Genomic DNA, 57,671 nt, shown 5'->3' with positions numbered 1-57,671 from the left:
TGGTATATAATTTTAGGGAACATTTGTTTTGTCATAATTCTCGGTAAAGCAGCGTCGTATTGAAAAGCAAATGACAACACAAAATCTTACTTGAAAAGGAAGCCCAACATGGATTTTTTTTCTAACCCAAATATAACATTGATAGACAAATTAATTGTGTTTGCCTATCGAAATGAAGGTATGGAACCTGAAAAAGTGATTCGTTCTGTTGGCGCCGAAGATCATATCTACTACTACAATGGTTACTGGACACAATACGGCGAAGAGATCACTATCACTCGCGCAGCATACAAAAAAGTTCTCGCAAAATACAATGTCACATCAGAAAATGTTCGAGAAAACGCTCGTGTATTATCTGCGGTGGGGGACGTTTCTACTAAATTAACCGTTTTGGAGCAACAAGTGAAGGTATTACTTGCTTGTATCAAAAAAAATTTTTCTATGCAGTTGACATTTAACGAAAAAAGCGGTCGTGAGGTAGTGAGAATCAGTCGTAAAGGGAACAATACCTGGATTCATCTCAACGAAAAAGAAAATGATTGGTTAAATGGCGTCTGCCAATTACCTGGCTGGTGTAAAAACGGTACATACTGGACGAAAACAGTTCAAAATTGGGATTTGTGCGGTAGCGCGGTGTAAGTTTATACTGCGCTACCGCATGTTTTTTTTGCAAATGTTTATTGTGATTCAACAATGAATTTGAAAGAACGCTCTCCTTTGAATTTTACAATTGAACTTTAACGAAAAAAGTGGTCGCGAGGTTGTCAAAATTTGAGTGGATTTCTAATGGATGACCAGAGTTAGGATGTAAATTTTATGAAAAGTGAATTATCAGGGGCGTCACCTTCTCACTTAACAAATATTTGCGGCGATTGCGGATTTAATAAAATTTTACCTGAAGATGAAGAGTGCATGAGTTGCGGGGCGCCTATTTACAAACCAACTCAGCACAAAAAGCAAGTTTCTTTTGACACCGTACTTATTGAATTAGTTTCTGAACGAAAAACTTACAATATTGGAATTCCTCCCGAAAGACTTTTTGGTCCTTTTCGCCGTTATCCATTTTGGGGTTTTTTTGGAAAAGCTAAAATAGAAATTGTGGATGAAGGGATAGTTGTTATTGGAAAAAAAATGCGTGGTGGCTTTGTGTTTTTTTTTATCACAATGTTATTTATAGTCGCTATATTCTTGTTGCTATTGGTAAAGACTATGGGCATTTTTATCGTTTTCTTTCTAGCTTTATCTGGTATAAAAGGAATGGAAGAAATTCGAAAAGTTAATAGTGAAATTACCATTCCATTTACTTCTATCATCGCTGTTACAAGCCCAAATAAAAAAAGATATCTCGGTATTGCTGTATCAATTAAAGATAAAAGGGTAATACAAAAATTTACCTTTCAAACCATTTCTGATGCTCGAGACTTTTGTTCTACTCTGACAGAAAAAGCATCTCTTCACACCAATACAAAGGATTTTTATTTATCTACGGAACACAATCCGGCACGAGTAACTTATGGCGTTGTCGCTCTGTGTATTCTTAGTTTTCTTCCTTTTACTCTAGACTACTTTAGTATACTCCATAAACTTCCAGACTACTTTTGTATACCTCATGAATTTCTAACATGGCCCTACATGTTTTTCGGAGAAGAGCGTATAAGCAACTTTGCATTGTTGCTGTCAGGTAAAGTATGGATTCTTGTAACCACAATATTTGTACATCTTAACTGGATAAGTTTTTTATGCCACACGTCTATTTTTCTGGTGCTAGCTAAAAAAGTGGAACGACTACATGGTTCTTTGTATTTGATGAAGTTAATTTTGATTTTTGGACTTTCTGCAAATGTAGTACAGGTATTGTTTTTTGATAATAGTCCTAGGGAATTGGTGGCAATAAACTATGGTTTATTTGCTTATATATGGATGTACGGTAAGTATACCTTCCATCCAAGTTTTTGTATCAGTAAACCACTAATGATTTTTTTTATATTTTTCCTTTTTGCTAGTGAATTCATGGCAATTTTTTCTCTAGAAAATGGCATTCGTGAGTTTCCATGGGCCGTCCAGACTACATTTACTATTTATATGTTGATCGGTCTGTACTGGGGAATTTTTATTGGTTTTTTCCTTGGTATTTTGTACGTTTCTTGGGAACAAAGTCGTTACTACTTTAACAAAATCTTAATTATCGCTTTGCTATATACTTTTTTTACTGTAATAGCAATACAACTTAATTTAGAAGTTTTATGGTTGATAAACTATTTTGTGCAGATCGCATTCTTTATTCTTCTATACCGTTTTCAACCTTCCCTTTCTCATTTGAATCGAAATCTAGAGAATGCACCAAGATAGTTTTGTAATAAAAGCAAGAGTCGTAGCAAGAAGCTATGGCTCTTGCTACGAAATTCAATCAATTAACAACTCCATAAGCACATTCATTTCACGTTGGTAGTAATCATTGCCATTGCGTTCGTCAAAAGCGACCGCCAAGTCGCGTGTTTTCTTCATAAACCAGTACTTCAAATCCGAAACACCGTATATCTGCTCTGGGTTGTGGAGGATAAAGTTTTTCGGCATAGATACATTAATTCGATCTTTGTTAGTGTTGCTAAAAAAACAAGTGGCGGCAAGGTAAAACTGGAAGCAATAAAAGTCGTTGTGTATCCCAAAAGCAATAGGAATGTGTTTATCAAACAGCTTTCGGCATTCTGCGTCATCTTTTTGGTAAATTAGATACATAAAATGTTGTGCCAGTGTTTCGAAAAAGCGTCTGTTTCCGTAAACATTCTCATAACCCAATTGATGATATTTTTGCGCTTCTTTTATCTTGCCCAACTTCAACGCAGGTATAATGAGTTCTCCTGGTGTTAGTGCTGGTGCTTCCGAGCATCCCCACCACGAATGTTCTTGGTCTAGAATTTTTTTCGCTTCGGCAAATGCCTGGCCGTATTCTTCCATAAATACGCGATAACGCACGGAGTTGTAATGTTCACAGCTTGAGCAATCGCTATATTCGCCACGCGATGTTTGTTGGCATAGAGCATAGTATTTTTTCGCTGTTTCGCGATCAGCCATGGTCACGGCTACTATGTAGCGCATGTAGTGAATCGTGTGCATGCTGAGTTGATACTTTTGCCAGCGTTGTTCCATATCGTTGATGATCGAGTGTATTTGTTTTTTGTTGATGTAACTACATTCTGGTAGTGAATACACCAACCACTTAAAGGACCACAATAAATCACGATCGTTGTATATATCGGGTAGTTGATCGCACTGTGTGAGACACCATGCATAGGCGGCAAGCATTTTGTCGACATAAGCTGTGATTTCTGTTATGCTCAGCATGCGTCGGCGTGCACGAAATCCAAGATCAATATCGTTGTGGCTATCTGCAAGACGCGCAGCTTGTTCTAGTAAGAGAATTTCACTCTGGCTATCTACATAGAATGTTTGTGACATGAGATCTTCGTATTTGGCGATGTATGACATGATTTCTCCTTTGGCATGTAGATTGTCGTGGGTTTATTTTTCAATACGACGGTGACTTCGCATATAAAAAAATTTTGCCCAATGGTACGAGAGTTATGCCAAACAACGCAGAAAACATCGCCAAAAAAAACAGCCCTGCACATGCAGGGCTGACAAGATTTTTGATGAATGACAGTCTTCGTTACTTATGTTGCAAAAGTTTTTTAATTTGTAACATCTCTTGTTGCAGATGCTGGTTTTTCTGCTGCAAACTTTGGATCTGCTTGTTTTGCTGAATGGTATACAATGTCAATTCTTCAATTTTTTGCAACAGTTTTGCCTGCATTTCACCTAACTGAATTCCCTGTTCTTTTACTTCTTTTTCCGAAGGAATCCCAGGCAAGTGCTTGTTATTTTTGATAGACTTTTCGAGCTCTTGAATTGGCAACAACTCGTAGTTCTCGGCAAAAACAAAATCCGCCCAGTCTTCCATGTTAATCACGCGTATCTCTTCCGCTACGATTTTACCTTTAACAGCGAGTTTAGAACCTTGCGTATTTGTAACTCCGATTCCAACATTACCTTTTAGATAAACGTTACCGTTTTCTTGTATACTGGCGCCACTTCCCACATCTAACTTCTTATAAATTTGCACGCGATCTTTGTTCCAGTGTAAAGCTATTCTTTCTCCTTCTTGCTTAGTACCAAGTGCACCACCATTATATCCGTACACCACCGGGCCGTCTACGTTGGTTTTGGCAAATAGTTTTTCTTCATGATTACCATATTTACCATGGTACATCCCAATTCCGTGATTGGTATCTGTGTTATTTGCGCCCAGGTAGATGTCTTTTCCTTGAGTATGAATACCTTCTTTAACATGGAGCATATTCGTTATTGTTCCGCTTATGTGTATATTTGGAGTAGATAGATGCAGATAATTGCTTGCAATTTCTATATTTCCCTTTGCATTGTCTATTTTGAATTGTTGTACATTATCAAATGAGCGTGAAAAAATTGTTTCACCTATGATGACGCGATTGAACTTTGCTGCACCATTTACATGGAGTTTTTCAGCAGGATTTTTTATACCAATTCCTACCTTGGTATTGATATAGAGATCACGCGTTGCGTTTAGCTCGACATATTTTTCGCTGGCAGAACCGCCACCTAAAGTCATCACGATCTTTTCTTCTTTATCTTTCCAATATACTTTGGAAAGGGTATTGGTAAATTTTTCTGTATCAGGAGGAATAAGTTGAAAATCGGTACTGATTATTTTACCTACTTGCGAACGACCAATACTTTCATAGCCACCTACGCGCAGAAGAACAGTATTTACATCAGCAGATAACACATCGGCGAGAACAGTGTTTTGGTGAAAGAAACTGATTTTTCTTTTTTTCGAATCTATATCTATGCTTAAAGTACCGATCTCGTCGCTTTTTATTTGTGGAGTCACCAGATAGTTTTTAATGTATGCTCCGCCCTCCACATGAAGGCGTTGAGTTGGATTTTTTGTTCCTAATGCCAGTTTTTGAGAAAAAATGTGACCGTCTGCTTTTATTTCCATTGCTTCATGACCATTGTTTGTAACGCGAAAAAGACTTCGTTTTTTTACCTGGCCACCATTGGCGATACCAACAAATTGGAATATAGGGCTATTATCATTATCTTTTTGTACTTTTGCATGAATTACAAATTCGGAGTCGAAGGAAGTTTCGATGAACGGTTTTGTACCAATAAACCTTATCTTAAAAAAATTATCTGCATCTGTACCTTGAATGAGGAGTTTTTTTCCCACTAAGCCATCTTGAGAAAAAGCAATCGCGGGTAAAAAAAATATGACCAAGTAAAGCACTCTTTTCATTTTTTGCTCCTGTTTCTTTGAGTGTTTTTCTGATATGTAGATAACAAATTTATATTAATACTTGCTCTTATCCCATCCTATCCGCATCCCTCTCCCTTTTCATCGCAAAATCAATAGACATAGATAGGAGAAGGAAATGGATAGGGACGGTAAACGACGTCATTATTTTATTTGTTGCAATTGTATAAGTTTTTTTAGTTCTTGAATTTGCTTTTGTTGCGCCTGTAACCTCTTGTTTTGCTCAATTGTATACAGAGTAAGTTCTTCGATTTTTTGCAATAACTTTGCCTGCATTTCTCCCAGCTGAATTCCTTTTTCTTTTACTTCTTGTTGCGAAGGAATGCCCGGTAAATGCTTGTGCTTTTTAATCGATTGTTCTAGTTCGTCCATTGGTAAAAGTTCATAGTCATCGGCAAACACAAAGTCCGCCCAGTCTTTCATATTGATGATACGCACTTCCTGAGCAGTAATTTTACCTTTAACAGCGAGTTTAGAACCTTGGGTATTTATAACTCCGATTCCCACATTGCCGTTTTTGTCCCATCGAAGAGCAATTTTCTGTCCGCCTTCGGTACTACCAAGTGCACCTCCATAGTAGCCATAAACCACAGGTCCGTTCACATTTACATTGGCAAACTTTTTAGTGTCGTGGTACATACCTATACCATGAGCGAAGTCGGCACTGTTGCTATGGAAGTAGACATCGTGGCCCTGGGTATGAACATGGCCTCGAGTAACTACCTTGCCTCTGATTTGCGCACTACCATTGATGGATAACGTGTAGCCTTTTTCCGGAGTCATATTGAGTCCGACCCAACCTTCGTTGTCGATTTGCAACGTTTTCGCTTTTACCGTGCCAGAAACATCTAGATTTCCCATGATGTTGGCATTGCCTGCAACACTTAGATTTTTATTCATCGAAACATTCTGGTTTTGGTCCCAACGCAAGGCAATTTTCTTTCCGCCTTCGGTACTACCAAGTGCACCACCCCACCAACCATAAACCACAGGTCCGTTTACATTTATATTGGCGAATTTCTTAGTGTCATAATACATACCTATACCATGGTTCATATCAGTAATTTTGCTATGAAAATATACATCTTTGCCTTGTGTATGAACGTAGCCGCTAGTGATTATATTGCCATTCACGTCCAATGTAGCAGATGGATTTGTCGTACCAATACCAACACGTCCAGAAGACATATTCATAAAAAGAACATTGGCTTTGGCGTTGTTGCCGAAACTGCGAAATTGGATATTTCGTGGAGTTTTATTTTGTGTTCTTTGTGAAGTGCTCAAAACCAATTGATTCTTTGCGCTGTCATCACTCACCTGAAAAACATGTTCGTTATCACTACCTACACGCAAATTACCAACGATATCTAGGTGAGTTGTTGGTTTAGTTGTATGAATTCCAACATAACCACTTTTATTGATATTGAAACGATACTTAGCAACTTTGTCATCGTGGATAAAAAAACCAGTACTGTTGCTTCCCACCTGCCAGCTTTGGTTGTTTTTAGGATCGCGAAATTGGATATCGGTTTCCCCAGACAAACTTTCCATCTCCAATAGACCTGTAGAGCTTGCGCGTATAAATGTTTTTCCTTCTACATGCAAATTCACGGATGGATTATCTGTACCAATACCGACACGCCCAGAAGACATATTCATAAAAAGAACATTGGCTTTGGCGTTGTTGCCGAAACTGCGAAAGTGGATATTTCGTGGAGTTTTATTTTGTGTTCTTTGTGAAGTGCTGAGAAGCATTTGATTTTTGGCATCGTCATCTGTTACCTGAAAAACATGTTCACTGTTACTTCCCACACGGAAACTACCAACAACGTCTAGTTTGGCGGTAGGATTTTTGATGTTGACTCCGATATTACCGTTTCTGTTTATATTGAAACGGTACTTCGAAGCTTTGTCATCGTGAATAAAAAAACCAGTGCTGTTGCTTCCCACCTGCCAGCTTTGGTTGTTTTTGGGATCGCGGAATTGGATATCGGTTTCCCCAGACAAGCTTTCCATCTCCAATAGACCTGTAGAACTCGCACGTATAAACGTTTTTCCTTCCACATGTAAGTTTACTGACGGGGCATAGGTCCCAATTCCCACACGGCCTTTTACAAAAGTATCGCCGCCAACAACAACGTTCTTTGGATACAAGTTTCCTGCTTTGCCTACGTATGGGTCTACTTGTGTCTGTTTTTTAATGCTAAACGTTTTTGTGGATAGTGTCAGATTTCCTCCGGCAACTTCTCTGATCTGATTCCCTTTACTATCTTTGTATTCTTTGCTTGTATTCATAACTTTCGCTGAAGTATGATCATATTGCGTGTTGCCTCTTAACCACAGAACAATCCCATGATATTGAGATTTGTTAATATCTGCACTGTAGCCAGCGATGAATACCCCTATTTCTTGATGGATCCGCGCTTCTTCAAATTTTACCCAGCCATATCTATTTGCACGCCACTGGAATTTGGCGTCCAAAGACTCTACTTTTCCGCCACCAAAATTTTTGTAGCTTCCAAGACGTAGAGTGTTTGGTGCATCAGTGGATTCAAAATAAACAGGGTAGTAATTTGTGGACTCTCCACCTAGTTTAAGTACATCGGCAAATGCCAAACTCCCCATAAGTAGTAAAAGCAAGAGGCACTTATTCATAAAATTCCTTTCTGTTGTTTTATATAAATATGTAAAAAATTTTTATTTCTCGATATCTAAAAAACTATTCGTTACTATACAATTTTGCGGTAAAATCGCTTCCCGCCTTGGCAGTAAAACCCTCCTGAAGAAGTATCTCCTCGCCTGCACGAAACTCTACGGTTTCGTGGTTATCTACGTAAAAACTTCCTCCAGCGTGAACACTGTAAAGTCCAATAACTTCCAATTGCGCGACATTACCAAATTGTTCTCGCGAACGCAAGTTTACCTCTAGAGAAGCACTTGCTTCCAAGCTAGTAAAATCTTTCATGGCCAGTAATCTTTTGTCGCTGTTCATCTCTTCTTGACTTGGCTCGCGACCAGCAAGAGAAAAGTACAACTTCTTGATTTTTCCTTCGGCTAAATTCGCTACCTGATCGCGCAGTTTGAGCAAATTGTTTTTCTTCATGTAGTCGACATAGTGGGATCGTTCATCCGCTGTCGGTTGACGTAACAAGATTTCATCAAAAGCGCGATTCACCTCGCGCACAGCAAAATTATGTGTTTGCGATTTCGTTGGGAAGGGATAAAGTTTGTTGGAAAAATAACGGTCCATCACCGAAAGAGTACGCCCACCACCTATGGCGGGGTATATCTCCAAAACGCCATTGGCTTCCACAATGCGATACGCTTTTTTGGGTACTTTGGCCGAGGATTTTAGTTTACTATTTGTAGGAAGAGTCGTGTACAAGTGCCAAGGTCCATTGCGACCAGTAATTGTTGCTTTGGTATCTACGTCAATATTTTTTTGCTTTGACAGAACTTTGTGCAAACTTTTGTAATCTTTGGCCTTTAAATATTTTTTGTATTTGATATTTAAAGTTCCCAAGCGGAGTTCCTTACTCTCTTGTGCCAGTTCTAACATTAAGGGATAGCACATAATAGAATGTTGATCAAATTCGCTCGCGGTATATCGGGGAACAAAAATACTACGCATATCTATTTTTTTTGTTCTTCTTGGTATAAATCCAAAGATCCATTCTGTTTCATATGTGACCACTCTACGAGCTATGCGCGTATATTCTTGCTTGTTTAGTACATTACGATATACATAATCTCTCACTTCTTTATCGGTCCATTCTCGTGGCCCATTTTTTCTGTAATATGAAAAAACTTTGTCTTTGTCCCACTTTACGTCAAAATGTGGACTCATTTGCTCATGCATAAACCCCATGGCATGGCCAAATTCATGAAGAATGGTTCCATACTCATAACTTCCTTTGCGAATCTTTTTTTTACCATCAACGATCTCAAAGAAGTCTTTTGGTAAATACGCATTCCCGTCACTATCTAACTTATAAAAAGAAAGGTTCATGCTCGGAACTTTTTTTTTCGAATCGGTACCAACAAATGAATTGTTTTTGGTTCCGGCCATAATATTGACCGTTATTTGCGCCTTGGGATGATTGTCAAAACGAAAATCAATCCCACAACACTTTTCCCAATTGTCCTCAACAATTTCTTGGATTTGTTGTTTAATATTGTCGTCATCAATTCCCACAAAACGAACGTGTAATACGCGCTCTTTCGCCGGCCACAATAGTTTTTTTACACCTACCAGAGAAAGCCCTTCTTTTTCCTCAAAGGACTGCTCGGTAAACCCTTCTCCTGAATCGAGAGTCGTGCAAATATCCTGAGCATATGAAATACTCATCAAAAAAAGCAGGGCTATACATATTTTGAACATCGTTTTCCCTTTTTAATTGGATTGAATTCTTGTAGTAGATGGATTATTTTAACGACTTCGGTTGTCGTTATCGAATAAAAAAAATAATCCACTTGCCTCTCCCTTTTTGTTTCTCAAAAATGTGGTCAGATAGAGAGAAACAATTTATCATCCTGAGGGTTTCCCTTACTTTTTTGTGAATTACTGCGGTGAATCTTAGTTTTTTATTCTCTGATATCTGTTTTTTTACAATGAGTTTGTTTTGCCATTTTCCGAAATACCCTTTCCACAATTCCAGCAGGTATCAAATGTGTATTCGTGTTCCTCTCCGCATTTCCCACATTTCCAGATTTTTTGATTTGACAATTATAAACTCCTAATAATGAATCACGGGCTATTCTTTGCTATCGTCATACCGCTATTACTTTAACAACTCGCGTATTTTTTCAAATAAACAGAGAGCTTCTTCTTTTTCAAAAAACAAGGACTGCTTGACTTTCTTATTTCTGATTTGCACAGTAACTTTTAATTGCTTACCGTTTTTTAAATTCATGGCAATGATGGATGGATAAGGAGCTGTTATTTCACTTTGTGTTTTGCGCAAGAGTTCTATCATCTTAGAGATCAAAACTGCTATTATAAATATCCACAAATAACCGATTTTTGTTAGAGCAAGCAGGAGAAACATAGAAACGATGAAGGCGAAACTGAGAAGTGTGAGGATAAATCCACCACGTATTTTATTTCCTGCAATAACAATACCTTCATCCATAAGAGTGAACGTTGTTTTGCCAAAAAAACCCCAAAATGGATAGCGATTAACAGGTCCAAAGAGCCTTTTGGGAGGAATGAACACGCAAAAAATACTATAGTCATTTTGTAGTTTGGTGGGAGTAATCTCAGATGAATGTTTCACTGGATGTAGGTTGTGAACATGCCCTAGAGGTTTCATGGGTAATGCATTGTGCCGACTTGGTAGTCAAGTGTATAGTTCTTTGCTGTAGCATAAACATTGGCAATAATGACATATGTAAATTTTAAGCTCATTACAATGTTTATAATCACCCGACGACTAAGAATTATCCGCTCCCAACGCCTGCAGACGTGCCGGGGTAAAATCAAAGTGAAAAGGAACTTTATGCTGTTGCATAGTAGAATAAAACAGTAAAAAAAATAGTTGTGATTGCAAAATGAATTTGGGCATATTTTGTTGTTCTTCGCGCAACTCTAGCGTAATCAAATAGCGGTTTTCTACATCCTCTGTGATTTTTGCCAACATGATGTCGATAAACGGAATAACTCCTTGTTTTCCTTCGCAATCTACGAGAGAGATATGATCGTCAAAAAATAGGAGACCGTAGAGTTCTTTGTGCCAAATAGATCCGTTATCTACAGGCATTGGTTTAGCGGTATTGTCTATTTGTTGTAGCCACTTTACGCGCTTGCCGTTGATTTTTTCCATTTTAGCTTCCCACCTTTGTCCCACATTTCCCACAGAACTGAAATCCATCTGGTATTTCACTGCCGCAATTGCTACACGTCAACGCTAGTTTGCTACCGCATTTTCCGCAAAAAGCAAAACCAGACGGTACAAAAGCCTGACATTTCCCACAAATAGTTTCCTGTTGTTTTGGAGATGACATTTTTGTATCTTCTGTGGCCATGCTAGGGGTAGTTTCATTGCCAATACTTACATTAGAACGCGTTGCTACAATGTCTCCTACCTTGCTTCCCACTACATTGTCACCTGATACTTGCTGGCGCGATTGTACATTACCAACACCGGTATGGTTGATAATTTCCCCAATACTAATTACTGTTTTTGTTGCGTTGGAAATTGGTTGGTCCGCATAAGCCACTTCTAGTGAAGCCTCTTGTTTTACTAAAAAAGGAATGCCCGCTTCGTCTTGGTATTCCACCATAATTGATATCGGCACTGCATTGCCTGGGTTAACTGGACAAATCGAAAGAGGAATGATTTGCGAGCTTCCCGGATAGACAGCAGCAACTGCTCCCGTTTGCTTTTCTTTTGTTGCCCCACTAATAGTAACTTGAACTTGCAGGGCTGCTCCCTGCCCCTGATTTAAAAGGCGTATTTCCAGACGTCCCCACTCATTTGCGCGAAATCCGCCACACGAGTCTACGTTCATAGATATACTTGGTTCCTGGGCGTTTTCATCTGGAATGAGATGATATAAATCGTAAAAGCAACGATCTATTTCTTCGACATCGCTTTTTCTTAATGCTGCCTGAATTGCTTTTATAGCATTGTCTAGTTTTTCTAGATAGTCTGGGTGAACAACACTTGAAAGCATATTTTGAATTGCCTTGCTTTCCTGGATAAGTGATTCAGCTTTTTCGCGTAAGCGATTAACGCGCAAAGTCTCCACATTTTGCTGTTCCATTTGTGCCGCTTCTTGTTTCATACGTTCAACTTCTTGTTGTGGTATTGTCTGACTACCTTTTATGGTAATTTCCGCACGTCTCCCTGTTTCTTTATCGCGTGCTTCTACATGTAAGATATCATTTGCGTCTAGATCATATGTTAACAAAATAGGAACTTGCCCCGATGGTCGAGGTGGGACGCCATTTAAGCCAAATTCACCTAGTAATTTGTTCTGCTTTGCAATAGAGCTTTCCCCCTGGTATACCCCAACGTTGACCGATGTTTGATTATCATGTACGGTATAATAGTCTTGTGTACGAGTTACAGGTAGAGGTGTATTTGCTGGAACAATCACAGAAAAACCTCCACCGACAACTTCAGTACCTAAGGATAAAGAGGTACTATCTACTAGAACTATGTCACGTACATCAGAGTGATGAGTTAAAATACCCGCTTGCACCGCTGCTCCCATAGCAACGACTTCATCAGGATTTATGTTGCTGAACATGCGTCCATGAAACTCCTGGGCAAGAGTCTCCTGCACCGCAATAACGCGACTTTCTCCTCCTACAAGAATGACATCGCATTTCTCAAGTTTTTCCCCTAGGAAATCTGCGTAGCGTTGGGTATACTTGGGTTGTTTTAGTTCTTCCACAACTTTGTGTGCATACTGTTTGATACGCTCTAATAGAGGTTGTACAATTTCTTTAAATTTTTCTCGATTTATTGTCAAATCAAGATCAACTCTTTTGCCACCGCTGGTACCAATTTCAGGTATATAAATGCGTGCCGTTTCTCTTTTTGTCAAATTGTGCTTTGCTTTTACTGCTTCCTGACGCACCTTGCGCAGTAAATTTTTATCACCTGAAACATCCAAGCCATGTTCTTTTTTTAAGTGATCGACCAGATATCCGAGAAAATGCATATTGAAATCGTCACCACCTAAACGGTTATCTCCCAGACTAAACAGTACGTCATACATATTCCCCTCGGCAAAGACGACGGATATGTCAAATGTTCCACCTCCTAAATCAAAAACAAGCACAATCTGGGAAAGTTGGTTTAGATGTCCGTAAGCAAGCGCTGCTGCTGTAGGTTCATTGACAACACGTAATACTTCTAGCCCAGCGATTTCTCCTGCAATTTTTGTTGCCTGGCGCTCTGTGCTGTTAAAATTCGCCGGAACAGTTACCACTGCTTGTGTTACCTCTTCGCCAAGGAATTCCTCGGCATCTTTTTTCAGAGTACGCAAAATCATCGCTGAAATTTCTTCTGGTGCGTATTCTTTGTCGTTCACTGTGCGACGATAGTTTGTCCCCATGCGTCTTTTTACTGAAATAAACGTTTTATCTGCATATTGCTCTGCGCGACTTTTTGCCGGCTCTCCAACGATTACACTATCTGAATCTGGAAGAAACACCGCTGAAGGAGTGATGTTTTTGCCAAAACGATTGGGAATAATTTCTGGTTTGCCACCTCGTAAAAATGACACCACAGAATTTGTCGTTCCCAAATCAATACCTATTGCCTGCGCCATTCTATTTTCCTTTCTTTTTCTTCAGCATCTGTAGAATTCGTAGTCCCTCTTCTGCTTCTGCTAGCGCTGGATCTTTTTTAGGTTTTTGTTCTGTATCATGCATTGGTATATCATCGCCACGTATTTTGCCGATCCAGTCTTTGGTAAATACAAAACCTTCTTCTTCCAAACCAATCAACCACTCATCGAGTTTTTTTCTAGGAGCAAGATAACGAATAATATGGGTGTAATACACCCGCGTTTCTGCAGATTTTTTGATTTCCAAAGGGTTGACATCGACTTTTTGCAAAACAAAATCGACTTGTTCTGGTGTCAGATAATGATCTATACATTGTTGGGCAAGAGAAGTAATCATTGTTTGTGAATTCATGTACAACCTCATAAATTTGAATTTTTTAAAAATAATTTACTTATTTTAGTTTTGAAATCACAAAAAACCAAATAGTTTTCTATTCAGAGAGAACTTTTCATTTGGGGGGGGTAGGCAACCACTTATGAATAAATTCAGATATATCAGCCTGTTGTTTGTATTTTCTGCTGTAAAACATATGTATCACTAGCGGAATCATAAACAGTGATGCAACTTCCCACCAAAAAGAACTAACATATTTATATAAGCGGGCTTTTAAAATCATGGGTAAAATGAATGGTAGTAAAACAAACGGTAGTAAAATCATCGAACTACCTAAGAGAGCTAGCCCTTGTGAAATCTTTCTACCAACATCAGGGTTTTGCATAAAACGAGTTTGTAATTCGAATTCAATATCGTATAACTCTGCTATCCACAAAAATGAAAAAAAACTTCCAGCGATGGTGAAGTAAATGCCCGACAAAGGAAGATCTGTGCCATAAAAAGCAATATCAAATGTTTTTGAATTGCGTCTCACATCCCACAACAGCACAATTTTTTCGATATCTAACAGTAATTTACCATAGCCACCATAGGAGCTTTGAGAGTACATAGTTTTGCCCTGTGTAAAAGAAGTACGCCCTTGGCGGGCTACAATAAAACGTAAGTTGGTTAATATAAATTTTTCTTCTGCCACTTCTCCCGTGATACTAGCAACAGGAGAAGTCTCTACTTCACTATATTTTATAGATAATACATCTATAATTTTCTCTTGAAACGATTCTGAGCGGATGATCGATTTATCCACAAATTCCTTCAATCCTTCGCTCATATTTCTTGCTTGTTGTGGAAATTGATAGCGATCAATATCCGAAAGGATCTCTCCAAGGCTTGGTTCTAAAGGGTCATTAGAGTTATGTACATTTGTAAACTCTTTACCTGTTCTAAGGCAAATGTCATATTGATTTCGTTTTTCTATATTAGATAAAACGTCGTAAGCCATGCGAATCGCTTTAAAACGTTCACTTGCTTTTTGTTTCTCCGTTGACATACGAAATTTGTCAGGATGGTTCTCTAGTGCCAAAATGCGATAACGTTTTCGAATTTGTTCTATATCTGCAGCCACTGAGATTCCTAGTATATCGTAGTAATTTGCACTACTTTTTTGTAATTTATCCATCGTTTTCAAGTCCTATCATCAAACAGGTATAATGGTAAATGGAATCTCAATGGGTTCAAATACCTGTTCAGGATACTTCATATGCATCCCTTCGGGATTATCAACCATTTCGTAATATTTGTAAGCCTGGTTTATTAATTCTTCACGTTCTTGAACATCGCTGGCATGTAGTGCTGCCAGATGAAATACCTGCGCTGCTTTCTCTGCCAAAGCATAAGCTGCTGTGATGTAGTAACATTCATTGGCATTTAGCAGTCGCTGTTCAAGATGTTGAGCCACAACTTTAGCTGCCGGGCTTAATAAAGTTGGTGGAGCTTTTTGCAGCAATTCAGCCTCAAAAGTGTACATTTTTGTTGTGGCATAGATGCTAGCTAAATGATTGCGCCAGTCATCTCCTAAAGTTCGCGCGGCATGAATCCAGTATGGACGTGCTTCAGACAATCGATTGTGCTGTTCAAGAATTTGTGCTGCTCTATAGGCATAGTAACTTCTATTAGGATGGCGTGTTATGATCTTTTTGAGTATGGTAATTGCGCCTTCTGCATCTGAATGTGCGAGTTGTTCTGCTTTAAACTCTAATAGTGGTACAAACTCTCCATAGGATTGTTCCATTTTTTGAAAGTGGTTTTGCAATGTTTTTAAATTGCGCAATTGAGCATTATACTCGTAGTTTGCTATCTCTTTTTCATCACGAGAAAGTTTGGCGGACTCCTCCCCCTTCGCACGTTTCCATGCAATGAGTTTGGACATTTCTTGCATGGTATTCTTAGAACCGATGTGTGTCAGGTCATAACAACGCTTAATAAACCCAGGTCCGCCCCATGCTTCTATTCCATAAACTTTGCTAAAATATAAGGAGTCCTCAAACAATTTTTGAAATTGTTTTTCCTTCTGTTTGATATAATGAGAGCAAGATTTCCCTAAACTAGCTGCTGCGTCTATAAAATTGGGAATAATTTTTTTATTAGCTGAACGCGCAAAAGTCCCTAGCAAAAACATTGCGATTGCTGATCTTTCTTTACTAAGGGGATTCTCCTTGTCGTTTACTTTTGACTGAAGTGTATTGAAATAGCGATCAAAAAACCATATCAAACACCCATTGAGTAGTTGTTGAGATGAATTAGATTGAATCGAACGCATCACTGGAAAAACAGCCACCATTCCGTGGCCTTTTTTAAGCAAGTAACGCATTTGAAATAGATACCCTTCAAAAAAAAATTCTTCTGTGTTTTTCAAAGAAAGTGCATAATTCAGTAATTGTTGATTCTGAAAAACAGACATATATGCTCCCATTGCTACACTTGCTAGCTTTTCTTCCGAAGGATAATGGCAGCGAATTTTTTCTATCTCCTTTACTACTTTGTCTCCTTTAGCTTTTTGAATCCATAGACAACGAAGCGTGTTTACAATTTCTCCTAAAGAGGGCTTTTGATTTTTCTCTGGCTTTATTTGTTTTATTAACGAACGTTTAAATTTCATAGAGTTCCAAATACTCATTTAAAACCTCTCAAATGTATAATATTTAGTCATCAAGGGCATCATATAAATTTTTTATTGTGACTTGGCTTTCTGAAGTTTGATGATCAAGTAATTCATCCTGGTAATTTTCGAGAATTTCTTCTGTCAACAATTTATCGTTAAGAACAAATTGTTCTTTTTTACGTGGCACTATATTAGAAATCGTAGAGGTAGATACTTTTGAAAAAGAAGTAGCAACCAATACATTTTCCACAAACACAAAAAAGAGAAAGTAGAAAAGTGCAACTGCAAATAGTGTAAGACTTGCCAAATAATCTAACACAATCGCAGCTCCAACATAGGCAAATATAAAACCTAAATATTTAACTATGCGTTCCTTGTGATTTCCTTTTTTAGCCCGAGAACGCTTAACGCTCTTCATTTTTTGTTTGTAGTATATTCCCAATTGCGTTTGTAAAAACGAAAATAAAAATGAAAACGCAATTAGCGCTGTAAAGAAAACAAATATCTGTAAATCAGCTAGCGCTATAAAAATAAAAACAATACCCAAAGCAAAAATACGACTCCATCTCATTTTCACAACTCCTAACATCAGTAAAAGATAGTTTACAAGTCGAAATGATTAATGCCAAAAAATAGAAATGCAAATTTTCCAGATAGCGTTATTTCGCGAACAACAACACCTCTTCTAGAAACGTTAGGGTTACTTTATCGAAGAAGCCTGCGAAGTTGTATCTTGAAAACCACGAAAGATATTCCTTTGAAATTTTAACGACAAAGGCCGTATTTTCCGGCGTTTTGTTTAGTGTGTTTGTTCTCTATCATAACTTATTGTTCATTGGCAGATGGGTAAGTAGAGAACTTGTTCTCTACTTTTTATTCTTTTTTTTTGCGTAACTGGCACGCCGCGTAGTAAAAATAAAGGATAACAAAAAAATCTTGCAAATAATAGCGGATAAATAAAAAATAGCTCTCGTAACAAAAAAGAAAAAAATCATTGAACGATTCAATGATAATAATCAAGGAGACTATATGAACAGGATATCAGAAGCAAAAGTATTCGACTAGGAAATGGTGTTGAAATTAAAGCTACGGAAACTGTTTGCCAATGGATGTCAGACCAAGTGAGAAAACGAAATTTTCAAAGGAAAAAGGTTGTAATTCTACGTATGGTCTATCCTTGCGCGCAAGCTATGCTTGATTTACGCGTTTATCTCAGCGACGACTGGACTGATTTTATGAACTTTTTTATTCACCAAAAGCAGAAATCGCTTTATCCATAGATCATATTTTCAAAAAAGAGCTATTTAGTTAGATACTTGTAAGCGGCGTGTCGGTTACGTCCCTACAAATTCATTTTACCAGGATCACCTACACAGATGAAAGCTCCCCACAAATACGGATCAGGCGACTTGCCTGTATCACGCAGTTTCTGAATCATCTCAAGTTGTGTTTCTCGAAGAGCAGTCGCTTTTTCACTACCACGGAGTATTTTACGATAAAAGCCCACCATCAATTCCTTTGTTTCTTCATCAGGCACTTTCCACAAACTGGCAATGAGAGTTCTTGCCCCAGCGATGATAAATGAATGGCGCAGTCCATATACTCCCTGCCCAATCTTGACCTCACCGACGGCCGTTTCGCAAGCGGATAACACCACTAAGTCTGTGCCAAACAGATCCATACCTGTGATGTCCAAAGCGGTGAGCAAGCCATCTTCTGCATCCGGTGCGGGTTGTTTGTTTTCAAAAAATGTATTGGCACCGGCTAGTGCCAAACCTGAGCGTAGCAATGGATTGCGAAATTTTTCTCCGCGAAAAATGGGTGATTCGTTTAGATCTTGCATTTCGTCTAAATCTGTTTCTTTTTGTTGTTCGTCAACCATGAAAAAGCCATGCGTGGCAAAGTGTAAGATTTGCGGAGCTTGCAATTTTTTAATCGCAGAGTCTAGTGCTTTTTCTTCCATCAAAGATGTGTATTCACGCGGCAACATCTTACCAATGGTGACTCCCTCTTTGTGAGTAGCTGCAAGAGGAGGGAAGTAGTATTGCGCTTTGGTTTCTTGCACTTTGCGTTGAATGGTTTGTCCCAGTTCGGCAACGATGCTTTGAGGGATGGAGTTTCTAATGTCCGTATAGCTCTGATCGCCACTCAGAGAAAAATCAGGATTGGCAATAACAACAGGTTGCGATTTGGGAGCGGTTTGATAACCAAATCGCAAAAGATCTTTGCCGCTATCTATGTAACTGATTTCATAGTCCTCAACCACAAATCGCTCATCGGGTTGTGGTAAAACTTCGAATGGTAGAAGGCATAATCCGCCATCAGGAGAGAGAATCAGGCGTTTGCAGTCTTTTGTTTTGCGTAAAACAGGGGCAAATACTTTTTGGAATAGTTGTTCTCCGTATGCATCTTGTGTTTTTACGGTTGTATTTTCTGATGGTAAAACATCTTCCGCAACAACATGTATTTTTCGTTCCCCTGTTGTCAGTTGTTTTTTGTATTTGCTAATGAGTTCATCAATTTCACTCGCCGCTCCTAAATCGACAAAGGCGAGTTCTTTGGATATTTGTTCGTTGTAGATGACGATGGCAATGTAACGTTCATCGAGGTATCTCATAGACTCTACATCTACTTCGCGAAAACAAACAAAATCAACAAGTAAGGAATCTGCGGGAAGGAGTTTGGCGATTTCTCTGTGAGAAACATGAGTTAACTTCTTTTCGAGTTCTAACTCGGGAACTTCTGCTGCGAGAACGCGCTCTAGTTGCTCTTTTTCGGCTTCTAGTTTTGCAATTTGCGTAGAAGACGCATCGGTAGAAGCTAGAATCAGTTGCGCTATTTGCAGTTTTATTTGCCTTAACCTTGCAAAACTTTCTTCTAGATCAGGACGTTGTTGCGTAAAGAGGCTATCTCGTTTGATAGAAGTAAGTTCGCGATGTAAAGACTTGCGCTTTAAAATAAGATCACATACTTGCGGGGAAAAAATGTGTAAAACTTTGTAGCTCTGATAGAAAATAGAAAGAAGCGTAAAATATTGTATTTCAAAAGTGTCAATGTATTTCTCCAGGCGCTTTTCATCCCCGATGGAAAATATACGCAAAATCATTTTATTGTGTACATTCGCGGCTTTTAGCATATTGAATAATGCGGACTGTTTCTTCTTCTGACGATATTGGAGGTGGGCAAGGTTCTCAAGACTAGTGGCGTAATCAGGGTGTTCTGTTCCTAGGATCTTTCCGCGTAAATTTACTGCTTTTGAAAATAGCTCTGAGGCTATTTCATAGTTTCCTGTTTTGTCATATAACTTAGCGAGGTTGTTTAGTGCGGTTACATAACAACGATCATTTTTACCATGTGTTTTTTGTATAATTTCGCTGGCTTTTTTTTGTAGTACAAGTGCTTTTTTATACTCTTTTTTTCTATACAGTAAAATAGCGTTTTGACTCATTTGCAACGCATTGGTAAAATTTTCTTCTCTGCCTTGCAAAAAGGCAGCGATGATTTCCTGCTCGTTTACCTGTTGTTCTCTCTGTGCTTGTTTAAGTCTTTCTTGCTCTACAATAAGATTTAAAGTATCTACATCCAAACTTATGGTCACCTGCAGATTTTCGACCTCTGTGTTTTCTGGTAACTCACACAAACTTTGTTGTTCATTCAACAATTCGATTTCATTTATTAGCGTGTTTACTTCTTGAGATTTTCTTTGTTTTTGGTATAGCTCTAGCTCATTCATTAGGCAAGCTTTGTATTCAGGATGATATTCTCCCAGAACGTCATGGTATATTTGCTTTGCTTTCTCATAGTATTTTTCGGCCTTGTCGTATTCATCAATTTTGTAATACATTTTTCCCATTTGGTTTAAACAAGAAGCATATGCAAAGCTATTTTTTTCGTTCATTTGTTCAACAATATTTAATATTTCAGTATAGATAGGTTCGGCTTTTCCATATTCACCTATTTGACTGTATAAATTTGCCAGTTCTATGTGGTTAAAAATGTAAATTAAGTGATTTTTTCCCAAAACGTTTTCTATTACTTGCATATTCTCGCAAAAGAATTCTTCTGACTCTTTATACTTTCGCATTTCTTTAGATAGCAAGGCAATATCACTGACTAGGGAAATGTAAATAGAGTTATGTGTTCCTAATGTAGTTTGTGTCTCTTCAATCAGTTTTATATAAGTATCCTCTGCTCTTGGATAAAGTTGTATTCCTACATAAAATAAGGCAAAGTTTTTCAATATTTCAATTAGAGAAAAATTTGTTTTGGCGAGCTCAATAGCCTGAAGATAAGTTTTTTCTGATTGATTGTAATTTTTGTTATCCTGATACATTTCTGCTAAGCTTGCATGCAAATATTCATTTTTAGGATCTTTGTTGATTTGTTTTTTTATGCTTTGAAAGGCTTTATTTCTGAGTTCTTCAGCTTCTTTTTTTTCTCCTTTTTCTTCGTGCCACAGAGCGTACTTATTTAACACCTTAGGGTGTTCGACTGTGCTATTTGCTTTGGTATGAAAATGCTTTGCTTTCGTATATTCTCCCATTTGTTGATATAGAATTGCTATTTCACTCATTAATTCCGCAGTTTCAAAATATAGATTTTTATTTTGTATAGCTTTCAAACTTCTTTGGTAAAAAAACTCCGCCTTTGTATACTGATTTTGGCGCGCATATAATCTAGCTTTGTTCTTCAGTAAGCGCAGTTGTAAAAGTATTTTTCCTTCTAGTTTTTTTGGAGAAAAGATAAAGGTGAAATTGCTCAATCCAAAAGTGAAAATAGACAAAAAAAGCCACCGTTCCAAATTTCTGATTCCGTGAGTGTTTCTATTACCACGGGCATCATCTAAAATAATAAATGTTAAAGCAAAATTGCTTATACCAAACGTGATAGTACTTGCAATCATTCCCCATAAAGCAACTTTAACTTTTTTTGGGAACATTTTGATTGATAAAAAAGCCCCGATAATAGCATTGCCTATGTGTAAAAGAATTAACAAAATAGTTGACTTGGTTTCATATGATTTTACAGCCTTCTCAATAACTTGAACTTCTTTCTCCCATTCTTGATTGCGAATTTTTTCCCATCGATTTAGAGATTCATTTTCAGAATAAGGTGAGAATAGAGATACCCTAAAATCTTTTAGCTCTCTATGTTTCCACACACCGTTCTTAAAATCCATATAGTATTCTTGTTTGGGAAAAAAGAACAAATATAAAATAAAAGGTAAATAAACAATAAAAAGTAGTATAATTACTCGAAAGTCAATCTTCCATTTAGTCAACCCTTGTTTAATTTGTTCTTCACGCCAATATTCCTCTTTTCTGGGAAGTAGGAGCATTATAACATTAGAAATTCCACAAGAAATAGCCGCAAAAGAACCCCAAAGCCACACCTTTCTCTGAGAAAAACGAGCAATTTTTTTTGCGATAAGAACATCTATTATGATTTTTGGGAACCAAAAAAATAAAAATATTGGCACATAAAAATTCATTTGTGCCCTTTGGTATACCGCATATGTTGTAAAGTTTTCCCGTTGGAAAGGAGCAGGAATAAACCATGGGATTATTAGTAGAGAAATAGGCAAGACGGCTAACAAACAGCGTAAAAAAACTTTTTTTCTAACAGCAATATAAATACCGTAAATGAAAAATGAAATAGGAAGAAATAGAACTAAATATCGGATCATTTAAATTTCTCTTTCGAATTTTTGTACTATGCAAAATATTGATAAAATCGGAAGTGGAAGAAATGTACTCGAAGTTTAAATGAAAGTGTCAATCAAACGTCACTCAACAAAATCATTGTCTTCGGTCATGCAAAAAACAATCTCTTGCAGACCGTTTGATAACACATCGCGATTACAAAGCAAAGTAGGCTCTTGAATAACCTCACTATTTATCTTTGTGTATCCACTTTCATCCGGAATGACATTCCATCCCTCTTGCTCGGTAACAATGCGAAACAATCCATTCATCCCCGGTAAATTGACATCCGCCTTTTTTACGCCGATCGTCACCTCACGAATCACCTGCACATAACAATGGTGAACATGATTATCCACGCGCTCTACACAAAGACAATTTACGCTCTGAGTTTCCAGATCACGAACCGTTTTCAACTTGAGTTGTAAACTTTCTTGCGCCAAACGAATTTGCGTTGTGTCTTTTAATGTAAACAACGACTCTTTTTCAATTTCATTTCCCTCTAGAGTAAAAATTCCGTTTTTTCCCAAACGCTCGATATAAAACTGATTGTTACGTAGAATAAAATTGCCATGGTGTTGGCTAATTTTTTTTGTGCGCGCCCAGTTTCCAGGATCGAGTTCCTGGCTACGCAGTGGCAAAACACGCATGGTGATATCGACATCGGGGTTTTGTGATTTTTTCGCTTTGCCAAAACCCACTCTGGTTTTAGCGATGAGAAAAATTTTGTGTTGTTTTTGCCCATCGTGATACGCCAGTACCGCACGGGTAGTGACCATTGATCTAATTTTTGCGAAAATTCAATCGATTGTTGTAATTCATCTATTTTTTGAACCCACGCAGCGGTAAAAGAAAGACCGTCTTGTTGAAGAACACATAGCCATTCGCGTAGCTTTCCCCGCGAAACTAGGTACTGAGCAATTTCGCGATAATAGTCAAAGTCGGCCTCTTTCTCGGGAATACGCGAAGTGTTGACATCAATAAAGTCTAACGCGTGTTTCGCTTCTTCACGCTTGAGGAATTTGTTGCTCAATATCTTTGTTGGCGATTCCCACAAAACGAACGTGTAATACGCGTTCTTTTGCCGGCCACAATAGTTTTTTTACACCTACCAGAGAAAGCCCTTCTTTTTCCTCAAAGGACTGTTCCGTAAACCCTTCTCCGTGATCAAGAGTCGTGCAAATATCCTGAGCATATAAAATACTCATCAAAAAAAGCAGGGCTATACATATTTTGAACATCGTTTTCCCTTTTTAATTGGATTGAATTCTTGTAGTAGATGGATTATTTTAACGACTTCGGTTGTCGTTATCGAATAAAAAAAATAATCCACTTGCCTCTCCCTTTTTGTTTCTCAAAAATGTGGTCAGATAGAGAGAAACAATTTATCATCCTGAGGGTTTCCCTTACTTTTTTGTGAATTACTGCGGTGAATCTTAGTTTTTTATTCTCTGATATCTGTTTTTTTACAATGAGTTTGTTTTGCCATTTTCCGAAATACCCTTTCCACAATTCCAGCAGGCATCAAATGTGTATTCATGCTCTTCCCCACACTTCTCACATTTCCAGGTTTTTTTGTTTGCTGGTGCCGCGCCTGGATTGCAAATTCTATTTCTGAAATCAGCGGCATGGCCTTCGCTGTCAAAAATCAAAATTTGAGAAACTTTTCTACGGCGTATTTGCACAACGGTCCTAAGTTTTTTTACACCTTTCCCACTTATATCCAGGAAAGAGTTAAATGGAATGGTGATCTCACTATGCGTTTGACGAATGATTTCTATTGCTTTTGCTCCAGATACAGCAATAACAAATACCCACAAGTGGCCGATAACCTTTAAAGCCAGCAATAGGAACATTGCAATAATAAACGCGAGGCTAAGGCTATGAAATATAAAGCCGCTGCGCATTTTTTGCCCGGTAATGACAACCCCTTCGTCTATCACCATTAATCGTACTTGGCCAAAAAATCCCCAAAAAGGATAACGTACAACTGGCCCAAATAGACTTTTTGTTGGGATAAAAGCCGAATATGTAGTGTAATCACTTTCTAGTTCAATGGGAGATAAATGGCTATCTTCTATTGTAGATTCTGAGGAGTTTTCAAATCCGATGGACTCATTATATTCCGGTTTATTTTCGTCCATGATGTCTAATTTTTTTGATACTGTCTGGTCTTCTTGCTTGTTGGCAATACTCCCTCCACAATTCCAGCAGGTATCAAATGTGTATTCGTGTTCCTCTCCGCATTTCCCACATTTCCAGATTTTTTGGTTTGACAATTATAAACTCCTAATAATGAATCACTGGGCTATTCTTTGCTATCGTCATATTGTGATTACTTTAACAACTCACGTATTTTTTCAAATAAACAGAGAGCTTCTTCTTTTTCAAAAAACAAAGACTGCTTGACTTTCTTATTTCTGATTTGCACAGTAACTTTTAATTGCTTACCGCTTTTTAAATTCATGGCAATGATAGATGGATAAGGAACTGTTATTTCACTTTGTGTTTTGCGCAAGAGTTCTATCATCTTAGAGATCAAAACAGCTATTATAAATATCCAAAAATAACCGATTTTTGTTAGAGCAAGCAGGAGAAACATAGAAACGATGAAGGCGAAACTGAGAAGTGTGAGGATAAATCCACCACGTATTTTATTTCCTGCAATAATAATACCTTCATCCATAAGAGTGAACGTTGTTTTGCCAAAAAATCCCCAAAATGGATAGCGATTAACAGGTCCAAAGAGCCTTTTGGGAGGAATGAACACGCAAAAAGTACTATAGTCATTTTGTAGTTTGGTGGGAGTAATCGCAGATGGATGTTTCACTGGGCGTAGGTTGTGAACATGCCCTAGAGGTCTCATGGGTAATGCATTGCGCCAACTTGGTAGTCTACACAATAAGACGAATCCGACTATTTCCATAAGAAATAGTACTTTGACAACTCCTTTTGATAAATTCATTTTGTAAAATAACTGAGGGAAAAAAATAACGATAGCTAGTAGTAATGCTAAACAGATAAATGCCCACAACAGTACATACGCAAAAACATACCAACATAAGTATGTTCTTTGTTGAGAAAAAGCCCACAACATTCCTACGGCAAAAGCAAAAATAGCGGCAACGTGAGAGTATCCGGTTATAGGAGTTCCCTGTAAAAGTAGTGGTAGAGATGCCAAAGTAACCAAGAAAAAAGCAATGACCCATAGTCGAGAAACGCCAATGCGCGATGAAAATTTTCCACACAACCAGGCGTAGGCAAAAAGTCCACAAAGAATACCTGACATCCCCGCTCCGACCTCTTGTGTACTTTGGGTTTTTATGTGTATAGGAAGTAGGTAATCCATCGTCTGGGAAATCACAGCGATCACCAAAACTTGCCATAGGAAAAATCGCCCGCCAAAGACACTTTCGATTTTTTTCCCGAAAATATATAGTAGGAGCATATTTATGGTAAAATGCCACCACGAAAGGTAACTAAAGTTTAAAGTGAAAAAACGCTGTCCAGAGAAGATGTTTTCTAGCTCTATTTTGTAAAGAAAAGTGACACTGCTAATCGCAATAAGTGACAGTGTGACATAAATGGGCTTTTTTTGCATGTATTCGTCTTTGTACATAGATTTGCGCCTTAAGTGTATCCACAACTACAATCAAAATACCACAGACTTTATGGCTTTCGTTCGTTTTTGTTGATCATTTATTTTCATTTTTTATTTCTTTTTCGACCTGTTGAGGCGTTTTACCTCGTAAAAGGAGTCTGATTCTTTTGGGCGTTTCGTCTAAGGCAATGGACGAATAGTGATATGCTTTTTCTTCGTTTTTTTGCCAGGCGTAAATTGCCGCAACAGTATCTAAATAAGATTTGTCATTTGATTTTTCTAATATTTTTAGATACTTTTGCGATATTTTTTTTACATCGTTATTTTCGTAGGCATCCCATAGTATTCTATTTGTAAGCCTTTCTAAAATTTTATTGGTTTGCGATTGCCAATACCAATTGCTTGCGTTTGCAAATTCAACTAGTGCCGGGATGAGTTTGTCACTCACTTTTACGAAATCCTTATCTGTTCGTTTAACCTTTCCTTTAAGAGACTCAATGATGCTTAGAACATCTATAACCGTTATTTCATCCATGGTGACATTTTTCTTTCCCATGCGAGCCAATGCTTGTGCAACGTTTTTTCGCATCTCCTACGCATAAAAACCGTGACGATTTACCAATGTAATTTTTACCAATAGAAAAACAGATAAACCGTTTTCTGTCGTCAATTACTACAAATTCATTTTACCAGGATCACCTACACAGATGAAAGCTCCCCACAAATACGGATCAGGCGACTTGCCTGTATCGCGCAGTTTCTGAATCATCTCAAGTTGTGTTTCTCTAAGAGCAGTCGCTTTTTCACTACCACGGAGTATTTTGCGATAAAAACCCACCATCAATTCCTTTGTTTCCTCATCAGGCACTTTCCATAAACTGGCAATGAGAGTTCTTGCTCCAGCGATGATAAATGAATGGCGCAGTCCATATACTCCCTGGCCAATCTTGACCTCACCTACGGCCGTTTCGCAAGCGGATAACACCACTAGGTCTGTACCAAACAGATCCATACCTGTGATGTCCAAAGCGGTGAGCAAGCCATCTTCTGCGTCTGGTGCAGGTTGTTTGTTTTCAAAAAACGTGTTGGCACCGGCTAGTGCCAAACCTGAGCGTAGCAATGGATTGCGAAATTTTTCTCCGCGAAAAATGGGCGATTCGTTTAGATCTTGCATTTCGTCTAAATCTGTTTCTTTTTGTTGTTCGTCAACCATGAAAAAGCCATGCGTGGCAAAGTGTAAGATTTGCGGAGCTTGCAATTTTTTGATCGCAGAATCTAGTGCTTTTTCTTCCATCAAAGATGTGTATTCACGCGGCAACATCTTACCAATGGTGACTCCCTCTTTGTGAGTAGCTGCAAGAGGAGGGAAGTAGTATTGCGCTTTGGTTTCTTGCACTTTGCGTTGAATGGTTTGTCCCAGTTCGGCAACGATGCTTTGAGGGATGGAGTTTCTAATGTCCGTATAGCTCTGATCGCCACTCAGAGAAAAATCAGGATTGGCAATAACAACAGGTTGCGATTTGGGAGCGGTTTGATAACCAAATCGCAAAAGATCTTTGCCGCTATCTATGTAACTGATTTCGTAGTCTTCAACCACAAATCGCTCATTGGGTTGTGGTAAAACTTCGAATGGTAGAAGGCATAATCCGCCATCAGGAGAAAGAATCAGGCGTTTGCAGTCTTTTGTTTTGCGTAAAACAGGAGCAAATACTTTTTGGAATAGTTGTTCTCCGTATGCATCTTGTGTTTTTACGGTTGTATTTTCTGCTGGTAAAACATCTTCCGCAACAACATGTATTTTTCGTTCCCCTGTTGTCAGGTGTTTTTTGTATTTGCTAATGAGTTCATCAATTTCACTCGCCGCTCCTAAATCGACAAAGGCGAGTTCTTTGGATATTTGCTCGTTGTAGATGACGATGGCAATGTAGCGTTCATCGAGGTATCTCATAGACTCTACATCTACTTCGCGAAAACAAACAAAATCAACAAGTAAGGAATCTGCGGGAAGGAGTTTGGCGATTTCTCTGTGAGAAACATGAGTTAACTTCTTTTCGAGCTCTAACTCGGGAACTTCTGCTGCGAGAACGCGCTCTAGTTGCTCTTTTTCGGCTTCTAGTTTTGCAATTTGCGTAGAAGACGCATCGGTAGAAGCTAGAATCAGTTGCGCTATTTGCAGTTTTATTTGCCTTAACTTTGCAAAACTTTCTTCTAGATCAGGACGTTGTTGCGTAAAGAGGCTATCTCGTTTGATAGAAGTAAGTTCGCGATGTAAAGACTTGCGCTTTAAAATAAGATCACATACTTGCGGGGAAAAAATGTGTAAAACTTTGTAGCTCTGATAGAAAATAGAAAGAAGCGTAAAATATTGTATTTCAAAAGTGTCAATGTATTTCTCCAGGCGCTTTTCATCCCCGATGGAAAATATACGCAAAATCATTTTATTGTGTACATTCGCGGCTTTTAGCATATTGAATAATGCGGACTGTTTCTTCTTCTGACGATATTGGAGGTGGGCAAGGTTCTCAAGACTAGTGGCGTAATCAGGGTGTTCTGTTCCTAGGATCTTTCCGCGTAAATTTACTGCTTTTGAAAATAGCTCTGAGGCTATTTCATAGTTTCCTGTTTTGTCATATAACTTAGCGAGGTTGTTTAATGCGGTTACATAACAACGATCATTTTTACCATGTGTTTTTTGTATAATTTCGCTGGCTTTTTTTTGTAGCACAAGTGCTTTTTTATACTCTTTTTTTCTATACAGTAAAATAGCGTTTTGACTCATTTGCAACGCATTGGTAAAATTTTCTTCTCTGCCTTGCAAAAAGGCAGCGATGATTTCCTGCTCGTTTACCTGTTGTTCTCTCTGTGCTTGTTTAAGTCTTTCTTGCTCTACAATAAGATTTAAAGTATCTACATCCAAACTTATGGTCACCTGCAGATTTTCGACCTCTGTGTTTTCTGGTAACTCACACAAACTTTGTTGTTCATTCAACAATTCGATTTCATTTATTAGCGTGTTTACTTCTTGAGATTTTCTTTGTTTTTGGTATAGCTCTAGCTCATTCATTAGGCAAGCTTTGTATTCAGGATGATATTCTCCCAGAACGTCATGGTATATTTGCTTTGCTTTCTCATAGTATTTTTCGGCCTTGTCGTATTCATCAATTTTGTAATACATTTTTCCCATTTGGTTTAAACAAGAAGCATATGCAAAGCTATTTTTTTCGTTCATTTGTTCAACAATATTTAATATTTCAGTATAGATAGGTTCGGCTTTTCCATATTCACCTATTTGACTGTATAAATTTGCCAGTTCTATGTGGTTAAAAATGTAAATTAAGTGATTTTTTCCCAAAACGTTTTCTATTACTTGCATATTCTCGCAAAAGAATTCTTCTGACTCTTTATACTTTCGCATTTCTTTAGATAGCAAGGCAATATCACTGACTAGGGAAATGTAAATAGAGTTATGTGTTCCTAATGTAGTTTGTGTCTCTTCAATCAGTTTTATATAAGTATCCTCTGCTCTTGGGTATAGTTTTCTTTCTACATAAAAAGAGGCTAAGTTACTCAACAACTCAAGTTTCGAAACGTTTGTTTTTGCGAGTTGAATAGCCTCCAAATGAGCTTCTTCTGATTTATCATAATTTTTGCTATCGTGGTACATTCTTGCCAGACCCTCCAATAAATATTCATCATGAGGATCTTTATTGATTTGCTTTTTTATCGTTTGAAAGGCTTCTTCTCTGAGTTTTTTGCTTTTCTCTTTTTCACCTTTTTCATCAAGCCAAGTGGCGTATTTATTTAGTATGATGGGGTGGTCTACTTTCGAGCGTGCTTCTGTATAGAGTTGCTCTGCTTTTGTATATTCACCTATTTGTTGATATAAGTGTGCTATTTCGCTCATTAATTCAGCGGTTTCAAAATATAGAGTTTTGTTCTGCATAACACTTAAGCATCTAAGATAGAAAAATTCTGCTTTTGTATATTGTCGTTGGCGTGCATATAACCGTGCTCTGTTTCTCAATAAGCGAATTTCTAAAAATATTTTTGGTTCTAATTTTTTACGTGAAAGAATGAAGGTAAAATTACTTAGTCCAAGAGTTAAAGGAGCTGCGATTGCCCACCAATATAAGTTTTGCCTGCCAAAGTTATTTTGATCTTGGCCTAAAGTATCTAACCAAAGTGGAACTAGAAAAAAATTGCTGAGACCCCAAGTAATAGTGGCCGCGATTATTCCCACTAAAATAGCTTTTATCCTACCTTCGCGTGCTTTTATAAAAACAAACGTTGCGAAGAGCGCATTTGCTATTTGGAAAATAACAAACACAAGTAGTCTTTTATTTTTGTTAACTTTCATATTTTCAAAATAAGTTTGCTTAGCATTTTTCCACATTTTACTCTGAACATTATTTTCAGGGGATGGGGATCGAAAAGAAAATTGAGTATTTTCCTCCATTTTCTTTGGTGAAAAAAAGAATAGAAAAATGAAAGGTAAATAGACAAAAAAAAGCACTAAAATAGCTTGATAATTAATTTTCCATTTAGTTAAGCCATGTCGTATTTGTTCTTCGCGTTGGTATACTTTTCCTTTAAAGAAACAAAGCATGATAGCATTGGTAAAACCATAACTTATAAAAGCAAATATGGACCAGTAAAAAGCGTTTCTCTGCGCAAGGCGTGCAAAATTTATAGCAATGACAACATTTGCAACACAAGTCACAGGAATAATATAATGAGCAAATGTTGAAGAATCTTCCAGTTGTGAAAAAGCGACACTAGCCATCATTAAGAAAAGTGGAGTAAGACTTAACACGAAACGTAAAAAAACTTTTTTTTTGATGCAAATATAAATGCAACAAATGAAAAAAACACTTATAAGAATAAAGAGCAAAACGGGAATCATCATTTAAGTTTTACCTTCTAAATTTATTTCAAGAAATCAATACTATTCAATAAAATCATTGTCTTCGGTCATGCAAAAAACAATCTCTTGCTGGCCGGTCGATAACACATCGCGATTACAAAGCAAAGTAGGCTCTTGAATAACCTCACTATTTATCTTTGTGTATCCACTTTCATCCGGAATGACATTCCATCCCTCTTGCGCGGTAACAATGCGAAACGCCCCATTCATCCCCGGTAAATTGACATCTGCCTTTTTTCCGCCGATCGTCACCTCACGAATCACCTGCACATAACAATGGTGAACATGATTATCCACACGCTCTACACAAAGACAATTTACGTTCTGAGTTTCCAGATCGCGAATTGTTGTTAACTTGAGTTGTAAACTTTCTTGCGCCAAACGAATTTGCATTGTGTCTTTTAATGTAAACAACGACTCTTTTTCGATTTCATTTCCCTCTAGAGTAAAAATGCCGTTTTTTCCCAAGCGCTCGACATAAAACTGATTGTTACGCAGTACAAAGTTGCCGTGATGTTGGCTAATTTTTTTGGTGCGCGCCCAGTTTCCAGGATCGAGTTCCTGGCTACGCAGCGGCAAAACACGCATGGTGATATCGACATCGGGGTTCTGTGATTTTTTCGCTTTACCAAAACCCACTCTGGTTTTAGCGATGAGAAAAATCTTGTGTTGTTTTTGTCCATCGTGATACGTTAGTACCGTGCGGGGTAGTGACCATTGATCTAATTTTTGCGAAAATTCAATCGATTGTTGTAATTCATCTATTTTTTGAACCCACGCAGCGGTAAAAGACAGACCGTCTTGTTGAAGAACGCATAGCCATTCGCGTAGCTTTCCCCGCGAAACTAGGTACTGAGTAATTTCGCGATAATAGTCAAAGTCCGCCTCTTTTTCGGGAATGCGCGAAGTGTTGACATCAATAAAGTCTAACGCGTGTTTCGCTTCTTCGCGCTTGAGGAAATTGTCGCAGCAATCTCTCACTAGTTGTAATACTTCTTTTGCTTGCATCTTTTCTCCTTTTGATTATTTCTTGCGCACAAAACAACCCACATCTGCTTCTACGTCGGTACTCATCACACCAACACTACTCGCAGGAGCATTGTTTGTTACCGGTGACTCAAACGCAGGGGCAACGGTAGCGCAATCTCCTACAGATGGGAGAGTGATTTTTTGTTGTTGAGTCGTGGCAGCTACGTCCAGTTCATCCACGTAGCTATCGGGAAGTTTTACAACGGTTAGCGTAAGAACATCGGCGATGTTGATGCGATCTCCAACATCAATGGCGAACTTTTTATCGCGCATCGCTTGTTGTCCATTGACCTTTGTACCAAAAGTACTATGATCGCAAATAAACATGCCACTGAAACGACACATAAGAGTTAAGTGATTACGACTAATGGCACGACTGGCTTCGTCGTTACCGTGAACGCGAATCACTACGTCATTGCCTTTTTGTCCAGGTTTGCGCTTTTGCCTTCCTATGGTGATTTCGTTTTGATCTGGTAAGATGTATATGTAATCAGAACCAGCTATTTCTAAACCTATTTTCATTTTTTCTCCGTTTTGCTGTGAGAACCAATTGTCTAATCATTCGCGAAAATCTATAGATTATTTTAGAGTTGTATCAAAGATAGTCAACAAACAAGCGCAAAAAAATATAAAAAGCTATTTTTTTATTTTTCTTAAAAGTTTTATAATATCTGTAAATCCGATTCTCTAACGTTTTTGGTTGGTATAAAACCACAGAGGTCTCAGAGAAACAATTATAAAAAACTAAATAGAAACAGTATTCTTTCAAAAAACAAATAAGTCTTATATTTGTAGTGGTTTACAGTATTTTACTTTTTTGGAAAAGAAAATTTCTCTGTGGCCTCTGTGGTTTCATTTTTTTCTTTGTGTAATATGACCATCAAATCCAATAGAATCAGCTGTAAATCTTACTCTAGCGAATTGGTCGCAGAGAACTTGTCATGGAGTAAAACCAGTCATGAGTTTGCCAACAAGCGTTAACAGATCTAAAAATCCAATAGAGATGAAGTTAGACGCGGAGTCTTTTGATCACATGCAATATAAAGTCAAAATCCCACCGAGATATTGGCTATTTGGTTTTTTCACATATCCTTTTTGGGGATTTTTTGGCAATGTAAAAATCCTTGTCGTGGATGAAGGCTTTATTATTACTGGATACAAAATGGCGAAAAATACCTTGTTTTTCTTTCTCACTTTTCTTTTAGGTTTTGCCATTTTCCATATGCTGTTATGGAAAGTGATTCCCATAGTATGGGTGGGAATTTTAGGAATCGCAGGTATGCATGGTGTCAATACACTTCGCGTTACCTTAGGAGAGATTACTTTACCGTTTACTTCCTTCTCATATGTAAAAGCATCAATAGACTTGGACGACCGCGTAAAACCACAAGTAGACGTTTGTGTGTCGATGAGATGGAAAAAAGTGCGACAGAAATTTATCTTTCCCGATGTAGAACAGGCAGAGTCTTTCATGGCTCTTGTGCAAAAAAAATCGATCAAACACACGGCAAAGGCACGAAGCCCTTTTACATACTCTGTGATCGTTGTCTGTTCTATTTTATTCTGGCTGTCCTCAAACGCTAATGAGGTAGATTCTCCTCTTTCTTGGGCCATTTGCAATTGGTTCTCCGGTCACAACTATTTCCGTTGGTCGGATATTTTGTGGATTGAACCGTGGACGCTCTTTTCTACCGCTTTTATTCATGAAAATTGGCCAGCATTTCTGACAAGTATCATTGCTTTTTACTTTGTTGCGCGAAGAATTGAGATCAGTAAAGGTCGGGTTTTTCTATTTTGGCATATGCTTCTATTCGCCGTAGTTGCCAACGTTGTAAGCCTAATTATTTATGACCTTAATTTTGGCGGGATGCTCGGAGCGACTTGTGGGCTGTTGGCGTACAGTTGGATGCAAAAAAAGCAACTGCGCACGCATAAATATTTGGTTTTTTACTTTGCCATAGCCATATGGAACAGCATTCCTCTTCTTTTGTTTTTATTTTTTCAACGAGAATGTAAACTTTTTACAACAGTTGACTTTGGTGTTTTGTACAGTTATGTATCCAGACCATTTGATCTTTCTTTGGGGACTTGGATGCACAGTGGATTAGTGGCGAGTTTTCTTGGTGGCTTGGTTCGCTATTTTTGGAAAGAAAATCGCAAATACTTCTATACCGCGATTTTATTACTTCTTTTTTATGTTGTGGCCTTTAGTGTTGGCATAAAACATTTCCGCTTGTATTTGTTGTTTTGCTTTATGTACATAGTTGAAATGATTCTTTTGTTCTATTTGTGCCGTTCGGAAAAAACTCCCCAGGTAAGGAAAACGACAAACACCACGCAATCTGCTAATATTTGTAACGGATACAATCAATGACTATAAATTCATCTTCTAGAATCCCATTCAAATAAAAGCATCTTGGTTTTGATCAAATGAATCGGAGAAAACGGTTCAAAAAATACATTTTTGTATTTCCCAACAGGTCTTGAGACTTGTTATTACATGCGATTAACAATATAAAAACAATATAAAACCAAAAAAATATAAAAATGCATTTAATTTATTTTGTGAAAAAAATTATACTAACATTTTCCCCAGTTCTAACGGATTTGGTGGTCATCGTCTAAAACAGCTAAATGTTGTACTTTTTTGTTCTGGAACTAGAAAACTACTTTAGGGTGTCATCCCTTGCTTGACAAGGGATCCAGTGAAACTTTTTTGGTGGTCATAGATATATAGTCGAAAATTTTATACAACTAAACTACTTATTATCCTCATGAGAATGGAATCCAGTATTTTAAACTGGTAGACCAGGTAACAAAAGCCTAAAAATTAAGCCCATTAAACTATAACTAAAACACCATATTCGCTACTTTACTTGGTAACGTTATTCAATAAGGAATTATGTAATGGATCAACAAACATCTCCGATTGAATTAGAAAATGATTATTGCGAGTACATCGTTTTTATCCCGCCTAAAAAGGAAGCTTCCTGGTTTGTACGTTATCCGTTTTGGGGATTTTTTGGTCATGCCAAGTTTCAGCTTTTCGAGGAAGGCATTATTATTAGCGGCGAAAGAGTTGCCAGTGGATGTTTATTTTTCATAATGAAATCCCTCGTTGTGTCCGCCGTACTGATACTGTTACTCACCAAGGCAATAGCTCCTATGTGGTGCTTTCTTTTGGGAGGCATGGGGATGTTTGCAATGCAAACTTTACAGCGAACACCAGGAGAAATTACGTTACCTTTTGCGTCTTTGGAGGTAAATGTAGGTAGTGATTTTTTTTGCTCTGAAAATGAAGAATATAGAGAGATCAAAGTAACAGCAACAATTTTTGACAGAAAAGTAAAACAGAAAATTCGCTTTGAAAGTCACACACAGGCAAAAGAGTTCTATCGTGACCTGTTACAGAGAAAAAACAGCGAAGATCTTTCTTCCGTTGACAAAAAACACCTCGCACTTCTTGCTGATATAAATGTCAATAATCAAAAAAGAATAAACACCGTCAAAAGAAATAGTCGTATTTTAATCAGAATAAAAATGTTTGTAGCTGTGTGCATTTTGATAGCTTTTGTTTTGCAAATTCTTTTTAGTTATATCCAACAGAGGATATCAGAAAATGAAAAAGCAGCGGTGTATTTTTTAAATTACCTCGTTAATGCCCAATTAGTATTTAAAAACAGCGGCTGCTGTGACCAAAATAACAACGGAAGTGGTGAGTATGGTTTTCTGCAAGAATTGGCAGGTGTAGTAGAAGTGAGAGGACGCAATCAATATATGGACCCTCCTTTTATAGATGAGAATTCTTTTGAAAATGATTTATTGGAGTTCAATGGATACTACTACTGTTGTTATCTACCAGGAGATGAGAAGGCGATTTCTTTTTCTGAAATTGCGGTGGCAAAATCAGACGAACATGTCATCGAGAGTCAAGAATCATACTTTATTATTTATGCTTGGCCTACAATAAATAAAGGGACTGGAAGAAAAGCATTCGCTATTAACCAAGAAGGCGAGTTCGTTTATACTCGTGAGCATCAATATAGCGGTGAATATTCTGTACCTCTTGCAAACGCAGCTTTCCACAAGGATGCTTTTGATTCTGGGAATGTCAAAGGTATTTTGGCAAAAAGTAGCCGGGGATTAGATGGAAACGAGTGGCTTCCTGGGCGTTAACTTACTAAACAAGTTGCTTTTTTCAAATAAATGATCGAGCTTACCGTCAAAATGAACTCTTTAAGTTATTAAGTCTTTAGGAATGTTTACGATGAAAGTAGAACAAGTCAATTACATACTCGAAAATTTATTAAATCGCGATTGGAATCGCCGTGCCAATGCAGCGGAGGCTTTAAATCTTGTAGGGGGGCATGCCGAAAGTGTCCCCTACGATAAAAGTTTAAGCTCTATCGGTGGGATTCACGCGCGTTTTGCCAATGCACGCTTTTTGTACACGGTTTTGTTGTTTACTGTGTTTGCAGCTGTTATTGTCGCGATTATCTATGGGTTTTCGGTTTACAATCCTCGGGCAAGTAGTGTTGCCCAACGTTATGCGACAATGTCAGAGGCGCAAATTAGTATTGCTGCAACTTGTGAAATTTTGTTGTTTCTAAGCATTATTGTTGGTGCACTTGTCGCGAGTGCTTATAAAGCATCCGTGAGCAACTTAAACGCTGCCATTGATAATTCGCTCAACTCTGGTCTTCTTGCGGACAAAGATGTTTTAGCGCTGACGCAGATTCGTTTATGGGCAAATAGTGGCTCGTTGGATTTGTCGTTGAAGGTTGCAGAAATGCAGTTTCACTTTGGAAAAACACAAGAAGCGGTCAAAATCTTGGAAACAATCGAAAAAGGAAATCCATTTTCTTCGCGACTTTTGCTGTTGTTGGTTCAAGTGCATTACGAAGGGGATCATCTAAAACGCGCGCAAAGCACTGCTCAAAGAATATTGCGCAACGATCCTAACCACGTAGAAGCGCAATTTTTTTTACAACTCATTAGTGAAACGACCAACTCTCCTTTACCAAGCACCAAAAAAGATGAAGAAGGAAAGTCCTTAGGAGATCTTGTCACACAAAAGCGAGTTCCCAAGGAATCGATCATCGAGAGTTATGGCGATATGGTGACGGTGCGAGGATTTGATGCGGGTAAGGAAGAGCTTCTAGTGGGAAGAAAGAAATACAAGCTTACTTCAGGCATGGTCATTGGTGGATATCACTTTGAAGAGTGTCTGGGCGAAGGGAGTTTTGGCTATGTGTGGAAAGTGAGCAGAGATAACAAAACATATGCGGCGAAGATTCCACGTAGTCAAAAAACCATCCAGACTTTAATCAGGGAACCGCGATTGTTGAAGAATGTTGAGCACGCTAATTTAGTGCGCTTTTTGGGCACAGAGCAAAGCCAGGGAGTGTTCATGCTATTGATGGAGTTTTTAACAGGCGGCTCTTTGCGCGATAAGCTACAAAAAGAAGGTAAGTTGTCTCCACAAGAAAGTATCAAGATATGTCGCCAGGTACTCTCTGGTGTCCTCGCTCTTCATCGATTAGGCGTAGCACATCGCGATATCAAACCAGAAAACATATTGTTTGATGCAGAGGGAAATGCCAAAATTTGCGACTTCGGAATTTCGCGTCTTTTGACAGCAGAAACAAGAGGAAAAGTAGATATTGGTGGTACGTATTTGTACATGAGTCCGGAACAAATACGTGGTAGAGTCACTCCCAAATCGGATATCTGGTCGGTAGGAGTGATGTTGTATGAGATGATTTGCGGTGAGCATCCTTTTTGTGGCGATACACCATTTGCTTTGATGAGTCATATTGTTCATGCGCCAGTACCGAAAATTTCGTCACTGAATACCTGATATAACATCATCGCTTATACATTCAACCAAAATAACAAGATTATTTTTATCGAAGACGATTTGCCGTTAGAAGATTTAAAAACCGTCAAAAAATTACCCGTACAAGATCAGAAGAAATGGCAAGATTTTTTGGATAGAATGGCGTACCATTTTCGCAAATGCGAACTTGTAGATTACATGAGTTTTTTTGAGAAAAACTTACGTTTACGATGGCGAAATGTTTGGGGCTGTTACCACTCGTTATCCGTTTACTACAGAAAAAGACGATGAACGTCCCGTTATTATGGGCTATGAGTTAATGAAACGTTTAGGACTCAAACGCGGAGATGAAATTGCACTTATAACCGGGAAGCGTGATCAAATAAACGGTGAATTAAAACCCATCTCGCGAAAATTTGTTGTTGGTTCTTTTCGTTGTGGTTGGCAAGAGGTAGACGCAAGAATATGTTATACAAGACGCTCTGATTTTAGAAAACACATTCATCTATTGAGGTAGATTCGTCATTTTCCCCCTATAAAAATAAGGGTTTTCCTTAGAAGAAATTTCGACTTTTCTAGTAGACATACAATCTTGAATTTTATATTCTATTCCTTTAAATTTAAAAATTTAAGAATTACAAGTATATGATGAAAAGTTTGTTTTGTTCTTCGTTTGTTCTTCCACGATGCTTTATGCACAACAAGTCATTGATAATCACCTGATCATAAACGGCAATGTAGTGTTTGTAAACCAAATCCTGAACAGCGTTTTTATGTTGTATAGAAAATCGAAGAGCTAACGCTCTACACCATTCAAAAAGAAAAGAAAATTGCAACGCTAGAAAAAAACAACCAACAAAAAATAGACGACTTACAAAAACAAATCAATTCATTGCGAGAAATAATAAAGCCAAAGTAAGTATAACAACCCTATGTAAAATTTAAATGAATGTAGTCCTCGAATAGGAGACTATATTCATTTGTAACTCAAAAAAGATAAATAAACATGACACTAAAAAAATACATTTTTTAGTGTACTTGCCTTTACTTGCAATTGACAGCAAGTACTTCAGAACTAAGATATAGTCAACAAGGAAACAACAATGAAAACCAAATTTTTTAGCGCCATTGCTATTCTACTTTTATCCATTTCCATTTTTGCCGATTCTTCCATCACTATTTTTGAAGAAGATTTTGAAAAATACACTACATTTGGAAAACTTTCCGACGTTTCCCATTTATGGGAAGATTTTGTTCCCAATTATGGAAACGAAATTTATATTGCAAAAGCAGTGAGCAATAACACTCAAGGAATAGCTCCGCAAGGTCGCCATGCCAATAAAAAATTCAACCGAGTATATTCACGTATTTATTTTCCACATAGTTCGCGATATGTTCTATCTTTCTACGCACGCACTAATTCTGCTAGTAACAATTCGGGTCTTGGATTTTCTATCAACAGCAAAGATCATGGTGGTGGTTGGTATTGCAACAATGGTCAGTGGTTATTTGATGTACGCTCAATAACAGGAAATCCTCAGGCGCAATTCCGGTCTATTTCCTGCGACCACAGTAAATTTGCTCATCTAAAAATCATTCTTGATATGGAAAATGGTACAATATTTGGTAGTGTCAACAATGGTAATGAAACACCAAAATTTTCGGTAGATTTTCAAAAAGTGAAACTGTATGGACTTGTAATTACAGAAGACAATCGTTTTGGTGGAATGGAAATTGACAATATTCTGATTACAGCACCGGTTGCTGATTTTACTTTTGCAAAAATTAAGGGTAACACTGTTAATCTTTTAGAACTAGAAAGTTCGTGGGGAGAGACGGATATTTTGTTTCGTAACCCACTAAACAATCAAAGTTGGCAGGTTGGCGTTAGTGACGTGGGGCTATACTTTCATGAAGACAAAGCTTCAGCTTACCGATTTGTGATGAAAAATGGAAATGTCGGCATTGGTACAAAAAACCCTACGGATGCTCTGGATTTAAGAGGTAATTTGAATGTCGTTGGCAATGCGAAAATCAGTGGTGGTGTGGATGCATCTCATGGCATCATCAAATCCAATATTCGTTTTGGCACTCCAGGAAAAACTTGGCAAGCCGGAGTGAACCAATATGGTTTTTTCTTTCACGAAGATAATGTTCCTGCTCCTTCGCGTTATAGGCTAGTGATGAACAATGGTCGTTTGGGAATAGGAACTAAATTACCAGAGAGTGATTTGCATGTGAACGGAGATACAAAAATTAATGGAGGAGTAGATGCATCTCATGGCATCATCAAATCCAATATTCGCTTTGGTACTCCAGGAAAAACTTGGCAAGCCGGAGTGAACCAATATGGTTTTTTCTTTCACGAAGATAATGTTCCTGCTCCTTCACGTTATAGGCTGGTGATGAACAATGGTCGTTTGGGAATAGGAACTAAATTACCAGAGAGTGATTTGCATGTGAACGGGGATACAAAAATCAACGGAAATATAAGGACTCATGGTCACGTTCATACACAAGGCAACGACGTTTATTTTCACACCGACAGTGGTGATTTTTTCCATGGCATCGGAATGTATCATAAAGATCGCAAGTTTAGTAATGTTGACGTCAACGGACCTGTCGTTTATGGATTCAACGGTGGTGCACTTGGTAGTGCCGATGGTGGACAAAAAATAGCTCTTCGATGGGATAATCAACGAAATGTTTCTGTAACGGGTAGCTTAAAAGTCGTGGGAAACGTTAATGCCAACACTCTCAATCTAAACGGTGGTGGAACAATAAAACGCGTCTACGACGATGGCCGGTACTCTTTGGAAATTTCTTCTTCAAACTTACACCTCAACAATATGGGAATTTCAACAAAAGGCCGAGATGTCTATTTTCATAAAAGCGCTAGCGATTTTTTGCATGGAATCGGAATGTACCACAAAGACCGAAAATTTAGCAATATGGATGTAAATGGTCCTGTCGTTTATGGATTTAACGGTGGTGCTCTTGGCAGTACCTCTAACTCAAAAAAAATCGCTCTTAGGTGGGACAGCAATCAGAATGTTTCTATCAAAGGTAATCTAACTACAAATAAAACCTTAAATGCCAACGATGTATCAACAAAAAGTCTAAACGTAACCGAAAAATTTGATGCTAAAAGCCTACATATAGACAAAGATGGTTGGATTGGAATGAACACTGCTCCCGTTAAGGACTTTACTCTTGCAGTGAATGGACGTATTGGAATTGGTGTAACCAAACTAGCCGATGCTGCAACAAAACTAGCGGTAAAAGGAAAAATCACCGCTGAAGAAGTGCGTATCATAAAAATGGATAACTGGGCTGATTTTGTGTTTGCCGATGACTACTCACTTCTTCCGATCGACGAGTTAGAACAGTCGATTAAACGCAACAGACATCTTCCAGATATTCCGTCGGAAAAACAGGTAAAAGAAAAAGGAATTCAACTAGGAGAAATGCAAGCCAAACTTCTACAAAAAATTGAAGAACTGACACTCTATACTATTCAACAAGAAAAGAAAATTGCGACAGTACAAGAACAAAAACGACAATTAGAAAAGCGTGTACAACTGTTAGAAAAAAAATGGCAAATGATGGAAAAGTAGTTAAGCCATTATTTGACAAATTATCACTTCAAGTACAAAATGACCTAAGCAAACATAAAAAATTTACTTAGGTACGAAAATCACAAGCACAGAGCACGAAGAAAATAGTAAGCAATGTTTTACGAATAATTTTGTAAGACAGTTTTGTTTCTTTTGTGCTCGGCTTTTTATTACTCAGGAAAATAAGGAAAACAATCATGAAGCAAGTACTCTTAACTGTTTTATTTTTGTTGGCTATCGCGGTACAAGCGCAACAAGTGGTCAACAACAACTTGACGATAAAAGGATCATCACCAACACTTGAATTTCAACGTCCAGGTTGGGATATTAGTAAAATATATCGAGAAGGGGCGCATTTAAAAATATTCAATCGCAATGACCACCCTACGGGAAATATCACACTACAGACGCGTACCAGAGGACTGTTAATTGTACAAAATAACACTGGTAACGTTGGTATTGGTACGACAACTCCTTCTGCGAAACTCCAGGTCGAGGGAAATACGCTCGTTAACGGTGGCCTTGATGTAAATGGTAATACAACAACCTACAAAGTTCATTTTCGTGGTAGCGATATGTGGATGGACCGCGATAGCGATAAAATTCGCATTCGCAATGGCGGAAAAGTTCTTTTTGAGATGGGAAAGTACCTAAAAATTCGAGGTGACAACCGTAATATCACCATTGAAGAGGCCGACTCTCCGGGAGCATTTCTCATACTGGGAAATGCCACAGGAAATGCTGGCCAGTTTGCGCCAACAATCGCGATGAAAAGTAATCGAAAAACCGATATGGCGAACCTTATTTATGCATATGCGATGAATGAAGCGAGTGACAGCCCCATACTCAACTTTATCTCAAGAATGGAAAATGGCGATGTAACACAAAGAACTCTATTTCGATTTGCAAATAACAGAACTTCGGTTCTTGAAATTGAAGCAAATGGGAGCGTTGGTATTGGTACGACAAATCCTTCTGCGAAATTGCATGTGGAGGGTGATACATTTGTGAATGGTAATGTAAAACTGAGCAAAGTGAATTTTCAAGGCAGTGATATGTGGATGGACCGCGATAGCGATAAAATTCGCATTCGCAATGGCGGAAAAGTTCTTTTTGAGATGGGAAAGTACCTGAAACTTCGAGGGGACAACCGTAATATCACCATAGAAGAAGCCGACTCTCCGGGAGCATTTCTGGTGATGGGAAATGCCACTGGAAATACTGGCCAGTTTGTACCCACAATCTCTATGAAAAGTAACCGAAAAACCGATATGGCGAACATTATTTATGCATATGCGATGAATGAAACAAGTGATAGCCCCATACTCAACTTTATCTCAAGAATGGAAAATGGCAGTGTAACACAAAGGACTCTATTTCGATTTGCAAATAACAAGACTTCGGTTCTTGAAATTGAGGCAAATGGGAATGTAGGTATTGGGACTGCAACTCCTTCCGCGAAATTGCATGTGGAAGGTGACGCAAACATCACCGGAAATATAAAGGCCAATGGTAATGTCTACACGCAAGGCAACGATGTTTATTTTCACAAAGACAGTAGCGACCTTTACCATGGGATCGGAATGTATGACAAAGATCGCAAGTTTAGCAATATGGACGTAAATGGTCCTGTTGTTTATGGATTTAACGGTGGTGCTCTTGGTAGTACCGAGGGTGGACAAAAAGTTGCCCTTCGGTGGGATAGTCAACGAAATGTTTCTGTAACAGCTAGCTTAAAAGTCATGGGAAACGTTAAGACCAACACTCTCGATCTAAACGGTGGTGGGGAAATAAAACGTACTTACATCAATGGCAGATACTACTTAAGAGTTGATTCGGAAAATCTAGATATAAGCAATATGGGAATCTCAACAAAAGGCCGAGATGTCTATTTTCATAAAAGCGCTGGCGACTTTTTCAATGGGATTGGAATGTACGACAAAGATCGAAAATTTAGTAATGTTGATGTCAACGGACCTGTTGTTTATGGATTTAACGGTGGTGCTCTTGGTAGTACCTATAACTCAAAAAAAATCGCTGTTAGATGGGACAGCAATCAGAATGTTTCGATGAATGGTAATCTCTTCGTCGCCGGACAGATCACCGGAGAGATCAATGCCAGTGGTCGCGTTCATACACAGGGCAACGACGTTTATTTTCATAAAAACAGTAGCGATTTATACAATGGTATTGGTATGTATGACAAAGATCGTACGTTTGGCTTTAAAGATGTCAATGGTCCTGTTGTTTATGGATGGAACGGCGGTGCCCTTGGTAGCACTGAAGGGGGACAAAAAGTCGCTCTTAGATGGGATAGCAAAGGCAATGTCGGAATTGGCGTAATGGACACCCAAGGTTCAAAGCTCGCGGTTAAAGGAAAAATTACCGCACAAGAAATACGCATTACCAATATGGACAGCTGGGCAGATTTTGTATTTACCGATGACTACCCACTTCTTCCGATTGACGAGCTTGAACAGTCTATTGAGAAAAATGGTCATCTGCCGAATATTCCATCGGAAAAACAGGTAAAAGAAAAGGGAATCCAACTAGGGGAAATGCAAGCGAAGTTACTACAGAAAATCGAAGAGCTTACCTTGTATACCATCCAACAAAACAAGCAAATCCAATCTCTACAGACGGAAAAACGCCAACTGCATGATGATAACCAAAATTTGGAAAATCGCATACAAAAGTTAGAAAAAAAATGGCAGATGTTGATGGAAAAAATAAAGTAAGGAACATACATGAAATATATTCTAATTTTATTCATTAGTTTCACGGGATTATACAGCCAAGTTCCAGGTATTCCTCGCCCAGCTGTTTTTGAGGTTAACTATGATAAGCTAATTGCCAAATACACAGTAGATTCTGAGGCGCAAAAGGTATTTGAGTATGTAGAACCTTATTTCGACGGAGAAAATAATAAATTTGGTATACGTATAAAGAAAAAAACATTTGCCAAAATTGTATCGCAAATGCCGAACAATACACTTGAAGATACTGATAATCTCCACGTAGAAGCTCATAGTTTTAAACTCGAAAAAATACAGAAAAACGGCATTGTTGTCAGTTTTGCTATTCGTGCAAAACAATTCGTTTTTGGCAAAAAAACAGGCGAAAAAAATTGCAAATATCAAGTACTGCTGTCACTCGCTGTTTCTTCAAACCATGAAATTTACTACAGACCTCCTCAGATTTTTCCTGGCGAGGTGACAGAATCAGGAATTGGCTTTGTAATTGATCGTTTACTTGATATAACGGCAAAAGTTACGACATTCATTGCTTCTGGTGGTAAAAAAAGCTATGGCTTTCTTACTATCTTACAAGCACACGGGGCATTCGTTCTCAATATAGTATCTTTCTTTACTCTTTGGGGGAAGTTAACAAACTCCATTACAACAGACCGTCTAACCGATTACCTACACCGCATAAAAGTGATTGATAATAAGGAGCAAAATATTTACCTTAAGGGTATTTATTACGATGCGGGAGGGGTCAATATACTTTTTCGCTATCCTGAGGAGATAGAAGATGCCATTTTGCAAATTTGGTCGCACACCTTTCCTCATATGATTCACGACCACTTACAAAAGCACATTCATTCACAGCCTGGTGTTAGCCAATTGAATAATTACTACGATTTTATTCACGACTACAGCAACCATAAAATACAGGCAGAAAAAGAATTTCATGTTCCTTTGAAACACGAAGTTCGTTTTCGTGGAAAAGAGATTCTTTTAAAAGAAGGCTTTTGGGTAAAAGAGGGTGGTATTTTCGAAGGTAAAAGTACACCTTAGTATTATTTAGTCATTATGGGCATAACTCGTAATTGCGAGTTATGCCCACCCTTCTTTAAATCAAAGAGCTGGGGAAAAATTTACCATGAAACAGATCACAGTAATCATCGCATTCATTTTTTGCACATCTACTTTGGCAGATCATAGTTTGCCTGTAGAAGCAACACCTTTATTCACCGAACAATACAAACGTGTGCGCAAACGCTTTTTGGAAAAGTTTGTGTATACAGGCGAAAAAGTTAACTATCCTGCCGAAATAGCCGAAGGTATTGGCATCGATGGGAGCCGCAACTATGAAAAAACGATTTTTTTTACCGACCACGGTGTATATCTGGGTTTTGCACTTCTCACTTTCGCTGCAGAGTCGCACATCTTACAACAAAAAAATATCCATAATGGGCAGACAGAAGCTTTTATTCATAAACTGCTACGGCAAGTCGACATGTTAGATACCGAAGGAGATCGCAAACATTGGGGGAAAGACACCCCGGGATTTATGGTGCGTAATCTCATTGATGATCGCGACTGGCGCCCTAAAATTTTATGGACAACTGAAAAATACAATATCAAAAGCGATTCTGAACTTTCTTTACCAGGAAGCAAGTATTACAAACCAGAAGAGTATAATCCCAATTTAAATGCGACGAGCTTTGACCAGATTGCTCATATCTTTATGGGATGCCGTGCTGTGGAAAAATGGTCTTCCAGCGAAGAAAATAAAAAACTATCGCAAAAAATAGTTCACAGAGTAATTGATCGCCTTATCGAGCAACGGTTTATTTTAAAAATGCCTAATGGAGAAGAAGTTTCCAACAATCGTGGCGGTGACGGTCGTCCTCTTTCTGGTTTTTTATGCAGTATCGCCGACGCATTTGAGGGAAAACCTCTTATGAAACCTCAAGCTGTTACGGACAAAATTGTCTTGACGCTCTATCGAAATTATCTCCCTGAAGGAAGAGTGGATTTAATGAGAGATGCTGAAAATCCTCTTGCCAAAAAATTACCTCTTCCTGCTGAACTTGCTCGTGGTCTAGTTGATTTATGGTCATTGATTTTCACTGGTAAAACGCTGACCAAAAGAGCCCAGGAAACAGAAGATAAACTACGTAATTATCCATCCGAAAGTATACGTCAGGAGATTGCAACAGCTTTAAATACCAATGTAGATTTTTTGATTTTAACTTTGATGAACTTCACCAAAGAAGATCTCAAAGAGCATGAAACCCAAGCCTTCGCAATAAATCTTGGACTCATCGCCTTCGCCTTAGACACGGCAGTCAAAGATGAAGCACTCAAGAAAAGGGCCGAAACCTTTCAGCACCCTTTTTGCGTGTTATTGCGTTCCGCAATTCACGATCGTACGATCTATTCGCAAGGAGAACTTCATAATGTGAGTAAACTTCTAACTCTCTGTACAAAGGATGGTCCTAAAGGATATCGCAAAGATAATCCATTTTGGTTTAAAGACAATCGTTGGGTACGCTGTATTGATTACTCTCCGTCAAGAGACGAAAGAGAAACAGATCAAGCGATTTACAACGGGCTTGATTTTTTGGCTCTAGAGGTTTTGCTACGTATTTTGAATAGCCCTTTTCACATACAACCCGAAATCGATTTGTTGTTTCACCACCCAGAAAAACTAACTTATCAGGCACAAAATACTATTACCGCAAGCCATAGCTTTCACCTAAAAGCAAATAACAAAACGAAATTTACTGCACAAAAAGAAATTCGTCTACTACCAGGTTTTACTGTAGAAAAAGACGGAGATTTTCACGGAAAATTGGAAAAATAAATAAAACACTCACGGCTATTTCAAGCTTAAAAAATTGGAGTTTATGATGAAAAAATTCATATTGTTCACTTGTTTCATTTTGACTTCTTTTGTTTGCACGCAAACATTGGTCTTAACTCAAGAGGAATACACGGGTTTGGGGGATCATCGTCGTATGAATACTCATATTTCCTTGTATAACAACGGATTGCTAAAAGCAAAAACAAGAGTATGGACCGCAAAAAAACTGAAAGGATTTACCGGCGGGGTAAATATATTATTCTTCAATGATAGCAAACAACTCATCCATCAAACACCACTTAAAAAATATGGTGTTGATGGTACAGGCGTGCCATTCACAAAAAGTGATGTCACAAAAAATTGGTCCACACTTATCCCGATTAATGTGTTAAATGACACGAGTTATATTGTTATTTACCAAAGACACACTCCCACACCGCGTTTTCTAGGACACTCGATAAAGGATATCGAGAAAAAAATAGGAAAAACTCTTTACGAACTTCAGGTAAAAAAAAGAAATACCTTAATGTCTTTAGGTAGCTGGGCACAGGAAGAGTTGGACAATGGATTCTCTTATATAGACCGTACTTACGACAGATTGGAAAAAGGGGCGAAAGCAGAATTAAAAAGAGGTGGTAAATATTTAATGGCACGCTATAAAGCTCTGGAAGGGTTTGTAAAAACCGGGAAAATTGATTTAAAACAAGAATGGCGCAATGGTATTGATTTTTTAGCCAGACGCGGGAAAGATTTAAAAAGAAGTGTCGAAACTGAGATCAACAATGGTGTCAAGTATGTTAAGAGAAGTTGGCTATACAAAAGATTACAGGTAGGTCTTCGTCATTTGTTTATGGAAAAAGTTCACTTCGCTTATAAGGCAACAAAAGATTCTAGAGGAAATACACTCACCGGAGAGCCTGTTTATTACGTTAATGGAATTTACACAACTCTTAATCCTGAGTACGAAGATTCTCCAATTAGTAGTGCAAAGGAAGAGGCCGATCTACTGGCCAATAAATTAAGACGTCCGGTATGGGTTATCTACAATCCCTCGGTTGTCAATCCACCAAAATATCATACTGGAACGCCTAAAGTAGGTGAAGACATTGGGGAATTTGTCTATGATAGAATATGGCCAACAGGAGTCGCTGATGCATTACATGTTCCTCATGCAAGTATCCTTCACCCACAAGAAATAAAAGAAAGATTTTCATCACTAACTCGACTTCAAAACAACCCCACAACAAGGCAGATTGCATATCTTTTATACCATGCCAAAGGTCCTATTTCTATCATCAGCTATTCCCAAGGGTGCGTCATTACAAGAAATGCGTGTTTTACTCTGACATTATTTGGTAAAAGCTCATGGATGCGTCATCATTTAGCCTGGGTTGCTTTGGGTAGTCCTTTAGGAGAAACAGAAATGCAAATCGTCGGCGATGGCACAAGAATGACTTATCCTGCCAAATTTACATCGCCATCTAATGATGAAGATTTATTTGCAAATCTTGTCGCGGGTATGGATTATTTTACTATAGGGGGAATAGAAGATCACGCGTTATATAATTACTTAGACACCTTTGACGAAAGCGATTTGTGGCCCACCAACAATGTTTCCCTACAATTGGCTTCCAGCTATGTCATAGAGTCAGAAGAACAAGTATTTCAAAGTAAGAAAATAGAAGCGAAAAGTGTGATAAAAAAAGGAACCACAACTGTTCTCGAAGCGCAGGAAGTTTTATTACTACCAGGTTTTGCTGCCGAAGACGGTAGTGTTGTTCATATAAAGTTTATTGAGTAAGATGTAACGATTAGAATAGAAAGGTCTCTGTCAAAAAAATACAATGTAATAAGATCATCAAACGGAAGTAAGGAGTCATTACAATGAGAAAAATAATAATATTTCTAGGCATAATTTTCTGCCTGGTAGATATTTGGGCATTTAAACCCAAAACACATTTATATATTGCCGAAATTGCATTGCAGGATGCGATTGATGATGGCAAAGTTCGCATTCCCTATGTAGATTATGAAACAAAAGAAATTATAGGGTATCACGATTGTACAGTACCTGCCGATATTTTACATGCGCTCAAGAATTATCCTGCTCAATATCGTGCAGGTGTAATGGGTCCAGATGCTTACCCTGATTTGATTACCGGGCAACAAGCCATCCACCCTAAATATGTGGATCGTTGGTTTCGTTATTTGTGGAAACATGCGCAAAACAAGGGGCCTGCAGTCAAAGCTTTTGTATTAGGTTATTTGACTCATGGCGCGGGAGACATGTTTGGACATACTTTTGTCAATTACTTCTCCGGAGGTGCTTTTACTTTTTCTCCTAAAAGCAATGCTGTAAGGCATATCACCATAGAAGGTTGTATCGCGAACCAAACGCCCTTGCAGCAAGCATACCACAATGTGAGTATTGCTGGCGTTGAAAATTTTATATATGAATACTTAGTGGATGCCCATGAAGATTCAGAGTTACGCAAAACGCTACTCAAAGGTGCTGGAACGGATTTCTCTTTACCGCTGTATTTTTCGAAATTGAAGACGAAATTAAAACGTTACAAACAGGATTATCATAACTGGATTAACAAACGAAATGCAAAAATAGATGGCCTGAAAAAGAAAAACCGAAGAGAAAGAGACAAATTTATACCCGATTACATTACCATTTCAGCACGGTTAGTAGAGATTCAGTTGTTAGAGGCAGAAAAAAAAACCTTTGAGCTTGGCCGTGCTCCTGCAGTGAAATATGCAGAGGAGTGGATCGATGATATAGAGAGAGGATTGAAGCGCTGGGTTCGAGTTGCACACGAAATTGCCGTTAACTTGATGCTTCACCCCAGTGGTAAATCGGATATCGAAAAAATAAAAAGCATTGCCTACGACTATATCACAAAACATCTTTTGTCCATGTATGGTGCACCTGACGTTGTTGGCGAAGCCTTGCGCAAAATAGAAGAATTCATCCAAGAAGTTATAGATTCTATTCCTGGTTTAAGAGAGTTTATTGAAGAAGTTGGCCACAAGGTCGAGACTTTTTTGAAATTTCTATTTGAAAAAACTTTTGGCATGAGCTGGGAAGAGTTTAAATCTTATTTTACAGAACCAGAAAAACGTTTCCCGATAGTTTTTTTGGGAAGACCAACTTTACAACAATTTTACACCGAACACCTTGGCATCTCTGGTCGTAATGAAAAACTATCGGAAGAAAACCTATTTCCCGCCGCACAGAACACTTTGACCATGAGTAAGTTGATTTTTCTTGATCGTTTTGAAGGCAATAAACTTCTCAAAAAGATAGGATCCCCAACGACCTTAAACCATGAAAATTTCATGTTGGGTTTCATAAAAAATTTAGATGCCGGTAGTCAATGGGATTGCTGTTCTGTAAAAATGACACTATCACAAGAACCAAACACATACCGCAATTTTTTTATGGATCAGTTGGGCGCTCTCAAAGTGCAAGCGGTGGTAAAAGACAATATTTCTCTGGACCGTATTCACGAAGGCCGCGGAATCTATGAAGCGAAAGAAACAATCACTACCACGGGTAATATGACAATAACAGGTGCGAAAAAAATACGCATGGAGGCAAAAAAAATTCAAATTGGTCCTGGATTTAAAATCGAAGAAGGGGCTAGAGTAAATTTAAACGCGAAAGATTAAATTTACTCTGCCACGCTTTTACACAGGTACTTAGCACTGTGTCAAACAAATTATGTTCAATAATGTACCTCAAATCGAAAGGAAAACAATGTATCGAATACTTTTAGTATTGTTTGTTATTTGTTCTACATTGATCGCACAAGATAGAAATGTAAATGCAAGTATCAGCGATAGATCTAATAATGGTAGCATCAACTTACGTGCGGACAATGGTGACATAGGCATACGTGGTAAAGTCATTACTTTGGTACCGCTTTCAAAAGTGATTAATACTTATGGTAGGATTATCATTCATCATGACAACTATCTCCAACTTGGTCAATCCACTATTCTACAAGAGAAAAATGGAGATGGAAGTATCTATAGTCCTAACAATTTAAGAATAACTTCCGGAAACATCAACATTGATGTCAGAAAAGGAAATTTGTATATTAATGCGCCTAATATGGGTAGCAAAAGCGTAGGGACAACATCTATTGTTTTGCAAAACCACAAAGAAGGATTTGTGTGGTCGATGGGAGCATACAAGGATGGTTATTATATTTATCGCTCCAACAATAAGCGCTACGCCCTATTTGCGGACAACAATTGCAATGTTGGACTTGGAACAACAAATCCTAAAGCCAAACTACACATTGGTGGTAATAACCCCAAAATTGTTTTTGGAGAACCCAGCACGATTTACAAATATGGTAGATATGCTATCGATATGTGGGAGGAAAAGCTAAAAGTAACTATACCTGGCCACCACACATTCCTAGAAATGTCAAAGACTTCTAGTGGAAATGCGAAAGTAAAAATAAACAGCCACTCTTCTTCGTTACTTAGCATTGTAGGATCAACTGATTTTGAAGGGAACGTCACAGTAAAAAATCGCTTGCATGTAAAAAGTAACGTAGTTGTTGATGGTGAAGATTCAACAATGGGTAGAATTTTGCGTCTAAAGACGACGACAAAGGAAGTTTCAAGTCTTTTCTTAGATACAAAAAAGCGAAATTGGGCCGTAATGTCGCACACTGGTAACTTTTATATATCTGACATCACTGGACAGAAAGATTTTTTTACAATTAACACAAATGGAAGTGTCATTCTTGGAACCAATATAAATCCTACCGGTGTACCAAGTAATAATAGACTTTTTGTTGCGGGGAATGTCAATGTAAAAGGTAGTCTTGATATTGCTGAAAATATTAAAATTACCAAACGAGAAAATCCTTTTTTAATCATTGATTCCCATGAAAAAACAGAGAGGGGCATCCAAATGAGAAATAGAGGTCGGGATGTCGCCAAAATATCTTTTTTTACACCGTTTAATCCAGATTTGGAATATACGGGGAATAATGAAGAGGAAGAAGAAGAGTTTGAAACTGACCAATTGCAACTACAACAACAAGCACATTTAAAAATCCGAGTGGGTACGAAAATACCTATGAAAATATGGAGTTACACTGGTAAAGTAAATATTTACGAAGGCTTGGGAGTAAAAGGTGGCTTGAATACCGACCGTTTGAGCGCCGATCGCGCTCAATTGAACTCGTTAAATATTGACAAAGATGGCTGGGTTGCCATTAACGCTGCTCCGAGCCCTGGAACTACTCTCGTTGTCAATGGTCACTCAAAAATCAACGCCAATCTGAATGTTTTTGGGGAAACTCGATTGAGCAAAGCGGTCACAATCAATTCAAATTTAGAAGTTTCTGGGGATACAAATGTAAACTCGATCAATGCAAGTGGAGCAAAGTTTGAGTTATACAAACCTACAGGAATTGGTATAGAGATTGGTCATGATAATGGAAATGCCCCATTTATCGGCAGTACCAAAAGTAATTATGGTTTGAATATCAAAACAAACGGCACAAAAAGAATACATGTTACCAGTGACGGTAATGTGAATATCTATAACAACTTAAATGTTTCGGACAACGTGGCTATTGGTTCAAGTTCTAGTCATGGGCATAAACTCGCGGTTAATGGTTCCATTCGTGCCAAATCGGTGACTGTAGATACGGGTTGGTCTGACTTTGTTTTTGAAGACGACTATAAGCTGATGTCTTTAGAAGAAGTAGAGGAAAAAATTGAAAAGAATGGTCATTTGCCCGACATTCCTTCCGCAGAAGAAGTCGCCAAAAATGGTATTTCTCTGGGAGAAATACAGTCTAAGTTATTGCAAAAAATAGAAGAACTTACCCTCTACACGATTCAACAAGAAAAGAAAATCAAAGTACAAAATAAAAGAATTCAACAACTCGAAAACCAAAACAAAAAAATTCACGAATTAGAAAACTTAATTCAAAAAATAATGAAACAAAAGTAATCAATTCTAACTTTTTTGGTTATTACAAAACCACAGAGATCACAGAGAGAAGTTATAAAAAACAATAGAAACATTACACTTAAAAAGAGATATGTAAGTTTTATTTACAAGTACTTACAGTGTTTTAGGTTTTTTAATAGGTTTCTCTGTGTGCTCTGCAGGAGTTTCAGTAATTAGCTAAAGATTAGAATTAACAGAAGAAAGAAGAAAGGAGAGTGATGCAACTGTTTTAATTTAATATAATTAGGGGAATTCAAAATTCAAAAATTCAAAAATTAGTTTCCTTTTTAAGGATATAAAAATGGAAACAGGAATTCCCCTGATAGATAGAGTACAAGAAATATATCCGTGGTACAAGAGTGAAGAGTATAAAAAATTGGAAGAAAGATATGGTACGAGAGTAAAAGAAACTCTAAATGAACTGATACTTTATCCAATATTTCAATTTGATAGTATTAATGATATTTCACAAACGTTACAAAAGAACAAAAACAAATATTATGATCTTTTGAAAGACAAAGATGTCGATTGGTGGCAACTAATCAAAGAAATAAGCTTTGGGCTATTAGTAACGTTCTTAAAAAAATACAGAAGCAAAAAAGAGAAATCGTCAAAGAGTCGTTGGAAAATAAGACTAATTTTAGACAGCACGATAATAAAACGCTGGGGAAGAAAAATGGCATATACATTTAACGTGTACAATCCAACAGATAGGTGCTACATGCATGCGCAAAAATTGTTATTTTTTGCTGTATGCGTAGGAAAAGATAAATTCATTTTTCCTTTAGCCCCCACTTTTATTACATCGAAACAGCACCCTAATCATGTAAGTCCAAAAGTGCAAATAAAACAGATGCTTTTAGAATTAAATAATTATGTACATGCCAACGGTCTTACTCTTGATGGGGTGCGCATGGTTACCGACTCGGAATACTCCATCATTGAAGTTATGAAACTAGCAAAGCAACTTGGTCTTGAATTCTATGGAGCATTAAAGTCTTCGTGGGTTGTTAATATCGATTCTGTTGATACTCATGTTTTAGAACTTAAGAATGGTTGTATTCCTAAGCCTCCGAAGCATAGTCATTCGATCGGTTTGTACTATCGTTTAAATGCATCGCATAACATTCTCGGCGATATTGCTCTGTTAATTAAACCCTACTTTTGCCCATTTACTCGTCGGCTTAAATATTCTGTTTTTCTCTCTTCTAACCCCAATGTTAACTCTAATGTTATACATCAAGAGCATTCTGTTAGATGGAAGATCGAAAACATGTTTCGCGACTTTAAGCATGTTCTTGCCATTGCTTCTTATCATGGAACTTATCATGTCGCACAAAATGCTTCTTTTGCCATCAGTTCTTTACGTTTTATTTTTGCTCGTCTTTCTTTGAAAGTTGCTGCTCTTTCTCCTTCTTTGCGTTGGAATATCAAAAATACTAAATTTACTCTTACTAAACTTTCTCGTTATATTCGAGATCATTATTTTCTTGATTCTAAATCATTTAAATTAAAACGGTTGCAGTACTCTCCCCTTTCTTCTGTTAGGTAACTCCTACTTATCCGACTACTACGGAAACTTCTGCTCTGTGGTTTTATTTCATCCATTATGTAACACGATCACCAAACCCGTTAGGATCAGAAAATAGCACCCAAAAAAGCATCTTTGTTCTCAACAATAAAATACCAAGCCGACTCAATGGATCTCAAATTTTTTTCCAAATTGAAAAGTACTAAGAATATGCCACATGGCAAACGAAAGGAATTTCCTCATGAAATTTACTGTACTTAGTATCGTATTTTTACTACTAATTCCTGTATACGCCAATTACACGGGACCTGTAAAAACGGTATTCCGAGATATCCCTCCTCGTAAATCGATTGGCAAAACATGGAATTCGAATGCCGATTCTTTCACAAAAACAATTGCCAAAGAGGAACACTTCTATTTAAAAGCGCGTGAGAGAATTACGATTTTGCCAAACACCGTGATCGAAGAGGGAGCAAAATTTAGTGCTTCTATTTCCTCAGAGATACCAACGAGAGTGTCTTTGACAGGTAGAACAGAATTGTATCAAGGTAAATCCGCTAATTACAATGTGATGGCTTATTTTCCAGAGTCTTCTAAAGATGTTACCAACAGTTGCAAATGGGATGTGTCGCACAGAGACTACGCTGAAATCACACAAAATGGAAAACTTGAAGCAAAAAATGTCCCCCATGATATTGATATTGACATTGTTGCTCGTCTTAAATATCAAGATTTCGTTATTGAAATTAATCTACAGGTGAGAATACTTGTTCTTGCAATTACAAGTCTAAAAATAGGCCCGTACGATCTTGTTAAGCAAGGATATACGGTAATTACAAAACAGCATAGTTCTGTGGAACAAGACTTGAACGAAGGAGCGGGAGGCGCCTACATATATCTTTTTTTTAAAAAGGAATATGTCGCTCCTAATAAGAGAATTATCGGAATTGCAATTATTGCCGCCGATACCGAGCGTCCGAAAATAGAAAAGGGATATGCGGTTAATTATGTTGGCGATTGTAATGATGATATTGGCGGAGGGTCAGCATATGTAAATGTATTTTTCAAGCGTGGCTATGGATACCATCCGATCACAGATATTGCGATTCTAAGGTCACCTACTCCTGATCAAAAACACCGAGACTTTCAAGTCATACCTCTAGATATCAATTTTGGCTCAGGTTCTGTCAAAAAACATGCTGACGGGACAAAAACGAAAAAACACGGAATACCTCTGTTTATAGCGATAAAAAACGGCGAAGAGACCATACATTTCGCATACGGAAGTGATAGTGATTACGGGGTAACTCGCTACAGTGATAATATTGCTAGATTTGTAGATGATGCTAAAAAAGCATTTGGAGATGTCGAAAAAGCCTACAATAGAGCAAAGACAGCTCTAAAGAAAATACAGAAAAAAATAGGTTCTGTGGCGGATTACGAAACAAACAAGTGGCGTATAAAAGACGAGATTAGAGATGGCGGATGGCGCGTGGCATGGGGAAGAGAACTAACCGAAACAGACCTCCTTGAGCTCATTGGAGCTATTGGCGCTGACTTCCTTGGAGGTGGTGGAGTCGCAACCGCAACAAAGTTAGAAGAATTAGGTTTAGAATCTGTAGAAACACTCACCTCAAATGTGATAGACGAATTTTCTACGTACTTTGCCGAAGAGAAGAAAAAATTGGTAGAGGAGATCACGGGGTACTCAGGAAAAGTGATCGGTATTTTTTTTCAAGCACTCATCAACGGCGACAATCCCAAAAAAGCGGTTGCCGCATTTTTGAAAGAAAAAAGTAGAGAAATAGGTGGTATAAGGGTTCATTTTAAGGCAGGTGTCGCGGAATATTCAGGATCGAACAAACTATTCGGTAAGACTATTTCGAAAACATTTTCGTGGCAACCTTACATTGCGGTACGCATTGTGAGGGGAAAATAACGAGCAAAAGCAATTGTTGAAACTCATTTTCGAGCAGGTGTGGATGAAGTTATAAAGTTAGTAATAAAAAACGAGTAGAGAACGCCTGTTCTCTACTCGCGGTTATCATCCTACTAAACCTCTAACACAATCAAATTAAAATCTCACTTGTCTAAGCTACTTTCTACTCTAAGATCCACATCCACCGCGTCTATGTAAGCCACTAAAAACTCTGTGAGTATTTTGCATGAACCGCTGTCGTCTTTGCTGTGCCGCAAAGCGCTGTCTGTTCTGATGCTTTTGCTGACGTAAGCGGTGACGTAGTCTGCGATTTTCGTGTTGTACATTTCGATACATTTGTTGCTGTTGCAAAAATACTTGCCTCTGACTTCCCAAAAATGGTGTAGAAAAACCATTGTCTACTCTGTGATCCTCGGCAAAACCTCCCCTATGCCCTAAGATATTTTCCGCACATGGTATATTGTAGTATGCCTTGCTTGATAGCTGAAGGACCGCTGAAGGAGAATGACATCCCGATCCATAGCGGTTTACCGCTGTGCGTTTGCCATTTTGTACAAGCGCAACTGGTAACCCAGGAGCTTGCACCAATTTCCCATCAAAATTCGTTGCAATAATGGTAGATACATCCCCACAACTTAGACGATCGCGTTGACCTATGGCAGCAGGAGCATGAAGCATATAACTTCCCATAAATTTCGGGGCATGCATGATCGACTGATAGTCGTAGTTGCCCACAGGTTGAGCGTTATGTGTTATTGGTAAATCGTCTAGATGACAAGACTGTTTATGAACGGTAATATATCGATCGCGATCCACACGCTCATGTTCGTGATGTAGTCCCGCTGCATGACCAATTTCATGAAGTACATGCCCTACCGTAAAATGAGTAGATACATCGCAATGTATTTTCTGTTGACCACTTTGCCTACCCACAGGGGTAACACATGAATTTCGTGTCGCAGTAAACACCACCAAATCCCACTGGTTGCAAGCCTTTACGAGTTGCAGTGGCATTTTGTTATTCCACTGTGCAATGGCTTGCTTTACGATTTGACGTTGGTAAGAGCGCCGCGGAAAGCATCGTTCGCTAATGCGGTAAGGGATAACGCCTTTGTCCCAGCGGTAAGAGTCACCGTAAATAGCATTTCCCGCATAAATGTTACTGATCATAAAACAAGCGAATAGTGCGGTGTATTTTGTGATGGATGTGATATTTTTCATTTTGTACTCCTTTGGTAGAAAGTGATTTCGTTTT

The 57,671-nt window shown here is 38.1% G+C and carries 36 protein-coding genes; 15 read left to right on the top strand and 21 right to left on the bottom strand.

Going from position 1 to position 57,671, the window contains the following annotated elements; translation table 11 throughout:
• Nucleotides 1-108 precede the first annotated feature (108 nt).
• Both UABAM_RS23230 and UABAM_RS23225 read left to right on the top strand, forming a co-directional pair.
• Nucleotides 109-639, top strand: a complete 531-nt coding sequence (locus UABAM_RS23230; protein ID WP_151970386.1) for a hypothetical protein — start codon at nucleotides 109-111, stop codon at nucleotides 637-639.
• Between the two features lie 177 nt (nucleotides 640-816).
• Nucleotides 817-2,349 carry a rhomboid family intramembrane serine protease gene (locus UABAM_RS23225; RefSeq protein ID WP_151970385.1) on the top strand — a complete coding sequence of 511 codons (1,533 nt, stop codon included), beginning with the start codon at nucleotides 817-819 and terminating at the stop codon, nucleotides 2,347-2,349.
• A 54-nt stretch (nucleotides 2,350-2,403) separates the two neighbouring features.
• Here UABAM_RS23225 and UABAM_RS23220 read toward each other — a convergent pair whose 3' ends face one another.
• From UABAM_RS23220 to UABAM_RS23125, 20 genes are all read right to left on the bottom strand, one after another.
• Entirely contained in the window at nucleotides 2,404-3,486 is a 1,083-nt protein-coding gene (locus tag UABAM_RS23220; RefSeq protein ID WP_151970384.1) for a hypothetical protein, read from the bottom strand.
• A gap of 181 nt (nucleotides 3,487-3,667) precedes the next feature.
• Complete coding sequence (locus UABAM_RS23215; protein ID WP_151970383.1) at nucleotides 3,668-5,335, bottom strand: hypothetical protein; 1,668 nt, start codon at nucleotides 5,333-5,335, stop codon at nucleotides 3,668-3,670.
• Between the two features lie 162 nt (nucleotides 5,336-5,497).
• A complete protein-coding gene (locus UABAM_RS23210; protein ID WP_151970382.1) occupies nucleotides 5,498-8,008 on the bottom strand; it encodes a hypothetical protein in 2,511 nt (836 codons plus the stop codon).
• A gap of 64 nt (nucleotides 8,009-8,072) precedes the next feature.
• The gene (locus tag UABAM_RS23205; protein WP_151970381.1) at nucleotides 8,073-9,734 is read right to left on the bottom strand and encodes a 3-coathanger stack domain-containing protein; all 1,662 of its coding nucleotides are present in this window, start codon (nucleotides 9,732-9,734) and stop codon (nucleotides 8,073-8,075) included.
• 400 nt (nucleotides 9,735-10,134) lie between these two features.
• Nucleotides 10,135-10,485: a hypothetical protein gene (locus tag UABAM_RS23200; RefSeq protein ID WP_151970380.1), complete on the bottom strand. Its 351-nt coding sequence runs from the start codon at nucleotides 10,483-10,485 to the stop codon at nucleotides 10,135-10,137.
• A 300-nt stretch (nucleotides 10,486-10,785) separates the two neighbouring features.
• Complete coding sequence (locus tag UABAM_RS23195; RefSeq protein ID WP_151970379.1) at nucleotides 10,786-11,175, bottom strand: hypothetical protein; 390 nt, start codon at nucleotides 11,173-11,175, stop codon at nucleotides 10,786-10,788.
• A gap of 1 nt (nucleotide 11,176) precedes the next feature.
• Nucleotides 11,177-13,636, bottom strand: a complete 2,460-nt coding sequence (locus UABAM_RS23190) for an Hsp70 family protein (RefSeq protein WP_151970378.1) — start codon at nucleotides 13,634-13,636, stop codon at nucleotides 11,177-11,179.
• A 1-nt stretch (nucleotide 13,637) separates the two neighbouring features.
• Nucleotides 13,638-14,006: a hypothetical protein gene (locus UABAM_RS23185; protein WP_151970377.1), complete on the bottom strand. Its 369-nt coding sequence runs from the start codon at nucleotides 14,004-14,006 to the stop codon at nucleotides 13,638-13,640.
• A gap of 97 nt (nucleotides 14,007-14,103) precedes the next feature.
• Nucleotides 14,104-15,165 (bottom strand): J domain-containing protein, encoded by a 1,062-nt coding sequence (locus UABAM_RS23180; protein ID WP_151970376.1) that lies wholly within the window; start codon nucleotides 15,163-15,165, stop codon nucleotides 14,104-14,106.
• A gap of 18 nt (nucleotides 15,166-15,183) precedes the next feature.
• A complete protein-coding gene (locus UABAM_RS23175; RefSeq protein ID WP_151970375.1) occupies nucleotides 15,184-16,662 on the bottom strand; it encodes a tetratricopeptide repeat protein in 1,479 nt (492 codons plus the stop codon).
• A gap of 25 nt (nucleotides 16,663-16,687) precedes the next feature.
• Nucleotides 16,688-17,218 (bottom strand): hypothetical protein, encoded by a 531-nt coding sequence (locus UABAM_RS23170; RefSeq protein WP_151970374.1) that lies wholly within the window; start codon nucleotides 17,216-17,218, stop codon nucleotides 16,688-16,690.
• 771 nt (nucleotides 17,219-17,989) lie between these two features.
• Complete coding sequence (locus tag UABAM_RS23165) at nucleotides 17,990-21,826, bottom strand: CHAT domain-containing protein (RefSeq protein ID WP_173013516.1); 3,837 nt, start codon at nucleotides 21,824-21,826, stop codon at nucleotides 17,990-17,992.
• Between the two features lie 606 nt (nucleotides 21,827-22,432).
• Complete coding sequence (locus tag UABAM_RS23160) at nucleotides 22,433-23,128, bottom strand: FHA domain-containing protein (protein ID WP_151970372.1); 696 nt, start codon at nucleotides 23,126-23,128, stop codon at nucleotides 22,433-22,435.
• Nucleotides 23,129-23,356: 228 nt separating this feature from the next.
• On the bottom strand, nucleotides 23,357-23,590 hold the full coding sequence (locus UABAM_RS23155) for a hypothetical protein (protein ID WP_151970371.1): 234 nt from the start codon (nucleotides 23,588-23,590) through the stop codon (nucleotides 23,357-23,359).
• Nucleotides 23,591-23,815: 225 nt separating this feature from the next.
• Nucleotides 23,816-24,628, bottom strand: a complete 813-nt coding sequence (locus UABAM_RS23150; protein ID WP_151970370.1) for a hypothetical protein — start codon at nucleotides 24,626-24,628, stop codon at nucleotides 23,816-23,818.
• 56 nt (nucleotides 24,629-24,684) lie between these two features.
• Nucleotides 24,685-25,968: a rhomboid family intramembrane serine protease gene (locus UABAM_RS23145; RefSeq protein WP_151970369.1), complete on the bottom strand. Its 1,284-nt coding sequence runs from the start codon at nucleotides 25,966-25,968 to the stop codon at nucleotides 24,685-24,687.
• A gap of 76 nt (nucleotides 25,969-26,044) precedes the next feature.
• Entirely contained in the window at nucleotides 26,045-26,539 is a 495-nt protein-coding gene (locus UABAM_RS23140; RefSeq protein ID WP_151970368.1) for a hypothetical protein, read from the bottom strand.
• Between the two features lie 84 nt (nucleotides 26,540-26,623).
• The gene (locus UABAM_RS23135) at nucleotides 26,624-30,307 is read right to left on the bottom strand and encodes a CHAT domain-containing protein (protein WP_229759299.1); all 3,684 of its coding nucleotides are present in this window, start codon (nucleotides 30,305-30,307) and stop codon (nucleotides 26,624-26,626) included.
• A 588-nt stretch (nucleotides 30,308-30,895) separates the two neighbouring features.
• A complete protein-coding gene (locus UABAM_RS23130; protein WP_151970366.1) occupies nucleotides 30,896-31,882 on the bottom strand; it encodes an FHA domain-containing protein in 987 nt (328 codons plus the stop codon).
• A gap of 15 nt (nucleotides 31,883-31,897) precedes the next feature.
• Nucleotides 31,898-32,425, bottom strand: a complete 528-nt coding sequence (locus UABAM_RS23125) for an FHA domain-containing protein (protein WP_151970365.1) — start codon at nucleotides 32,423-32,425, stop codon at nucleotides 31,898-31,900.
• 436 nt (nucleotides 32,426-32,861) lie between these two features.
• On the opposite strand from UABAM_RS23125, the gene UABAM_RS23120 reads away from it, so the two are divergent.
• From UABAM_RS23120 to UABAM_RS23060, 13 genes are all read left to right on the top strand, one after another.
• Complete coding sequence (locus UABAM_RS23120) at nucleotides 32,862-34,277, top strand: rhomboid family intramembrane serine protease (protein ID WP_151970364.1); 1,416 nt, start codon at nucleotides 32,862-32,864, stop codon at nucleotides 34,275-34,277.
• A 533-nt stretch (nucleotides 34,278-34,810) separates the two neighbouring features.
• Entirely contained in the window at nucleotides 34,811-36,079 is a 1,269-nt protein-coding gene (locus UABAM_RS23115; protein WP_151970363.1) for a hypothetical protein, read from the top strand.
• Nucleotides 36,080-36,170: 91 nt separating this feature from the next.
• Nucleotides 36,171-37,763 carry a serine/threonine-protein kinase gene (locus tag UABAM_RS23110; protein ID WP_173013515.1) on the top strand — a complete coding sequence of 531 codons (1,593 nt, stop codon included), beginning with the start codon at nucleotides 36,171-36,173 and terminating at the stop codon, nucleotides 37,761-37,763.
• A gap of 187 nt (nucleotides 37,764-37,950) precedes the next feature.
• Entirely contained in the window at nucleotides 37,951-38,259 is a 309-nt protein-coding gene (locus UABAM_RS23105; RefSeq protein WP_151970361.1) for an ABC transporter permease family protein, read from the top strand.
• A 586-nt stretch (nucleotides 38,260-38,845) separates the two neighbouring features.
• Complete coding sequence (locus tag UABAM_RS23100) at nucleotides 38,846-41,359, top strand: SH2 domain-containing protein (protein WP_151970360.1); 2,514 nt, start codon at nucleotides 38,846-38,848, stop codon at nucleotides 41,357-41,359.
• Nucleotides 41,360-41,556: 197 nt separating this feature from the next.
• On the top strand, nucleotides 41,557-44,097 hold the full coding sequence (locus UABAM_RS23095) for a hypothetical protein (protein WP_151970359.1): 2,541 nt from the start codon (nucleotides 41,557-41,559) through the stop codon (nucleotides 44,095-44,097).
• Nucleotides 44,098-44,106: 9 nt separating this feature from the next.
• A complete protein-coding gene (locus tag UABAM_RS23090; RefSeq protein ID WP_151970358.1) occupies nucleotides 44,107-45,159 on the top strand; it encodes a hypothetical protein in 1,053 nt (350 codons plus the stop codon).
• An 85-nt stretch (nucleotides 45,160-45,244) separates the two neighbouring features.
• Entirely contained in the window at nucleotides 45,245-46,954 is a 1,710-nt protein-coding gene (locus tag UABAM_RS23085) for a 3-coathanger stack domain-containing protein (RefSeq protein WP_151970357.1), read from the top strand.
• Between the two features lie 43 nt (nucleotides 46,955-46,997).
• Nucleotides 46,998-48,755 carry a 3-coathanger stack domain-containing protein gene (locus tag UABAM_RS23080; RefSeq protein WP_229759298.1) on the top strand — a complete coding sequence of 586 codons (1,758 nt, stop codon included), beginning with the start codon at nucleotides 46,998-47,000 and terminating at the stop codon, nucleotides 48,753-48,755.
• Nucleotides 48,756-48,838: 83 nt separating this feature from the next.
• On the top strand, nucleotides 48,839-50,632 hold the full coding sequence (locus UABAM_RS23075; RefSeq protein WP_151970355.1) for a zinc dependent phospholipase C family protein: 1,794 nt from the start codon (nucleotides 48,839-48,841) through the stop codon (nucleotides 50,630-50,632).
• An 88-nt stretch (nucleotides 50,633-50,720) separates the two neighbouring features.
• Nucleotides 50,721-52,946, top strand: coding sequence for a hypothetical protein (locus UABAM_RS23070; RefSeq protein ID WP_151970354.1), 2,226 nt, complete (start codon nucleotides 50,721-50,723; stop codon nucleotides 52,944-52,946).
• Between the two features lie 301 nt (nucleotides 52,947-53,247).
• Entirely contained in the window at nucleotides 53,248-54,498 is a 1,251-nt protein-coding gene (locus UABAM_RS23065) for a hypothetical protein (RefSeq protein ID WP_151966752.1), read from the top strand.
• A 220-nt stretch (nucleotides 54,499-54,718) separates the two neighbouring features.
• On the top strand, nucleotides 54,719-56,416 hold the full coding sequence (locus tag UABAM_RS23060; RefSeq protein WP_151970353.1) for a hypothetical protein: 1,698 nt from the start codon (nucleotides 54,719-54,721) through the stop codon (nucleotides 56,414-56,416).
• Between the two features lie 168 nt (nucleotides 56,417-56,584).
• Here the strand turns inward: UABAM_RS23060 and UABAM_RS23055 are convergent, their stop codons facing one another.
• Complete coding sequence (locus UABAM_RS23055; RefSeq protein WP_151970352.1) at nucleotides 56,585-57,637, bottom strand: M12 family metallopeptidase; 1,053 nt, start codon at nucleotides 57,635-57,637, stop codon at nucleotides 56,585-56,587.
• Nucleotides 57,638-57,671 lie beyond the last annotated feature (34 nt).

Source organism: Candidatus Uabimicrobium amorphum (assembly GCF_009002475.1).
GTDB classification, from domain to species: domain Bacteria; phylum Planctomycetota; class Uabimicrobiia; order Uabimicrobiales; family Uabimicrobiaceae; genus Uabimicrobium; species Uabimicrobium amorphum.
The sequence above is the reverse complement of the archived record's forward strand: the minus strand, read 5'-3'. Positions and strand labels throughout refer to the sequence as shown.

Bases quoted from the DNA above. Each gene is read 5' to 3' on its own strand.
- UABAM_RS23230 (WP_151970386.1), top strand. From the start codon at position 109: ATGGATTTTTTTTCTAACCCAAATATAACATTGATAGACAAATTAATT.
- UABAM_RS23225 (WP_151970385.1), top strand. From the start codon at position 817: ATGAAAAGTGAATTATCAGGGGCGTCACCTTCTCACTTAACAAATATT.
- UABAM_RS23220 (WP_151970384.1), bottom strand. From the start codon at position 3,486: ATGTCATACATCGCCAAATACGAAGATCTCATGTCACAAACATTCTAT.
- UABAM_RS23215 (WP_151970383.1), bottom strand. From the start codon at position 5,335: ATGAAAAGAGTGCTTTACTTGGTCATATTTTTTTTACCCGCGATTGCT.
- UABAM_RS23210 (WP_151970382.1), bottom strand. From the start codon at position 8,008: ATGAATAAGTGCCTCTTGCTTTTACTACTTATGGGGAGTTTGGCATTT.
- UABAM_RS23205 (WP_151970381.1), bottom strand. From the start codon at position 9,734: ATGTTCAAAATATGTATAGCCCTGCTTTTTTTGATGAGTATTTCATAT.
- UABAM_RS23200 (WP_151970380.1), bottom strand. From the start codon at position 10,485: ATGGATGAAGGTATTGTTATTGCAGGAAATAAAATACGTGGTGGATTT.
- UABAM_RS23195 (WP_151970379.1), bottom strand. From the start codon at position 11,175: ATGGAAAAAATCAACGGCAAGCGCGTAAAGTGGCTACAACAAATAGAC.
- UABAM_RS23190 (WP_151970378.1), bottom strand. From the start codon at position 13,636: ATGGCGCAGGCAATAGGTATTGATTTGGGAACGACAAATTCTGTGGTG.
- UABAM_RS23185 (WP_151970377.1), bottom strand. From the start codon at position 14,006: ATGAATTCACAAACAATGATTACTTCTCTTGCCCAACAATGTATAGAT.
- UABAM_RS23180 (WP_151970376.1), bottom strand. From the start codon at position 15,165: ATGGATAAATTACAAAAAAGTAGTGCAAATTACTACGATATACTAGGA.
- UABAM_RS23175 (WP_151970375.1), bottom strand. From the start codon at position 16,662: ATGAGTATTTGGAACTCTATGAAATTTAAACGTTCGTTAATAAAACAA.
- UABAM_RS23170 (WP_151970374.1), bottom strand. From the start codon at position 17,218: ATGAGATGGAGTCGTATTTTTGCTTTGGGTATTGTTTTTATTTTTATA.
- UABAM_RS23165 (WP_173013516.1), bottom strand. From the start codon at position 21,826: ATGGATTTTAAGAACGGTGTGTGGAAACATAGAGAGCTAAAAGATTTT.
- UABAM_RS23160 (WP_151970372.1), bottom strand. From the start codon at position 23,128: ATGGTCACTACCCGTGCGGTACTGGCGTATCACGATGGGCAAAAACAA.
- UABAM_RS23155 (WP_151970371.1), bottom strand. From the start codon at position 23,590: ATGTTCAAAATATGTATAGCCCTGCTTTTTTTGATGAGTATTTTATAT.
- UABAM_RS23145 (WP_151970369.1), bottom strand. From the start codon at position 25,968: ATGTACAAAGACGAATACATGCAAAAAAAGCCCATTTATGTCACACTG.
- UABAM_RS23140 (WP_151970368.1), bottom strand. From the start codon at position 26,539: ATGCGAAAAAACGTTGCACAAGCATTGGCTCGCATGGGAAAGAAAAAT.
- UABAM_RS23135 (WP_229759299.1), bottom strand. From the start codon at position 30,307: ATGAAAGTTAACAAAAATAAAAGACTACTTGTGTTTGTTATTTTCCAA.
- UABAM_RS23130 (WP_151970366.1), bottom strand. From the start codon at position 31,882: ATGCAAGCAAAAGAAGTATTACAACTAGTGAGAGATTGCTGCGACAAT.
- UABAM_RS23125 (WP_151970365.1), bottom strand. From the start codon at position 32,425: ATGAAAATAGGTTTAGAAATAGCTGGTTCTGATTACATATACATCTTA.
- UABAM_RS23120 (WP_151970364.1), top strand. From the start codon at position 32,862: ATGAGTTTGCCAACAAGCGTTAACAGATCTAAAAATCCAATAGAGATG.
- UABAM_RS23115 (WP_151970363.1), top strand. From the start codon at position 34,811: ATGGATCAACAAACATCTCCGATTGAATTAGAAAATGATTATTGCGAG.
- UABAM_RS23110 (WP_173013515.1), top strand. From the start codon at position 36,171: ATGAAAGTAGAACAAGTCAATTACATACTCGAAAATTTATTAAATCGC.
- UABAM_RS23100 (WP_151970360.1), top strand. From the start codon at position 38,846: ATGAAAACCAAATTTTTTAGCGCCATTGCTATTCTACTTTTATCCATT.
- UABAM_RS23095 (WP_151970359.1), top strand. From the start codon at position 41,557: ATGAAGCAAGTACTCTTAACTGTTTTATTTTTGTTGGCTATCGCGGTA.
- UABAM_RS23090 (WP_151970358.1), top strand. From the start codon at position 44,107: ATGAAATATATTCTAATTTTATTCATTAGTTTCACGGGATTATACAGC.
- UABAM_RS23085 (WP_151970357.1), top strand. From the start codon at position 45,245: ATGAAACAGATCACAGTAATCATCGCATTCATTTTTTGCACATCTACT.
- UABAM_RS23080 (WP_229759298.1), top strand. From the start codon at position 46,998: ATGATGAAAAAATTCATATTGTTCACTTGTTTCATTTTGACTTCTTTT.
- UABAM_RS23075 (WP_151970355.1), top strand. From the start codon at position 48,839: ATGAGAAAAATAATAATATTTCTAGGCATAATTTTCTGCCTGGTAGAT.
- UABAM_RS23070 (WP_151970354.1), top strand. From the start codon at position 50,721: ATGTATCGAATACTTTTAGTATTGTTTGTTATTTGTTCTACATTGATC.
- UABAM_RS23065 (WP_151966752.1), top strand. From the start codon at position 53,248: ATGGAAACAGGAATTCCCCTGATAGATAGAGTACAAGAAATATATCCG.
- UABAM_RS23060 (WP_151970353.1), top strand. From the start codon at position 54,719: ATGAAATTTACTGTACTTAGTATCGTATTTTTACTACTAATTCCTGTA.
- UABAM_RS23055 (WP_151970352.1), bottom strand. From the start codon at position 57,637: ATGAAAAATATCACATCCATCACAAAATACACCGCACTATTCGCTTGT.